Raw genomic sequence first — 57096 nt, forward strand, 5'->3', positions numbered from 1 at the left:
CGTGCGCTCCGCAACCGACCACAGCTCGACCGTCGGCCTGTTGTGCACGAGCGCGAACAGGTGCACGCGAAAGAGCTTGACAACGAGCGCGGTGCGCTGTCGCGCATCGAGGCCACGAACGACCTCGCCGCCGAGCAGCCGGCGCATGAATTCGAGATCATCGGCGATGCTGCGGGTTGCGAACGTCACCCGGTCTTCGGCGTCGTCGTGGATGAGATAGGCCGGCCCTCGCCGATCAAACGCGATGCGAGCGCCGGAGAACCACACGGCGGTGGCGTACTCGACGTCTTCGCCAGAAGGCAACCCGCCCATCATGCGCAGCGAGCCGAAGCGCTCTCGAGACACCAGCCCGAGCGGTGCCGAGCGGTACGACAACCTGTCGCGCAGACCGTCCAGTGACTGCGTGCGAAACGGCCGGGTCGGCGGTGTGGCAACCGGCGTTCCCCTGGCGTGCGCGAGACGGGGAATCACGACATCGGCCTCGGCACGTCTTTGCAAAGCCAGCCAGGAATCGATGGCTCCGGGCTGCAGCTCGTCGTCCGAGCCCATGATCGATGTGAACTTCGCCGTCGCCGCCTCCAGCCCCGCGTTGAAGGGACCTGCGGGGCTTGGAATGCCGTCCTCAATCGTGAGCAGTCGCATCCGCTCGTCGTGTACCAGCTCGCCGAGATTGCGCGTGATGGCGCCGGGGTCGGTGTTGTGGCACACCACGCTGACACGCACGGCTGAGCGGGTGTAGTTGAGCACCGAACCCACCGCACGCGCAAGGGGTCGGGCAGGATCGTGCACCGCAATGATGTGATCGACGAGCGGTTCCGGCACGATCCGACGGTATCAGCCATACCGTCGGCCACCGTTTAGACTCGACTCCCGTGAAGATGATTAGTGTCGTGGGCGCCCGACCCCAGTTCGTGAAGCTCGCTCCCATCGCGCTCGCGGCCCAGACGGCGGGTGTCGAGCACGTCATCGTGCACACCGGCCAGCATTATGACCCCATGCTTTCTGATGTCTTCTTCGAGGACCTCGGCATTCCAGCTCCCGACGTTCATCTTGGCGTCGGTTCGGGCAGTCACGGCGTGCAGACCGGCTCGATGCTCTCCTCTCTCGACGCGGTGTTCGAGGAACACCGACCAAACTGGGTGCTCGTTTACGGCGACACCAATTCCACGATCGCCGCTGCCCTCAGCGCGGTCAAGATGCACATCCCCGTCGCTCACCTCGAGGCCGGACTGCGCTCGTTCAACCGCCGCATGCCCGAGGAGCACAACCGGGTTCTCACCGACCACGCCGCCGACCTGTGCCTGGCGCCGACGCAGGTCGCGATGGAGCACCTCGCACACGAAGGACTCGCGGAGCGTTCGCTTCTTGTCGGTGATGTGATGACGGATGTGCTGCTGCGCGTGCGCGACGAGCTCAGCGATCAGCCTTCAGTGCTCCTCGATGAACTCGGACTGGCCGCGGGTGGCTTCTACCTCGCCACGATCCATCGCGCCGAGAACACGGATGACCCAGCCCGCCTCGCCCAGATCGTGCAGGGCCTCTCTGTGCTCGACAAGCCCGTCGTGCTGCTGGCGCATCCACGGATCGTCGCCAAGGCGGCCGAACACGGCATCACGATGAGCGCCGGCTCGCTCATATCGCGCCCCCCGCTGGCCTACCCCGACCTCATCGCGGCTGTGCTCGCAAGCAGCGGCGTCGTCACCGACTCCGGCGGGCTCCAAAAGGAGGCCTTTCTGCTTCGCGTGCCGTGCACGACCGTGCGCAGCGAAACCGAATGGGTTGAGACGGTCGAGCTCGGCTGGAATGTACTCGCCAATTCGAGCGCCGAGATCGCGGCTGCGGTCACGCGCGAACGGCCGAGTGACACGGATGCCGCACCGTACGGTGACGGCCACGCTGCGGCTCGCGTCGTGCAGGTGTTGATCGATCGGGCGGAATGAGTTCCATAGCGGGCTCCCCCGCGGTAACCGCAGAGGGCCGCACGGTTCGCCTCGACTCGCTCACCGGGCTGCGATGGTGGGCGGCCTTCGCCGTCTTCGCGTACCACATGCGCAATCTGGCGCCGCTTCCGCATTCGGGCATCTTCGTGTACGGCAACTATGGCGTCACCTTCTTCTTCATCCTCTCCGGCTTCGTACTCACGTGGTCGGCGCGACCAAGCGTCGCCCCCACCACCTTCTGGTGGAGGCGCTTCGCCCGCATCTATCCTTCACACTTCGTGGCGTTGCTGTTCGCGATCCCGGTCTTTTACAGCTTCGATCCGGATCCGGCCCAGACCTGGGTGAAGCCGGTGTCGTTCGGCATTCTGGCGCTCTCCTTCGTCTTCCTTCAGGGCTGGTCACGGGACCCGGCGATCCTGTTTTCGGGTAACCCGGCCGCCTGGACGCTGAGCTGTGAAGCTTTCTTCTACGCCCTGCACCCGGCCCTGCACCGAGCCTTCCAAGGGCTGACCAAGCGCGGCGCGCTGTGGGCGACGGTCGGCGTGATAGCGCTGGCTTTCGCCTATCGCATCGCCGTCATTGCGTGGCCCAGCTCGTGGCTGGGTTCCCTACCGCTGCCAATCACTCGCGTCAGCGAGTTCATCATCGGCATCGGCATTGCGCGGGCGATGATCGCCGGCTGGAAGGTGCGCATCAAGCCGTTGTGGGCCTATCTCCTCGGAGCCGGGCTCATTCTGTGGGTCTTCATCAGTGTGCGCTGGGAAGGAGACAACGCCGTTGTGCGCTTCATACTCCAGACCTCAAACGAATGGATCATCATCGCCTGCGCCGTCACCATTGCTGCCGTCGCGTGGCGCGACGTCACCGGCGGGCAATCCATTCTGCGCTGGCGCCCTCTCGTCGTGCTCGGCGAATGGTCGTATGCGTTCTACCTCGTGCACGCCACGTTCGTCTACATCGCCCTCTCCCTCTTTGGCGGCCAGCGCACGGCGTGGTCCAACCTGCTGTGGTACGCCGCGCTGCTCGCACTGTCGTTGGCGGGCGCCGCGGCCCTGCACTACCTGATCGAGAAACCATTCGAACGGTATATGCGCGCCTGGTGGGACGCCCGGCTCAAGCGCAAGCAGCTCGCGCGTTCAGCGACGAGTGCGGAATCCTCGACCTAGTTTCATCACGCGAGCGGTACGTCGGCGCCACCGGCCCCTGTGAAATCCCCCTCCCACCCCGATCAAAAGAACCGGCGCAGATATGGGATTCGCAGCGCCACCATGCTGACGGCAAACGAGACGATCGCGACGCCTGCCCACACAAGCAACGCTGTCCAGAACGACGTAGAGAGCGGAGCAACGATTCCCGGGAAAAGCACCTCAGCGAGAATGAGGAAGAAGAAGTGGATAAGGAAGGTGCCGAACGACGCAGCTGAGAGCGTTTTGAGCCTGCGAGCGGCACGATCGGAGAGGACGATTCGCGACATCCACCCTTGCGTCACCAGGAATATTCCGATGGTCGCCAGCGCGACGACAGCGCCGATGTAACTCACCGGCGCGATCGCCTGGAGAGTCGCTGCTCTCGGCGCAATTCCGTACTGCCAGACGATCTCGACAAGAAGCAGGGCCGTTACCGCCGCGACTATGACGGTCCAGAGACGGCTGAGCACGACATTGCGCAGAGCCCACCCGATGAGGAAGTATCCGACATAGGGAACCCACTGGGTAAGCGCACTCAGTACGATCGGCCGCGGCGACCCGTGCAATGCAGAGAGGCCGGCGAGACTGTAGACGAGCAGGGTCGCCACAAGAACTGCAACGGCGAAGATGACGGCGCGTCGCTGGCCGCCCTGGTTCAGGAATGCGGCAAGGATCGGCGCCACGGCGTACAGTCCTACAATCAGCCACAAGAAGTACAGATGCGTGTAGGTCTTGCCATCCACGATCAGCTGCAGCATTCCGCCAACACCTAGCTGCTGGTGGCTCATCCCGACGCGCACCACGAGGAGGTAGAACAACTGCCAACCGACGAAGGCAGGGCCGAGCCTCAGCAACCGTTTTCGATAGAAGGCCGACGGACCGAGTTCGACCGTACGGGGACCGAGCAGAAGCGCTCCACTTACCATCACGAAAGCGGGTACAACCCAGACGTTGCCGAGATCGGCTGCGGCCGCCGCCCACCACGTGACGGATCCCCGAATGTCCTGGTTCGAAACAATACCGCCGAAGACATGGATCGCTACCACGCCCAGAATCGCTACCACCCGAAGCAAATCCAACGCCGCGGACCGAGACGTGGCCGGCTGCGGCTCAACCAGCCCTCTTACCCGTGCACCATCGGTTGCCATCCAACCAACACTAGGTCACGCCGGAGAGGCATCCGTTTGGACAAGCCGGGCGATGGCTGCGCCCCAGATCGCGACCTGGGATTCGGCGGAGAGGTCATGTGCGGCGGCATCCGATGACTGCTTAAAGCCCCGCACCTGCTCAGGGGTGAGGTTATCGAGCACCGCAGCCAGAGCGTCCGAACTGAAGTCATCCGCGACTACCCCGCAGCCATATTCGTTAAGCAACCGCGCCATCTCATGCGACGGGCCGATGATCAGCCCGAGCCGGGCCTGCACATAATCGAAGAACTTGTTCGGCAAAGCCCACGCGTTGTTGAAGCTCACCGGTGGAAGGATATGCACCCCAACATCGAAGGCGTTGAGCGTTTCAATGAGTTCGCTGTACGGTACCGGATCGTGCACCACAATCCGATCGGATGCCGCAGCCCGCGTCTTCAGCTCCTCAAGGTGCTCGGGGTCGTTCGGGGTCAGGTACAGATCGAGCGTCGCACCCGATGCGGATGCTTCAACCGCCTCGACGATTCCCACGATGTTCCTATCCCGCAGGCAGGCTCCGCTATGTACGAGACGAATCGGATCTCCAACCGACGTCGGCGACACATCCGCGTACGGGGCAGCATTCGTCACCACCCCGGCATCAATACCGAACACACGCTTGTACTCATCGGCAATACCCTCGCAACGAAGGTGCGGCACATCCAACGGATGAACGGCGCGACAAAGAGACGCCACCGCGTCAGTTCTTCCTTCTGACGGGGGGCATATTCATGCAGATCGGCGTGAACCCCGCGGTCAGGCCGTAGCGACAGCGCCAAGCCAACGGCATCGACGTCGTTCGCGAGAACAACATCGAATTCGCACCCCTGCAGTTGTTGCTTCGCGTTTGCGATAGCGGCATTGGACCAATAGGCGCGACGATACTGTCGGGTCATGAGCAAGGTGCGATCGTATCTCCATACCGCGAACTCGCTCGGAATCTCGATATGACCGGCCACGCCGTCGGGCGCAGGTCCGTGACCGCATGTGTACACCTCATAGACGTCGCGCAGCAGGGTCACCTGCTTGAGAACGCGGGCATCCGTTGCAATGGGCGAGAACGACAGGATGAGAATGCTCGGCAGGCCCATCAGACCGCCTTTCGCGCGATGGTGGCGATGGCCTGGTTCCAGATGGTGACCTGGGCTTCGGCCGAGAGGTCGCGTGCAGCAGCATCCGACGCCCGCTTGAAACCGTGCACCTGCTCGAGAGTCAAGGCGTCAAGCACCCGCGCAAAGGCGCCCGCCGTGTAATTGATAGCGACCTCGCCGAGCCCGAAGTCACGCACATACGCGCTCATTTCTGCCGATGGACCAACAACAACGCCCAGACGGGCCTGCACATAGTCGAACAGTTTGTTCGGTAGCGCCCACTCGTAATTGAAGTTAACCGGAGGCAACACGAAAACGCCGACGTCAAAATCATTCAAAGTCGCGATCAACTCGTCATATGGAACGGGGTCGTTCACACGCACATTCGGCATTCCGACAACGTGTGACTGTAATTCCGCCAAATAGACCGGGTCATTGGGCGTCAGATAGAAATCCAACGAAATGTTCGCCCGCGAAAGAGCGACACCCTCAATCATCACCATCAGATTCCGGTTACGCAGGCAGGCTCCGCTATGTACGAGACGAATCGGATCCCCAACCGACGTCGGCGACACATCCGCGTACGGGGCAGCATTCGTCACCACCCCGGCATCAATACCGAACACACGCTTGTACTCATCGGCAATACCCTCGCACGAGCAACGAAGCGACGACAGAGCCAGTTGTAGAACGGCTGGATGCGCCGCACCCATGCCGGGTTCTCTTCGTGCAGCCGAGGGGAGTACTCGTGCAGGTCGGCGTGCAGTCCGAGCCGCGCACGCAACCAGAGCGCGAGCGGGGCCGTCTCGACGTCGTTAGACAGGATGATGTCCCACGATCCAGGCTTCAGGGCATCGCGACACCACCTCACGGCGCTCAGGCTCCAGTAGGCCTTGCCATACAGCCGCAGAGTGATGAGGCGGCCGTTGAGGTCGTTCTGTGGTTTGTTGTCGGGGATGTGGATGTGCCGCACGACCCCCTCTGGAGCGTCACCGTAGCCACACGTGGTCACGTCATACGACTGTGAAAAATGTCGCACCTGCTTGAGCACGCGGGCATCCGCAGCGATCGGCGAGAACGAGAGGATCAGGAGGGTAGGCCGGGTCATGCCGCATCGCTTTCGGGGTCGAGAAATGTTTTGAGCACCGCGGCCGAAGCGCGCCCATCGTGCACGGCCGCGACGAACTCCGGACCCGCTGATGCGAGCTCGCGATAGCGCTGCGGATCGGCGCAGATTGTGCGAATGGTTGCTTCGAGGGTCGATGCCGTCGCCTCAACGATGGGCAGTTCCGTCCCGGTGTGCTCACGCACGTAGTCGCGCACGAACCGCGAAACGTGGCCTATTACGACGCGTCCTGCGGCCAGGGATTCACAGGCCGCTACGCCATAAGAGCCCAGTCGAAACTGATCGAGAACGATGTCTGCGTTGCGGTAAATCTCCGGTATCTCATCGGCTGGCACGCCCTGGATGCGAACATACTCCACGATCCCCTGCTCGTGCAGAGACTGCATGATCGGGTCAACGAGGTCTGAGCCCTTGATGATCGCGCCGCTCGGTGCATGCACCACCACCGGCCTGCCGCGGTGCAACGGCTGGGTTGCACTGCGCCATTTCTCGGGTTCAACGATCACGGGCAGCCAGCTGGCATGCGGCACGTCGACAAGCAGATCGGGCGTCGAGACGAACACCGGTATTTCCAGTCGTGCAATCATCGCGAGGTTATCGCCAGACTCGAGCTCGGCACGTTCCGTGAACGGCCAGAGCCCGTCCTTGTACGGCGAATACTCTTCCATTGCCGCGTGCCTGCTGGGCAGCCGGATGTCCGTGCCATGCGAGAGGAAGGCAACCTTCACTCCTGCATCGAGCAATTGCCTGACCTGGGTCTCGACACTCTGGTCGAAGACGCGACCGAACGGATGCCGCTCCGCCTCGACCCCAACGTGGGTAAACCCCGCCGTCACGGCCTCGCGCTGCCGTGCCTGCCACTTCTTAGAAAAGACATATCCGCTGACCGGCACCGACATATCCACCGGAAAGCCGAATTCTCCGGCGCCGTGATACGCCATGGCGACGGCCTTGACCCCGTCGAGATGGCGCTGGGCCGCATGCGCCCACTGCCACCCCTGTCCCGCAAAATTGGACGGCGCGACAAAAAAACGGATCGGAGCGTCGGGTGCCTCGGCCACCACCATCTCCGCGGGGTCATATCGAAGCCGCGGGGGCAATAGCAGTCTGGATACAGAGTCGGGAAAGACCCGCAGGGCGATACCGGCGAATCGCGCTAAGCCACGCGGAAGGATGACGCACCCACTTTCGTCTCGAAACGCTCGCTCTATCTTTTCAGAGCGTAGAGCAGGTACCGAACCAGCACGCTCTCGCGATCAAAGGCGTGCAGCACGCTGTTCGGAAGAACCGTGTCGATACGCGCGCTGCGGCTGCGCGCTGAAATCGCCTCGACGAGGGCCTGCGCGTCGCTGACCGGCGCCAGGATGACGCCGAGCAGTCGTCGATCGGCACGACACAGCGGAATGAGGGCAGCCGGTGCGAAGCGAACGACCTCGGTGGCGCACCGGCGCAGGAGACTCAGCGACTCCGCGTCCCACTGCCCTGCAGTCGGTCGCGCGAGCGCGGTATTCAGCAGGTGCGTGCGCAGCAGCTTGATACCGAGCGCCCGCCGCATCGAGCGCGAGAGCTCCTGAACCCATTCTCGTGCGAGCAGATCATCTATCGCGGCGAGCGCCTCACTCACCGACATCACTGCGGTGGTGACACGGCTCTGTGCATCCATTCCGACGACATATCGAGGCGCCGACCGGGGGAGGCTGATGCGGATCGCATCCGAGTAGAGTCGGGCACTCACGGCAAGGTCCTCGCCGCTGCGCAGACCTTCCGTGAGAACAAGCTGGCGTTCCTCAACGAGCGCCCGCCGAATTAAGCCCAGCGGGGCGCTGCGATAGAAGAGTCGGTCCTTGACCGCGTTCAGCCCGCGCTGTCGCCACGGCCGCACGAGTGGCGCGCGCATCGGCTCACCGTTCTGCATGCGCACGGGAGCCATCACCATGTCGGCCCGCGACGAGCGTGCCTCAGCGAGCCAGCCGCCTATCGCCCCGGGCTCCAGAAAGTCGTCGGAGCCCATGATCGAGACGAACTGAGCACTCGCCAGCGAGAGGCCGTGGTTGAACGGACCTGCCGGTGAGCGGATGCCGTCGGCGAACTCGACGAGACGTAGTCGCTCGTCTGAGCGGGTCCGCGGGTCGAGCGTGAGCGAATGCGCTTCAATGCCATGACAGACCACGGTCACGCGAACTGACGCCACCGCATCGAATACCGAACGCACGGCGCGATCAACCGCTCGCGACGGGTCGTGAACCGCGATGACGACATCGACGGCCGGCTCGGCGATCATCGCGCTAACGGCTCAGACCCGCAAGCGCTGCCTGCTCGGCGAAGTCGGGCACGGCCGCGACGACCTCGTCAAAGGTGCCGCTGGCAACGATGCGACCATCGCGCATGAAGCAGACCTGGTCGCTGTCGCGGATCGTGGACAGCCGGTGAGCCACGGCCACGACGGTCACCTGGCCTTTGAGCGCATGAATGGCCCGGGAGACGTCGGACTCCGTCTTGGTGTCGAGAGCGCTGGTCGCCTCGTCCATCACGAGTACGAGCGGGTCGCTGTAGAGTGCACGCGCGATGCCCAGACGCTGCCGCTGGCCGCCGGAAAGCGACATGCCTCGATCGCCGACACGGGCATCCATACCGCCGCTGCGTCGTTCGATCACGTCCCAGAGCTGCGCTCGCTCGAGCGCCACCCTGACGCGATCCCGGTCGAAATCGTCCGACCAGCTGAGCGCGACGTTCTGGGCCACCGTGCCATCGAACAGCGAGACCTCCTGCGGAACGTAGCCGACGCGGGTGCGCCAGTCCGACAGCACGTCTTCGAGCTGCTGGTCGTCGAGGCTGATGGTGCCCTCGGAGGGAACCAGAAGTCCGAGCAGCAGATCGACCAGGGTGGACTTGCCCGCCCCAGTTGAGCCCGCCAGGCCCAGGGTGCTGCCCAATGGAAGCGTCAGATCGATGGCTTTCAGCGCGGGCTGCCCCGACCCCGGATACGTGAAGCTCACGTTCTTCAGCGAGAGACCCTTCGGCTCCCCCACGATTGCTGTGCGCCCAATCGATTCCGCGTGCGCCAGGTAGCCCTGGGCATCATGGATGTCATCGATTACCGTGCGCACGATCGGCACGCTGGCGTTCGTCTGGGTCATGACGGCCTGGAACCCGGTGAGGGAGGGAACGAGCCTGAAACCAGCAACCCCGAAGAGCGCTATCGCCGAGAATGCCTGGGCAACGCCTCCGACCAGATAAGCAGCGCCACCGACGAGCAGAAATCCCCCGACCAGGGCGCCATCGAAGATGAACTTCGGCAACATGCCCAGAAAACTGATGTTGGCGCGGGCTCGCGTGGTGTGGATGCGATTCTTGTGTACCACCGCTGCTACCGTGTCTGCACTGTTGCGCAGCGTGATCTCCTTGAGCGTCGCCACCATGTCGGTCATTAATGAGGCCACTTTGAAGGAGTAGTCCCGGTTGACCCGACCCGCCTCGACCGAACGACGAGAAACCCACAGGTAGAGAACCAATGCGATGAGACCGAGATAGACGAGCGTGATGGCGGCCGTTGCCGGCTGCGCGATCACGAGAACGGCGACCACTGCAACGAAGGTGGTGAGCATGGTGGGCAGCGAGAGCAGCGGAAGCATGAATCCTCCGACCACCGCGGCGATGCCCACATCGGCGAGGCGAACCAGCTGCGCGGTGTTGCGCTTGAGGCGCTCCGTCCACGGCGCCTTGATGTACGCGTCGAAGAGCCTGTCGCCGATCTCCAGTTCGTATGAGGCGAACCGCCGCGTCGCCGACCACTGCAACAGCACAGCGATGGCGGACTTCAGAATGATCAGCGCACAGACCGAGACCAGAACCCAGATATAACCATCCGACTCGATGCGCCCGATCAAAGGAATGTTGATGGGCTGATTCTGGACCATTCCGGTGAGCGAGACGGCCAGGAGCATCAACGCGACTACATCCAACCCGGCAAGCGCACACGAGGCGATTACATAGAACCAGAGGAAGGGCTGGGCCCGCGCCGGCAGCATCGGCATGAGCTGCCTCAGCGTCTGCCAACTGACCTTCACGTCGGATCCTCCGTCTTCGATGTTCTCAAGCGTTCTATGTTCCCATAGTCCGGCTGATCGTCCGCCCGACGAGCCGGGCCGGCGGTGCACGTTCTCTGGCCTGCGCTCAGGAGCGCAGAAACGCCTCGAGCACTCGTGCGGAGGCCTCCCCGTTGTGCACGGCCGCTATGAAAGCGGGTCCGGATGCCGCGACCGCCCGGTAGTCCTCGCGGTTCGCCAGTACATGCTCCAACACAGCTCGCAGCGTCGCGGGTGTGGCCTCGACGATCGGCACATCCACACCGTATTCACGCCTCACATGGTCGCGCACCTGCTCGTGAACGTGCCCGATCACGAGTCTGCCGGCGGCCATGGCCTGCAGCGCAACTGTTGAATAGTTGCCGATGCGGAACTGCTCGAGAACGATGTCTGCCTGGCGGTAGACATCCGGCATCTGGGTCGCGGGAACACCCTGAATTCTGCGGTACTCGATCGCCCCACTTGCGGCCAGTTGCGTGGCCGCCGGTTCGATGAGGTCCGTTCCCTTGATGACCGGGTTGCTGGGCGCGTGGATGACCACGGGCGTCTCTCGTTCCAGCGCGGCATCATCGCTCTGCCACAGCGCGGGTTCGACCACGTTCGGAAGCCAGCTCGCGTCCGGCCAGTCGAGAAGTTGTTCGGGAGTGGCAACGAATACCGGCGCATGTGATTCGACAAGCACCACCCGATTGGCCAACGCCTGTTTCTCAAGCACCGGAATCGCATCCCAGCTCTCGTCGCGGAACGGTGACCATTCATCGAGTTCTCGATGCCGACTCGGCAGGCGAAGGTCACTGCCATGGCTGAGCATGGCCACGCGAAGGCCCGCCGCGCGCAGCGCCTGCACCTCTCGAACAACCGACTCATCGAACAGGCCGCCGAAGATCGGACGCTCCGCCTCCACGATCACATGGGTGAAGCCGCGCGTGACCGCGCGAAACTGGGCGCGCTGCCACCGCGTGGAGCGCACGAAAACGCGTACCGGAACGGCGTTATCGCTGGGGAACCCGAAATCGTCGTCCAGGCGATACTGCATGCTCACAGAGCCAACGCCATCGAGCCTCTCGACGGCACGTGCCCATGCATATCCTTGCCCGGAGAAGTTGACAGGAGCGATGTACACGCGAGTCGGCGTGCTCGGTGCGGCCGGCGGCCGTGGAACATCCCGCGCGGTAAAGCCGTACTTGGCGGGGTTGAGACGCATCGCGATGCGCTCCGGAACGCGATTGATGACGCCGTCAACGGCTTTGTTGACCGGGGCCGGCCATGAGGCACGGGATCGTGCCACGCGTGCAGCAAACGAACGAATCATTGTCATCTCCTCGCAGCCTCCCCGACCACGGATGCCGCCCTGCGTGCAACAGCGGAGATATCAACGGTGTCTACAGCGACGGCCCGGATGCGCGCACGCTCCGCGTTTGTCGGCGCCGCCGACAGCACCGCCACCAACGCTTGGCTTACAGCGTCGTCGTCATAGTCAACGGCGTAACCGAGGCGATCCTTCTCGATGGCCTCACGCCCCGGACCGACGCCCGCATAGACGACGGGAACGCCACACGCGATAGCCGCGTGAATCTTGGTGGGATACGCGAAGTCGTAGCCCTGTCCCGGCTTCATACTCACGAGTCCCGCGTGCGCGGAACGAAGCCAGCTCGCGGCCTCAGACGGAGGAACCACCCCGTGGAATTCGACCGCGGAGAGCTTCAGTTCACCCGCGAGACGCACGAGTTTGTCGCGCGCGCTGCCCTGCCCGAGAAAGACCAGGCGCGCATCCGGCACCGCCTGGAGCGCCTTCGCAAAGGCTCGCACGAAGATGTCCGCGCCCTGCCACTCCGAGGTCGTGCCCGCGTACACGACCAAGGGCGGGGTGTCGATGCGCGGTCCGTCCGGAGTGAAGATCGTCGTATCGATGCCGTTGCGAATCACGCTCACGCGGTCGTGGCCGCCCAGCTCGCGCACTCGTACGGCGACGCCGTCGGTCACGGCGATAACGGAACGAGCACCACGAAGCGCGAACGACTCGAGACGCCTGACAATGCGCACAACGAATGCGGGAGCGCCGGTCGACTCCGAGGCGTCAGACCAAATATCTGCCGCGTAATAGACATAGGGCGTGCGCCGGATCGCCGCGGCAATGCGCACGATGAATCCCGTTGTGGGTGGCGGCTCTGTGACAATTACGTCGCTGCGTCGCCCGAAGAGCACCCGAAAGAAGAGGGGAATATCGAAACTCATGTACTGCACATAGCCGCGCACATACCCCGCAGCGTCGCGCAGCACCGGGAACCGTTTCACGCGCACCGTTGCCCTCGTGTCGGAATCCGCGTCGCCGGGCACGGTGGAGGTCAGCACCGTGACAGTATGACCGGCCTCATCCAATGCGTTCGCGAGGGCCGCGAGGCGGTATGACGCCGCCGCGGGCTCCGGCGAGAAGATGCGGCTGGCTATGGTGACGCGCATCGGCCTAGAACTCGACCGACTTGCCCGTCTTTGCGGATTCGATCACGCCTTCGACGACAGCGAGCACACGAAGGCCCTCCTCCATGGTCACGACATCGTGGCGGATGCCGAGCACCGCGTCGCGGAACGCCTCGTGCTCCACCCGCAACGGCTCGCGCTTGGGGAACGAGAACCGGGTGACGTCACCCTCGCTGACGCCGCGGAAGTTCGAGATCGACTCCCACTCGAGCGGGAAGGTGCCATTGGCATAAAAGGTGAGATCGCCGGTGGCGGTGTCGGCGACGAACGCTCCGCGCTCACCGGTGACGATGGCGACCCGTTCCTTCATCGGGCTGAGCCAGTTGACCACGTGGTTGACGACAACGCCACTCTCGAGACGGCCGGTGGCGAGCATCATGTCTTCGAACTCGCGCCCGCTCTTGTGAACCGTCTGCGCGTAGACGCTGCGATAAGGGCTCTGCACGACCCAGGCGGTGAGGTCGACATCGTGCGAGCCCAGGTCTTTGCCCACGCCGACGTCGGCGATGCGCGAAGGGAAAGGGCCCTGTCGGCGTGTGATGACCTGATAGACCTCGCCCAAGTCGCCAGCCTCGATGCGACGGCGCAGCTCCTGCAGGGCTGGGTTGAAGCGCTCGATGTGTCCGACGGCGCCCACGAGCCCTTTGACGGAGAAGGCATCGACCATGCGCTGCCCCTCCTCGACGGACTGGGAAATCGGCTTCTCCACCAGGGTGTGCACACCCGCCTCGGCGAGCTTGAGCGCGGCATCCTCGTGGAACCGGGTCGGTATCGCCACGACGGCCAGATCCAGACCAGCCGCGATGAGCGATTCGACGTCGGGAAGCACTTCGAGGTCGCCGGCCACGCCGTGTGGGTCACCGGCAGGGTCGGCAATGGCAACCAGCTCGACGCCGGGAAGCTCACGCAGCACGCGTGCGTGGTGGCGACCCATCATTCCTATGCCGATGAGCCCAGCGCGCAGATCGGCCATTATGCGCCCGCCCCTGCGAGGGCGTTCACCGCAGCGACGATGCGGTCGAGGTCGCGCTGGCTCAGCGAGGGGTGCACGGGCAGCGAGACGACCTCGGATGCCGCGCGCTCGGTCTCGGGCAGCTCGAGGCGGGGCGCGAAGCCCTTCAGCGAGTCAAGGCGGTGATTGGGTACCGGGTAGTACACGCCGCTTCCCACGTTGTACTCGCTTTTCAGCGCGGCAACGAAACCGTCGCGATCCTGGGGCACCCGAATCGTGTACTGGTGATAGACGTGCACGGCGCGCTCATCGACGGGCGGAATGACCACACCGGAAAGGTTGGCGTTCAGGAATGCGGCATTCTTCCTGCGCTGAGCGGTCCAGGCCTCGACCTTGGTCAGCTGCACGCGGCCGATGGCGGCGTGGATGTCGGTCATGCGGGCGTTGAAGCCGACGATCTCGTTCTTGTATTGCGCCTCCATGCCCTGATTGCGCAGCAGCTTGACGGTGCGCTCGATCTCGGGTGTGGCGCAGGTGACCATGCCGCCCTCGCCGCTGGTCATGTTCTTCGTCGGGTAGAGGCTGAACATGGCGAACTGCCCGAACGTGCCCACGCGCTGCCCGTCGAGTTCGGCGCCGTGTGCCTGCGCGGCATCCTCAAAGAGTGCAACGCCACGACGGGCGGCGATCTCGGTGAGCTCACGCATCTTCGCCGGGTGACCGTACAGGTGCACGGGCATGATCGCCTTGGTCTTGCCCGTGATCGCGGCCTCCACGGCGACCGGATCGAGCGAGAAGTAGTCCGGTTCGATGTCGGCGAAGACCGGCGTGGCTCCCGTGAGCGCGACAGAGTTCGCGGTGGCCGCGAAGGTGAACGACGGCACGATGACCTCATCACCGGGGCCGACTCCGGCAGCCAGCAGCCCGAGGTGCAGACCCGAGGTACCCGAATTCACCGCGACGGATGCCCGCCCACCGACCATCACATCGGCGAACTCACGCTCGAAGGCCGCAACTTCAGGCCCTTGAGCGACCATGCCGGAACGCAGAACGCGATCGACCGCGGCGCGCTCGTCGTCGCCGATGATCGGCTTTGCGGGCGGAATGAACTCGTCAGTCATGGGTGGCAACCTCTTTCAATGCGCCGTCGGTCTCTTCATATCGTGTCGCGGTCTGCGGGCAGACCCAGTGGCCGGCCTCTTCGATCAGGCGTACGCCAGCCTTGCCGACCCAGCCGATTCGCCGAGCGGGAACGCCGGCCATGAGGGCAAAGTCGGGAACGTCCTTCGTGACGACGGCACCAGCGGCCACCGTGGCCCAGGCGCCGATCGTGACCGGCGCAACACACACCGCACGAGCGCCGATGGCCGCACCATCGTGAATGGTTACGCCAACCGACTCCCAGTCGTGCGCGCTCTTGAGCGAGCCATCCGGGTTGATCGCCCGCGGGTACGTGTCATTGGTCAGTACGACAGCGGGCCCGATGAACACGCCTTTGCCGAGCACAGCGGGCTCATACACGAGCGCATAGTTCTGCACCTTGCAGTTGTCGCCCATGACAACGCCTGTGCCGATGTAGGCACCACGACCCACAATGCAGTTCACGCCGAGGCTGGCGTCTTCTCGAACCTGGGCGAGGTGCCAGATTGCGCTTCCCTCGCCAATGTCTGCGCGCTCGGAAACGTCTGCGGATGGCGCGACGCGCGCGTTGACATGAATGCTCAATTGGGCTCCTTGCACCTCAGGAGTCTCGGCAGGGTGCCCAATAAGACTAATGCCTTCTGCAACAATGGCCATATGACAGAGGCCGTTTCGCAGGAGCCCGCCGATGCCGTCGAACCCGATCACGAGACGTGGATCGTCATTCCCCTCTACAACGAAGCGAGCGTCATCGGGGGCGTCGTTTCGGAGTTGTCGGCATACTTCGACCACATCGTGTGCATCGACGACGGTAGCACCGACGGCTCGGCCGAGGTTGCTCAGGCGGCCGGCGCACGGGTGATCCGGCATCCGGTGAATCTCGGGCAGGGGGCGGCGCTGCAGACGGGCATCTCCTACGTCGTCTCCCAGCCGGGTGCGCGCTACATCGTCACCTTTGACGCCGATGGCCAGCATCGCATCGAAGACGCTCTCGGGATGCTGCGAGTGGCGCGCGAACACGACCTTGCCATCGTCTTCGGCTCGCGCTTTCTCGATGACCGAACGCAGCCCGGCATCGCCAAGAAGATCATTCTCAAGACGGCGGTGTGGGTCACGAACCGCACAACGGGGCTGCGCCTGACGGATGCGCACAACGGACTGCGCGTCATCCGGGTGGATGCGGCTCGCCTGATCGACCTGCAGCAGGATCGCATGGCGCACGCCACCGAGATTGTCCTGAAGCTGGGGCGCACCAAGCTTCCGTGGGAGGAGTACCCCGTTGAGTTGCTCTACACCGACTATTCGAAGGCCAAGGGCCAGTCCATTCTCAACTCGGTGAATATTCTCGTCGACCTGTTGGTGCGTTAGAGGAGTCGGAGACACTCATGTGGATTCAAATCATTCTCGTCATCGCCGTCGTGGTGATTGGTCTGGCGCTCGCGCGGCCCTCCGGCGGCGACAACCACCTCGCACTACGACGCCTGTTCATGGTCGGTTTCATCGTGATCGCCGTTGTCTCGATCCTGTTTCCACAATGGCTCTCCTGGGTGGCGAAGCTGGTCGGGGTGGGCCGGGGCACCGACCTGTTGCTTTACGCCCTTGTGCTCGCGTTCCTCATTTACGTCTCAACGGCGTATCGCCGCAATGTGCAGCTGAACCGTAAGCTCACGGCTCTCGCCCGCGAATTGGCACTCGCCGAGGCCCGGGTTGAAGATGCCGCAGCGAGCACGACGAACACGCCAAAGGATTCGACGGACTAGTCGGCGCAGGCCGTGATCTTGTAGAGCACGGAGTCGCCCTGCCTGTCGATCTCTTTCGCGACACCGTCTTTGGCAACATCCAGCAGGCCGACGAAGCCGGATGTGCTGTCGAGCTGCACGTTCGTCTTGCCCGCGTCCCGTGAGTACGTGCCGAAGTCGAGCAGGTATTCGACGTGCAGCGCACGAACAGCCGGGCACACCGTAGGATCGGTCAACGCCTGGTTCAGCTTGAGGTTGATGAGCGGAGCGCGGGTATCGATGAGCGAGCTGAAGTGCGGATTGAGCACTCTCCTGTTCGCCAACGCGTAGGTGAATGCCGTTCCCGTCCACGGATTGCCCACGATCATGGCGTCGGCCGGAACCTCGGTATCAAGGCGATCAATCAGCGTGCGCTCGTCGGTGGAAAGCAGGGGCGAGTACGGCCTCTGCGCATAGGTGTTGTTGGCCGACACCACTGCCGCGCGCATGGCTATCCCCTGCGTGCTGACGACGAGGAGCAGCAGCGCGGCGACCACGCCGATCCACACCGCCGCAGGTCTTGCTGGTGCGGAGACTCTGGAGGTCAGGAACGGCCAGACCCGCTTCACGACGAAGCTCCAGATTGCGACGGCGCCGAAGACGGCCACCGGCAGACCGACCATGATCAGCAGCGCTGCAAGCCGCGGCGGGTCGCGGTAGAACAGGCCGACAACGAGGGCGCGCACCCGCCAGGACGGCATTGCGACGGCCACCGCGAACATGAACGCGCCGATCGCCCACGTTCCGAGCACCCACCGCCGCCCCGGCGCACGCGCCAGATGTACGAAACCGACCAGGGTGAACACCGTCAGCGCAATGGCGACCGGCGTTCCCTTGACCGAGTAGGTGACGGACTCGAACGCGGCCCCGAAAATGTTCGTATAGGTGATCCACGGCGTGTTGTCGCCCAACCGGCCTATGACGACCCAGGCGACGGCGAAAACACCGAGACCTACCACCACGAGAGCCCAGCTGACGATGCGGCGCATCTTCGATGCAGGGGCACGTGTAAACGCGATGACCCGCGTGATGATGAGCGGAATGGTGAAGGCGAACCAAGCGAAGACAACGGATGGCTGCGCGAGTCCGATCGCGGCGAGCACGGCGGCCAGCAACACCGCCCGCTCGATCAGTCGGGGCCACATCGGGCGCGAGAATCCGACGATCGAGAAGCCCAGCGCGAGAGCGAGCGGCAGCATTGCCAGAGCCAGAAAGTAGGGGTACAGCACGCCGTAGTTGAGCATGAGCATCGGGAAGGCCGGGAATGCGGCGCTCACCGTGCCCGCGATGACTATTGCGGCACGACTCCCGGGGATCAGCGTGCGCATGAGCAGTACACACGCGGCCGGCCAGACGAGCGCGGCGATGGCGATGCTGCTCAGGTTCACGATGACCGGGATGCCCGCTCCCGTGGCGATCGACGCAAGCGAGACGAAGTCGTGCCAGGCCGCCGGATAGAAGCTGGATGTTCCCGGGGGCAGCACGAGGCCGGAGATATGCCACGAAGAAGCGTTGCCGGTGTCCTCGATGAACCGCACCACGTTGAGATGGAACATCGCGTCGAAGGTTTGGGAAATGTGCTGCGGTTGTCCGATGGCAACGACCAGTTGCGTCGCGATGAGGATGCCGCCAAGAACCATGGCCAGAACGGTCCAGCCGGCCGATCGCATCCGGGTGCCCACGACCGGTTCAGATCGCACGCCTCGAACCAAGCGCCGCACCAGCAGCCATCGCACCGCCCACAAAACCAGGGCGCTGAGCACGGTCGCCAGGATCACCGGCAGCAACGACCAACGGATGCCCATCAGCGGAAAAACGATGGCCACGACCGCCACGAAGCCCACCGTGGCCGCCGGGGCGACGGCCACCAGAAGGAATCGGCGCGCGCCCACCGCTGCGGCAAGCGCAAGGCCGGGAAGATAAAGCAGCGCCACGACGGCAAGGAAGGGCAGCAGGGCGGAGAGCCAGTTCATTCGCAGCGAGCCTTAACGGGATTCAGGGGGTGTGGATGCATCTGCCTCGGCACGATGCGCACCCCAAGCCGACTCGACCATGTGCGAAAGAGAATATCGTGCCTTCCAGCCCAGTTCGCCGTTGATTCTCGACGCATCAGCAATGACGGTTGCCGGGTCGCCCTCACGGCGGCCCGCGATGCGCGGCTCGATGGTGACGCCGGATGCCCGTGACAGCTCCGCGAGCACCTCGCGCACGCTCGCCCCCCGCCCTGTACCGACATTGAAGACGTCGTTCTGCAACGGCCCCGCCGCCAGTGCATCGAGTGCGGCCAGGTGCGCCTCGGCGAGGTCGGCAACGTGCACATAGTCCCGCACTCCCGTGCCGTCCGGGGTCGGATAATCGTCGCCGAAGACGGTCGGTGCTTTTCCACGGGAGAGCGCGTCGATGGCGAGCGTGAGCAGATTGAGCGGAACGGAGTCGCCGAGCTGCGGGGTGCCTGCCCCGGCAACATTGAAATACCGCAGACTCACCTCACGCAGGCCGAGGGCTCGCGCCGCATCGCGCACGAGCCATTCCCCAGCCAGTTTGGACTCGCCGTACGGGTTGATCGGTCGCGGCACGACCTCTTCTGAGACGAGCTCGACGTCGGGGCTGCCGTACACCGCGGCTGACGAGGAGAACACAAATCGGTTGACGGCGGTCCCCTCGATAGCCAGCAGCAGGTTGGCCAGGCCGCCGACGTTCTCGCGAAAATACCGCGCAGGTTTCGCGACCGACTCCCCCGCCTGCTTGCGGGCTGCGAGGTGGATGACGGCGGTGACGGAATGCTCCGCCACCAGGGCGGAGAGCGCATCCGCTGCGGAGTCGGCGGCAAGGTCGATTTCGACGATGGGCGCCGGCGCGATTCGATCGGCGCGGCCCGAACTCAGGTCGTCGACGACGACGACCTCGTCACCGCGATCGACCAGCAGCCTCACCACGTGCGAACCGATGTATCCGGCCCCGCCGGTGACAAGAATTGACACGCGCGACAGCCTACCGGGCGCCCCTGTGCGCATGCCTGATGACACTCGGCTGCCCGCGCCACTTCACCAGGTCGTCAGCTACAACGGGTGAGCGCCACGATGCCGCTGCCCAGCACGCCCGCACCGCCGACGAGGTAGAGCGTTCCGGCACCAGCAGAGCTGATTCCGATCCATGACCGGCGGGGAATGCACGTCTGCGGGGTCAGGTAGAGCGGCGCGGCGCGCACGCCGCTCAACACCGACCCGGTGAGGGCATCGGGGAAGTCGGCGCCTCCGGCGAGAAACGCCTGACTCGCGGTGGGCAGCAGCGCCCGGTTGACGAGCTGGTTGGTGTCATAGCGGTCGACCCCCGCATACCGGGTAACGGAACTGATCGTGCCCGCTTGGGTCATGATTCCCGGGCTCACCACGCTGGTGCCGCCGAGCACATAGGTCTTGCTCGGGTGCAATGACGCAAGGTAGCTCGCCGTGGCCGATGGCATTGACGCGGCGGTACCGTCGACGAGCAGAACCGGATTGCCCCGTGCGGCCGCCACGGCCGAGGCAGAGAGCGCATCCGGATAATCCATGCCTGTTGCCAGGAAGACGGTGGAAGCCGAGCCGAACACGTATTTGGTCACCTTGAGCGCGGTGTCGAAGCGGTCAACGCCGCCGAGCCGCACGGTGGGTGCCAGCACCTTGAGTTTGGCCACGACCGCATCCGACACCGCCCCTGTTCCACCCACAACGACGATCTTCGCGGGCTTGAGTCGGCTGATCTCGGCACTGACCGCGCTGGAAAGGACGGTTGACGGGGTGAGAAGAAGCGGACCACCCAGCTTGGCGGCCACGGGAGCGGCAGCCAAGGCATCCGGGTAGGTCTCGCCGGTTGCAACAAAGACCACGGGCGCCGTGCCGGGGAAGGCGGTTCTCGAAACCGCCACGGCGGTCGCATAGCGGTCCGCGCCCGAGACCCTGACGAGTTTGGGGTTCGGTCGCATCGTCACCGCCGCGGCCTTCGATGCAGACCAGGAAATCGTGCCGTTTTCGAACTGCACGCTGTTCGTGCCGTCTTTCGCCGTCGACTTCGCGACGATCGGATAGCCGAGCTTGCCCCCCGGGCCGCCGACGCTGTCATAGGCAGCCACAACCGCGGACGGTATTGCCACCGGGCCCGTGTCGCCAGTGCGATAGATGCGCCCGTTGTCGAAGGGCTCCATGTACCCGCCGTTGATGGCGCCCTTGGTGCTGTCAGTGGGAAAGCCGAGCCACCCGGCCGGGCCGCCCTCGGTGAGATACGGGCCGAGCAGGATGTTCGCGACACGATGAATCTTTCCGGCCGGGGTCGTGTAGAGCGAGCCCTGCTGGAATTGCTGGCTTACGGCCCCACCCGGTTGCACCTTCTGCGCCGCGATCGGATACCCCATCGCGGTCGGAGTTCCATAGAGTGCGAGGAATGAGCGGCCGATGGAGCCGGATGTCATGAAGGCCCCCGTGGCCCGACTCCAGTACGCCCACCCCCTCTGGAATTCCTGGCCGACTCCGCCGTCTGCATAGTTTGCCGGGTAGTTCGTCGGGTACCCCAGGGAGCCGGTGGCGCCACCGGTCTGGGTCCACAGCGCGCTCAACTGGGCGGCAGTCGTGTAGTGCGTGGATCCGAACCAGTCGGTGAAGTACACCCAGAAGTTGCGGTTGCCGTAGGAGGAACAGCTGTCGCCGACTCCGTAGAGGTTCTTCAGCGCGGCAGCGTTCGGCTGATAGGGCGTGTAGTTGTACAGCCCGGCGGTTGCCTGGTTGCGGATATACACCGATGGCGCGCCGCAGTTGTTGTACGGCGTGTATTGAATCGCCTTCCAGTTTCCGGCGACGTAATTGAACGACGTCGGGTAACGCTGGTACACCTTGAACTGCCAGGCCGCCATATAGACCTGATTGTAGAAGCCGTAGTATTTCGCGTCGCATCCGGCGGGAGTATCCGGGCACGCATATCCCATTGCCGTGTCGTATCGCCAACCGGAGGGATAGACGTTAGTGACGAGCCCCTGTTCCTTTTGAAGCGTAGTCACAATGACTTGGGGGTTGATGCCACACGCGGTCGACACCTTGTAAATGATCGACGCGGCCGATTCGTTGCTTGCCCCCGCGTAGGCGGCGCATTGTGAGTCGGCGGCCCGCGAGAATGTGGACTGCCGGAAATCCTTCAGACAGGTGTATCCAGTCGTGCAGTTCGGCACTTTCGAGTTGAGGAAAGCCTGGATGCTGGCCACCGACATCGTGCCGCTGTTGTAGAAGACGGCATCGCTGATGATGTCGCCCGGGTCGAAGTCCGCCGCATTCGCAGCGCTCGCCTGTGGCACCGGGGCAATGGTCGACTGGATCGCGACGAGCCCGGTCACGGCAAGAAGAGTCACTACACTCGCCGCCAGCAGCCTTCTACCCCAATGCCGCATTACCCGCAAACCGCCCCGTCGATCATGTAAACCGCGCATCCGAGCGCTCCGGCCATGGTACGCGAGTTACGGGTGTGACGAAAGGGACGCCGCCTCCCCCGTTCGGCCTAACCGTAAATGTTCCAGCCGTGGCCGATCAGAGTTGCGGTGTAGAAGCCGGCCTCGGGTCCGCCCGTGGATCCTGTGTCGGCATAGAACCACAGCGTGCCGTCATTGCGAACCCCGAGCAGATCAGCTATCGAGTCGCCGTTCCAGTCGCCGACACCCACGATGCTGCTGTATGCATTCCAGCCGCTGCCGATGCGCACCGCGGGTGCATAGCCGCCACTCGTGCTGCTGGCCTTCCCCGTTCCCGCATAGAACCACAGGGTGCCATCGGGACGTGTGGCGAGAAAGTCCGGCTTCCCGTCCTTATTAAGATCACCCGTGCTGATGAGCTTGTCGTAGGCCGACCATCCACCGTTGCCCACTTTGGCGGCTTTGGTGTACCACGCGTTCACGCCAGTGGAGGTTTGTGTGCCCGCATAGAACCAGAGGGTGCCGTTCGTGTTGGTCGCCAGCAGGTCGGGCTTGCCGTCGCCGTTGAAGTCGCCGGCGATGATGTGACTGTACGCGTTCCAGCCGCCGTTGCCGATCTTCAGCGCCGGCTTGTAGCCCTCGCTCGTCGAACTCGGCTTTCCGGTGCCTGCATAGAACCACAGTGTGCCGTCGCTGCGTACCGCGATGAGGTCGTTTGTGCCGTCGCCATTGAAATCCCGCGTGCCAATGATGCTCGTATAGGCGTTCCAGCCGCCGTTACCCACCTTGAGAGCAGGCCTATACCACGCGCTCGCTCCCGTGGTCTTGCCGGTTCCGTTGTAGTACCACAGAGAACCGTCTGCTCGTCTGGCAAGCAGATCGGCGCTCGCGTCGCCATTGAAATCTCCGGTGTCCACGACAGCCGTGTACGCGTTCCAGCCGCCATTGCCGATCTTCAGCGCCGGCTTGTACCCCTCCTGCGGTGTCCTGGTTCCAGCAATGAACTTCAGCGTGCCGTCAAGAGATCGCGCCATCAGATCGGGGAAGCCATCGGAATTCATGTCTCCGGGGGCCAACAAGAGATCGGATGCCGTCAGTCCCGACGAATTGATCGCGATCGCCGGCAAATAGTAGCCGCCGCCACCGCCACCGGTGCCCTGGTAATAGAGCAGCTTGTCATCGGGAAGAACGCCAATGAGGTCTGGCTTGCCGTCCCGGTTGAGATCGCCGATGCCGAGAACTTGATTGAAGTTATTCCAACTGCCATCGCCGATTTTCTGTGCGGCCAAATACCCGTCGTTACTCGCGTTGACGACTCCTGTGCCCTCGTAGTACCACAACGTGCCATCGAGCCTGCGCGCAAGCAGGTCTGGCTTGCCATCTCCATTGAAGTCGCCGGATGGAATGAGTTGGGTATAGGCGCCCCAGCCGCTGTTACCGATCTTCACGACGGCACCGAATGCCGCTCCCGTGCTCGCGACGCTCCCCGTGCCCGGATAGAACCACAGCGTGCCGTCAGGCTTGCGGGCGATCAGGTCGTTTCTCTTGTCGCCGTTGAAGTCGCCGACGCCGACGATGGCGTCATAGATATTCCACCCGGCGCCGATCTTCACCGCAGCGCCGTAGCCCTCGCTGGTTCCGCCGACGCTTCCCGTGCCCGGATAGAACCACAGCGTGCCATCGGGCCTGCGGGCAATAATGTCGGGCTTCTTATCGCCATTGAGATCGCCGACGCCGAAGATCGGCATGTCGAGCGGATTCGTGACCGTAGATCCTGTCGTGCCGCGCGCGAAGGACTGCAGGGTACTCAGCGAGCCGTTGAAGACATCCGAATCACCGGGATAAATACCCGCGCTTGTGTATTGCCACATCGTGTAGCGCGTCCAACTGGCGGGCAGCGTGCCCGCACCGTCGGCGATGTTGTTCGGGTAGCGGGCGATGAACAGGGGATTGTTGGCGAAGCCGGTGCTGTTGCCGGTGCACTTCGTCCACCAATCGGTCGTCGTGTAGATGGTGGGCGTTCGGCCCGTACGGGAGAGCACGGTGTTGGAGAAGTCCGCGATCCATTGGATCATCTGCTGTGTGCTCAGGCCGTAACAGGTCGCTCCATACGGGTTGTACTCGATATCGAGCATCGGGGGCAGCGTGCGCCCATCGGCCTTCCAGCCACCACCGTTGTTGACAAAGAAGTTGGCTTGAACAGCACCGGAAGAATCGCTCGGCACCGCGAAGTGGTAGGCCCCCCGAATCATGCCGACGTTGTACGAGTCGGTGTATTGCGACGAGAACGTGCTGCTGCGGTAACCGGTGCTCTCGGTAGCTTTGATGTAGGCGAAACGCGCACCCTTGTTCCACACGTCTTTCCAGTCGACGCTCTGCTGCCAGGAGCTCACGTCGAGACCGGGCACGCCGGAAGGTACGGCATTCGACGTGGCGACCAGGCTGCGTGGCGCCATCCGCGGCGACGGCGCGACCGCCGTCTCCCGAGGAATCGTGGAGCCCATGCTGTGATTGTGTGCGGCATTCATCTGTGCGAGTGACGGGCTGGAATCGGTGCCTGAGCCGTCAGATCCGGTGGCGAAGGCGGGTGCAGCAACGCCGACGAACAGCCCGGCAAACAATGCGAGAGCCGTCGCCGAGGCAAGAGCAATACGAGATACATAGCGCATAGAAATGGCGCCCCCAATGGAGTTCACGCTCGTGCAGCCGCTTGATGTCGGACAAGCAACCATTCGGTCCGACACGGCAGGTGCCCGACCACGGTGAGCCTAACCCCGCCCCGGGAGCCGGTCACGGACTGCGCCCACACACACGGCAGATTACCCCCGTTTTGGGGCCACGACGTCAGCGCTGGCGCCCGCCACGCGCAATGAAACGGCGGTACGCGATGCGACGCAGCCCCTCGGGAACAAAGCGGTACAGCCCGCGCACCGTCACATTGCGCAGGTACTGCGCGCGGCTCGTGAAGCGGATGCGACGCAACGCCTTCTGCAGTTGCAGCTCGCTGCGCCACTGCGCGCGTCCACCGCGGCGGGCGTATGCGCCCTCCCCCACGCGATACATGACGAGGGGGTCCGCGACGTTGTCGACGCGCGCGCCCGAGGCGAGCATCCGAGCGAAAAGCCAGTAGTCCTCCATGAGGCCAAGCTGCTGGTAGCCGCCGGCCTTCTCCACGGCCGACTTGCGGTACACCACCGTCGGGTGGCTGAAGGGGTCGTGAAAGCGCGCGTAGTGCTCGATTACCGGCTGCCCCGTGTGCGGAACCCGCCGGCCGACGATGGTTCCGATCTCATCCTGAAACTCGAGCATGCCGCTGCCTAGGAGATCGAGCCCGCCAACCACGAGCGGCACCTGCCGGGCGAATCGATCGGGCAGCGAGATGTCGTCGGCGTCGATGCGCGCCACGATCTCGTGCTCGCAGCGCGCCAGGCCTGCGGTGAGCGCGACGGCGAGGCCGCTGTTCGTCTCGAGCACCACGCGGTCGACAGCAACCGGACTGGAAGCAATGGCGCGCTCGATCTCCGCGTCAAGTTCGTCGTCGATCGGGCCGTCCTGTACCACGACGACTTGGCTGGGTCGCAGTGTCTGGTCGAACACGCTGCTCGCGAAGGCCTTGCCGAAGTGCGGCGCGGTGTCGCCCCGGTAAACCGGGAGCAGAAGGGAAAACGGGGTGTCAGCCACGGGCCCCCTCTATCTCCCGCACCTCGTCGCTCGTGGCGCCGAGCCCGGCCAGCGACTCGACGTTCGCGCGGGGACGAGTGCGCCAGCCTTCTCGCCAGCCCCGCCGGAATCCGTCGCGCAGCACGGCGCGGTCGTCAGAGCGCCGCACCGTGCGCAGCCAGCGCAGCACGCTCGAACCGCCATAGAGCAGCTTCTCCCCCGCACCGAGACTGCGTGAGGCGCGCAGCATCCAGAGCTTGTTGCGCACTTCGAAGTAGAAGCGCGGGCCGGGATCGGTGTCGGTGGAGCCGAGCACCCTGGTCTTGTGAACGACGACGCTCGACGGCACGAAGACGCCGCGCCGACGTCGCAACAGACGAGTGGAGTATTCGAAGTCGTCGTTCCAGATGAAGTAGTCGGCGACGGGCAGTCCGGCCGCACGCACGGCATCCGCTCGCATGAAGATGGAGACGAAAGAGGTACTGCGCACGGCGAGATTACCGCGCTCGGCGGCAGCAGCCCTCTCGCGCTTCGAAACGAACGGCTTCTCTCGCGGGGTGTTCATGGGGTGATCCTGACCGTCGGTCCAGATGACGCGGGATCCCGCGACCGCGAGGTCGGTGCCGTCGACGGCGACGAGCAACTCCTGAAGCGCCGTTGGCGTGGGCACCGTGTCGTCGTCCATCGCCCAGATCCAGTCGGGCTCATGCTGCACCAGCGCCCGGGCGAAGCCCGCAGCGAAACCGCCTGCACCGCCCGTGTTGCGCTCGAGCGTGACCAGATCGATCAGCTCGCCGGATGCGCGCGCAACATCCCCGGAACCGTCCGACGACGCATTGTCGACGACCACGACTCGCGTGACGGGAACGCTCTGCGCCGCCAATGCTTCGAGAACCTCGGCCAATAGATCCCGGCGATTGTATGCGACCACGACGGCCACGACCGAGGGCGTGGAGGTAAGAGGGGGCATCCGCAAATTATCCCCTACTGCACCGGTGATCCGCTCAGCCAGAGAGCAACCCCTCCAGGTAGCGGCCGTATCCGCTCTTCGCGAGCGGTGAGGCGAGAGCCTGCAGCTGGGCGTCGTCGATCCAGCCGGAACGCCACGCCACCTCCTCGATGCAGCCGATCTTGAAACCCTGGCGGTCTTCGATGACACGAACGTAGTCGCTGGCCTGCATCATCGATTCGAAGGTTCCGGTGTCGAGCCAGGCCGTGCCGCGCTCGAGCACCTGAACCTGCAGACGATTCGCGTCGAGATAATGCTGGTTCACCGTGGTGATCTCGAGTTCGCCGCGCTCGCTCGGCGTGATCGACTTCGCGATCTGCACAACCTCGTTGTCATAGAAGTAGAGGCCGGGCACCACGTAATTGCTCTTGGGAGCGGTTGGCTTCTCCTCGATCGAGATCGCCCGGCGATTGCCATCGAACTCGACCACGCCATACGCCTCGGGGTTGCTCACGTGGTAGGCGAAGACGAGCGCGCCATCGATGTTCTGATGATTCTGCAGCGCGGTTCCGAGACCGGAACCGTGAAAGATGTTGTCACCGAGCACGAGTGCCACGCTCTCGTCGCCGATGAACTCCTCACCGATGACGAAGGCCTGGGCCAGCCCGTCTGGCGAAGGCTGCACGGCATACTCGAGCCGGATGCCGAGTTCGGAACCGTCGCCGAGAAGCGCCCGAAACTGCTCGTTGTACTCGGGTGTCGTGATCACCAGAATCTCGGTGATGCCCGCCATCATGAGCGTCGACAGCGGGTAGTAGATCATGGGCTTGTCGTAGATCGGCATCAGCTGCTTGCTGATCCCCCGCGTGATGGGCCAGAGCCGGGATCCCGATCCGCCCGCCAGAATGATTCCGCGCATGCCTAGCTCCGCTCGTCGTTCGTGAGTGTGGCGTAAAAGGCTCGGGTGTCTTCCCAGGTGGGCAGCAGACCGGATGCCGCGGCGGCGGCCAGGCCCGGAGCATCCGTGTCCTTCGGCGACAGCAGCAGTTCGCCCGCCTCCGGTGGGAACCGCAGCGCGATATCGGGGTCGAGCGGGTTGATGCCGTGCTCGCGGCCCGGGTTGTAAACATCCGTCACGAGGTAGCTCACCGTGGCGTCGTCGGTGAGCGCGACGAAGCAGTGTCCAAGCCCCTCGGCCAGGTAGATCGCGCGGCGGTCGACGTCGTCGAGCAGCACGCTGTCCCACTGGCCGAAGGTCGGCGAGCCGACACGAATGTCGACCACGTAGTCGAGCACGGCGCCGCGCGGGGCTGTCACGTACTTGGCCTGGCCGGGCGGGATGTCAGCAAAGTGGATGCCGCGCACGGAGCCCCGCCGCGACACCGAGGTGTTCGCCTGTCGCAGATTCAACGCATGCCCGACCGTCTCCTCGAGCCGATCGAAGCGGTACCACTCGAGAAACACGCCGCGATCGTCGGAGTGCTGCTGCGGCGTGATTTCCCAGGCGTCGGGCACGGACAATTCACGGATCTGCACGCGAGGCAGTCTATCGGCCCGGCGAACGGCCTCATCAGCGGAGCCTCACCAAGTCCTCCGCCACCTGTGTCACCACCATTGGGGCGAGACGCACTAGCCAGGTAGGCAATAGTTTCGAAGTGCTCCTCATACCCGCTTCGAGAGGTACCCGTGCGCACGCTGACTTCCCTTGTGATCGCCCCTGCGCTGATACTGTCGGCCCTCGCTCTGGCTCCGGTGGAGGGCGCATCAGCCTCTCCCATCGAAACGACGGCCGCACAGTTGCTCGCCGAACTGACCACGGCAGCACCCAGCACCGTGCCATATTCCCGCACCCAGTTCGTGCACTGGGTTGATGCTGACAACAACGGATGCGACACTCGCGGCGAGGTTCTCATTCGCCAGTCGACGACGCCGGTCGTGCGCACGTCGAGTTGCACCGTCACCAGCGGACGTTGGGACTCGTGGTACGACGGTGCGACCTGGACGGCAGCATCCGACGTGGATATCGACCATTTTGTTCCGCTGAGCGAGGCCTGGAAGTCCGGTGCATACGGTTGGACCGCCGCCCAGCGACAGGCGTATGCCAACGATCTCGACTTTCCGCTGAGCCTCGTTGCCGTCACCGACAACGTCAACCAGTCCAAGAGCGATTCCGATCCCGCCACATGGCTCCCGCCATTGAGCAGCACGTGGTGCAGATACGCGACCGACTGGGTGCTCGTGAAGTACCGCTGGCACCTGAGCGTCGACACCACCGAACGCGCCAAACTCAACTCCCTTCTCGCCCACTCCTGTGGCAGTGCGACGGTCGCTACTCCGACGCGTGCATCCGTGAGCGCTGTGGTCGCAGCACCGTCGGTACAGCGGCTCTCCGGGGCGGATCGTTATGCGACGGCCGTGAGCATCTCCCGCCAGTACCCGGCAGGGGTGCCCGTCGTGTACATCGCAACAGGTGCCAACTTTCCGGATGCTCTCAGCGCAGCACCCGCTGCCGCGCTCCAGGGCGGTCCGCTCCTCCTGACCGCCCCGACGAAGCTTCCCGACACTGTGATAACCGAGATCAAGCGGCTATCCCCGCAGAAAATCATTGTTGTCGGCGGAACCGGTGCCGTATCGGCGTCCGTCTACTCCCAACTTTCGAAACTCACGGCGTCGATTCGGCGCGACTCGGGGGCAGATCGCTACGCGACATCACAGACCATCAATCGAGCGGCCTTTTCGGCCGGTAGCGCACGAATGGCGTACGTCGCGACGGGCAGCAATTTTCCGGATGCTCTCAGCGCCTCGGCTGCGGCCGCTAGCAGCGGTTCACCCGTGATGCTGGTGGCAGGCACAGGAACCGCGGCGGGAGCGGCAACCACCACGCTGATGAAGCAGCTCGGAGTCTCGAGCGTGCGCATCGCCGGTGGCACGGGTGCCGTCTCCGCACGCGTGGAGAGCTCGCTTCGCGCGGCGTCAGGGGTGACCTCTGTCTCGCGTCTAGCCGGAGCAGACAGGTACACAACGTCGAGCGCGATCAATCGCACAGCGTTCGCGACCGCGTCGACCGTCTACTTCGCGGTGGGAACGAACTTCGCCGACGCGCTCGCGGGTGCAGCGCTCGCCGGCCGCAACGGCGCCCCGCTGTATGTCGTTCCCGCAACGTGCGTTCCCGCCGATGTGATAGCCGATCTCAATGCACGCGGAACATCCAGCCGGGTCCTCCTCGGCGGCACCGGTGCTCTGGGAGCCGGCGTGGCGAGCCTCACCCCCTGCGCCGTGCCCAAACCCCCGGTCAAGCCGACGCCGCCTCCCGTCAAGCCGACCAAGCCGGGCGACAAGAACTGCAGCGACTTCCCCAACCAGGCAGCGGCGCAGTCGTGGTTCAACACGTATTTCCCGTATTACGGCGACATTGCCCGCTTGGATTCCGACGGCGATCGCATCGCGTGCGAAAGCCTGAAGTAACGGAGTAACGCGATCGCCGATGCCGACCATTTACGAGTCCCGGTAGACTCGCGGGGCATACGCTCCTGAGGAATGGTCAGCACCCGAAATGAAGATTCTCGTCACCGGCGGCGCCGGTTTCATCGGCTCCAACTTTGTGCGGCGCACGCTGCAGGATGCCTACCCCGGCCTCGACGGCGCCGAGGTCGTGGTGCTCGATGCGCTCACCTATTCGGGCAATCTCGAGAATCTCGCCCCAGTGGCGGATTCGCCCCGGTACAGCTTCGTGAAGGGTGACATCCGCGACGGCGCCCTGCTCGACCGGCTCTTCCCCGAGGTGGATGCGGTGGTGCATTTCGCGGCGGAATCGCACGTCGACCGCTCGGTGCGCGACGCATCCGTATTCGTAGAGACCAACGTGCTCGGCACGCAGCAGCTGCTGGACGCCGCGCTGCGCAGCAACCTGGCGCGCTTCGTGCACGTCTCCACCGACGAGGTGTACGGGTCCATCGCCGAGGGCTCGTGGGCCGAGGACCGCCCGCTCGAGCCGAACTCGCCGTATTCGGCGTCCAAAGCAGGCAGCGATCTGCTCGCCCGCAGTTATCACCGCACGCACGGGCTCAACGTCTCGATCACGCGCTGCTCCAACAACTACGGCCCGTACCACTTCCCCGAGAAAGTCATCCCGCTGTTCGTCACCAATCTCATCGACGACAGGCACGTGCCCCTCTACGGCGAGGGCAACAACATTCGCGACTGGCTGCACGTCGACGACCACTGCCGGGGCATCGCTCTGGTGCTGGTGGGCGGTCGCGCCGGCGAGATCTACAACATCGGCGGCGGCACCGAGCTGACGAACAAAGAACTCACCCAGCTGCTGCTGGATGCCACGGGCAAGGACTGGTCGTACGTCGACCGGGTTGCCGACCGGCTCGGTCACGACCTGCGCTATTCCGTGGACATCTCCAAGATCAGCGCCGAGCTGGGCTATGCGCCGCAGGTGCCGTTCGAGCAGGGGCTCGCCGACGTCGTGCAGTGGTATCGGGACAATCGCGCCTGGTGGGAGCCGCTGAAGGCCCGGGCCGCGCTCGGCTGAGCTACCACGGTTGATAAGGACTCTCTCATCTGCGTCTCGTCGTCGCCTCATCTGCGCTGACGAGAGTAGACGCAGCAGGGAGCAACTACCCCTGCGGGAATGAGAGTCGAAACGTAATGAAGATATCTACCAAGATCATCGTGACTTCCGCGGCGAGCATCCTCGGCGTCGCACTGGCAACCGGCGGCGCCTACGCGGCCACGGGTTCACTTTCCGTCGCGGATGCCCCGGGTCAGGTACTGCAGACCAGCGGCGTCGGCCCGGCGGCCGACCACGCGAGCGATACGGCGAAGAAGCACGCCAACGAGCACGCGAAGGGTATTTTCGGCACGCCCACGGCGATTCCGACCGCCGCACCGACCACCGTTCCGGGTGCCTCAGCGGATGCCACGGCTGACGCCACGGCGAACTCGAAGAGCGCCCAGGGCACGGCTTCGTCGAGCAACACGGCCACCCCGGTGCCCCCGAGCATCGCGTCGAAGGAGGCTTCCACCGTGAAGGGCAACCTCACGGGCAAGGAGATCTCCGCGTGGGCACACGCCAAATCCTCCGCCACATCCTCCGTCGAGACCGTGGCACCGACCGCCCCGATTTCGGTGGGTGTCGACGCACACGCGTCGGCGAAGGCCGGCCACTAGGCCGCTCAAACCTGCCCGTCCCTAGACGGGCAGACGGGCCGGGTTGCGTGCTTCGGGTGCGCGCATCCCGGCCATTCTTATCTCAGCCGGTATCCCATGCCACGCACCGTCTCGATGCGCTCGGCACCGATCTTGGCGCGCAGATAACGAATGTATACCTCGACCACATTCGAGCCGGGGTCGAAATCGAGCCCCCAAACCCGACTGAGCAGTTGCTCCCTGCTGAGCACTTGGTCGGGGTGTCGCATGAACTCCTCGGCGAGGGCGAACTCCCGGGCGGAAAGATCGATCATCATGCCGTCGACGGCGATGCGTCGGGTCTTCATATCGAGTTCGAGACCACGAGCCTGCACCGTTCCGGCGTCAAGCGGGCGGGAGTCCTTGAGACGCAGTCGTACCCGTGCCAGAAGCTCATCGAATCGGAACGGCTTCGACATGTAGTCGTTGGCACCACTCTCCAGGCCACGCACGGTGTCACCGGCAGAGTCTCGCGCGGTCAACACGATGACGGCAATCGGGTTGCCCTCCCCACGCAGCGTCTCGAGAATCTCGAAGCCATCACGGCCGGGCAGCCCCACGTCCAGGATCAGCAGCTCATACGCCCCGCTCTGCGCCTCGGCGAGCGCGGTCACACCGTCGGCGGCCGTGCTGACGGTGAATCCGGCCGCGCGCAGGCCCTTCTCCACGAACGACGCGATGCGATCCTCGTCTTCGGCAACCAGAATCCTTACCATGGGTGTTCTCCTCCCCCGGCTTCGAGCGGTTCGTCCGCGCTCCGCACGGTGTCACGCAGGGGAATCCTGATCGTGAAGGTCGATCCTTCTCCCACAGCGCTGGAGAGCAGGACAGTGCCGTCGTGCGCCTCGGCGATGGCAGAGACTATCGAGAGTCCGAGACCGGACCCCTCTGCTCCCCGGCTCGACTCGAGCCGGCCGAATCGTTCGAAGATGCGTTCCTGGGCTTCCTGGGGAATGCCGGGGCCGACATCCGTCACCGAGAGGTGCAGCCAGTCGCCAGTGCGGCTGGGTACCACGGCTCCGCCGATGGTGATCTGTGCGCTTGGGCTCGAGTATTTGGCCGCGTTGCCGGCGAGCTGCAGCCAGGCCTGAGTGATACGGCGGGCGTCGACGGATGCCCGCGTGCCGGTCGGTGCGACGGTCCGCCAGTCTCGCTCGGGGTCGAGAGCCACGGCCTTGGCCGAGACCGCCTCGGTCAGCTCGCCCATGTCGACGAGGGCGAGGTCGACGAAATGGGGGGCGCGCGACTCCGCAAGGAGCGATATCTCTGAAACCAGAGTGCTCATACGGTCCAGTTCGTCGATCGCGAGCGCGCGCGTGACGTTCAGCTCATCGACATTGCGTGTGTCCAGCAGCTCCAGATGGCCACGGATGATGGTGAGAGGCGTCTTCAATTCGTGGCCGACATCGTCGATCAGGCGACGCTGGCCGGTGAATGCACTCTCGAGTCGGTCGAACATGCCGTTGATCGTTCGGGTGAGTTCGGAGATGTCGTCATGCCCGTTGACGACGATGCGGTCGGAAAGGTCGGCGCCGGTCTTGGCCGCTGCCGCCTCACGCAGAAGCCTGATCGGTGCCAGCAGCCTACCCGCGACAAACCAGAACACCGCGCCGACGAGCACGAGGGCGGCGAGAGCCACGAGAATGTAGGTCTGGAACGATTGGGCGACCGAGCCCAGCCTCGCATCAAGGTCGTATGCCGCGACGTAGAGGCCCGCCTTCGAGTCGCCGGCGACGCGAACCGGCACTATGACGTAGCGCAGCGTGCCGAGCGCACTCCTCGCCGTGCCGCGAACCACGTGTGTCGCATCCGCCTCCGCGACGATCCGTTTCATGAATGCCGAATCCTTCTCCATGTGAAAAGGCATCGAGACGGCAGGCACAAGGGCCGGCGCGTCATCGATGAACCCGAGCACGCCCTCGTTCGCGTCAGGGATGATCTGCTGCATCGCGACACGCAGAACGCCCTCCACCGTCGTCGGGGCCTCTGCGGAGGTCTTGCCCGCCGCTATCGCGCGCAGTTCGGGCACCGTGTGCATGAGCTCGTCATCCACCGCCGACAGCACCCTCTCGCGCTGCACGAGATAGGAGGCGACACCTGCGGCAGCAAGGCCTATCGCGGTGGCGGCGAGAATCGCCGCCAGGATGCGCGAACGCACCGAAAGGGTGCGGCGCGGCCGCTCGGCGGCGTCGGACCGACGACGACTCGTGCGGTATCGGGACATCAGTCGATTATCCCGCCCAGCCCACCACAACCGGGCAGCCGACGATGAGACTCTTCTCATCGAAACCCCCTTACCCGAATCTGAGTTCCGCGGGGTTGCGCCGTTCCGCGTGGGGCGTGCCTCCCGCGGAACGGCGCAACCCCCGCGCGGCGGGCTTCGTTCCCGATGCGCCCAGTACGCTGAGGAGATGCATTCCGCCGCCGCACCATCCGTGAAATACCTCATCACCGGGGCGGGCGGAATGCTCGGGCAGGATCTGCAGAAGGCGCTTGCCGGGCGTGACGTCACCGCAGCAAGCCGGGGCGAACTCGACGTGAGCGACCTCGACGCGGTGCGCCAGGCGGCATCCGGTCACGACGTGATCGTCAACGCGGCCGCGTACACCAGGGTGGACGACGCCGAGGAACACGAAAAACTCGCCCACGCGGTCAACGCCGTCGGCGCCGAGAACCTCGCGAAAGCCGCAGCGGAAAACGGCGCGCGGCTCATACAGCTCTCGACCGACTATGTCTTCAACGGGCGCGCGAGCGCGCCCTATGCCGAAGACACCCTGCTTGATCCCATCAGTGCGTACGGGCGCACCAAGGCGGATGGCGAGCGGCTCGCTCAAGCCGCGAACCCGACGGCCACCTACATCGTGCGCACGGCCTGGCTATACGGTGCCGGCGGCCCCAACTTCGCCGAGACCATGCTGCGCCTGGCACAGACCCACGAGACGGTGAGCGTCGTCAACGACCAGTTCGGACAGCCCACCTGGACCGGCGACCTCGCCGCGCAGATCGTCACCCTGCTCGATTCGGATGCGCCCGCCGGCATCTACCACGCCACGAACGCCGGCAGCGCCAGCTGGTTCGACTTCGCCCGAGCGGTCTTCGCTGCCGCCGGATTGAACCCTGATAAAGTCACACCCACGGACAGTTCACGATTCGTTCGACCGGCACCGCGACCGTCGTATTCGGTGCTCGCGCACGAGTCGTGGCGAGCCGCCGGTCTGTCGCCTCTGCGCGATTGGCGCGAGGCGCTGGCAGCTGCCGCCCATGCCGGAGTTTTGGAGCCCGATGACAACCCTGCGCGTAGTCGTTGACCCGCTGATCACCAAGGTGCCCGGCGGCATCGGCAGATACACCGAGGAACTCACCCGCCAGCTGATAGCCACCGCGCCCGCCGGCTGCGACGTCGAGGGAATCGTCGCGTCGCATCCACAGGAGAAGATCGACGCGCTCGAGGCCCGGCTGCCCGGCCTGGCCGGCCTGCACAGGCTGCCGTTGCGGCGGCGGCAGCTCGCGCGAGCCTGGCAGTACGGCATCGCGGTTCCCCTCGGCGGCGGCATGATCCACTCGCCGAGCCTGCTGGCCCCCCTGCTCAAGCACGACACGCTCGACGCCGGCGAACAGCTCGCGGTCACCATTCATGACGTACTCGCGCTAACTCATCCGCAGAGCCTGGCAAACCACGATGCCCAGTGGCAGAAGGCCATGATCAAGCGCGCCCGCAAGCACGCGGATGCCGTTGTCGTTCCCACGCACGCCGTTGCGGAGGCCCTCGGCGAGCGATTCGACTTCGGCGATCGCATCCGGGTCATCGGCGGGGCTCCGGCGAGCACGCTGCAACGCCCGGCGGATGCCGACGAGCGCGCCGCAGCGCTGCGTCTGCCCGAGCGCTACGTGCTCACCATGGGCAGCATCGACCCCCGCAAGGGCGTGCGCTCCCTGATCGCGGCCATGGCCCTGCCCGAGGCCGCCGGCCTGCCGCTGCTGATAGCGGGCTCCGGCACCCTCGGCGAGGAGAGCGCAGAGGGCATTGCGGCCGCGGCCGGTCTGCCCGAGGATCGCGTGCGCGCTCTCGGCCACCTCGACGACGACGATCTGGCCACGGTTCTCGACCGTGCCGCCGTCTTCGTGTATCCCTCGCTGGCCGAGGGCTTCGGCCTGCCGCTCGTCGAGGCCTTCCGCTTCGGCACGCCCGTTGTGCACTCCGACGACCCGGCACTCGTCGAGGTCGGTGGAGGGGCTGCGCTGGTCGTGCCCCGTGCGGATGCCGCGGGCTACCCGCAGCGCCTCGCTGAGGCGATAGGGCGGGTGCTCACCGATGGGGCGCTCGCCGACCGCCTGAGCGTGTCAGCGTCGGACCGCGCCCGCGCGTTCAGCTGGCGCGACTCCGCCGAGCGGGTCTGGCAACTGCACGCCGACCTCTGAGCGCGCTGGAACTGACGTGCCGAAGGCAAGGGCGTACCGCTTCGATGCCCAGGCTCCAAGACGCTTGGCCCAGCCGTGACTGCGTGATTCGATGAGCCACCAGAACCCGGTCGCCACCAGAAGCGCGAGCACCGCGGCAAGCGACACCGCCGCATACCAGGAACGCCCGCCGATGAGATAGCTCGTGAAGATCAGAATCGGCACGTGCACGAGGTACAGGCTGAACGAGATCTTGCCCACGAACTGCAGGGGCCGCGTGGAAAGCAGCCCACGCATCACGCTCCAGCCGATGCACGACACCACGAGCATCGCGGCGGCGAGCGGAGTCAGCGCCCGCAACGCCATTGCCATATCGTCGTTCACCGTCGGCATCAGCCCCGTGAACCACGAGGAGATGAGCAGAATCCCGCCCCCGGCCGTGATGGCGAACCACAGCAGGTGGTGGCCCCTGCGGTCGTTGAGCCTGTCGGCGAAGGCACGCACGGCATCCAGTCGCGCCGCGATTATCGCTCCAACGAAGAAGGCCGGAAAGTAGCTGAGCGCGCCGGAACCGCTCTGAACGCCGAGCCAGGTGAGCAGCACCGCGGCCGCGATGCCAGCCATCCACCACCGCTTCAAAACCATGGCCAGCAGAACGAAGACCGGAAGGGCGAGGGAGAACAGCATCTCCCAGCGCAACGACCACAGCGGGTTGTTGATCTGGCCGTCGCCCCCGACCAGGTCCATGCCCTCGACGACGAGCTTCCAGGTCAGCGTCGGGGTGCTTGAATCGCCGAGCCAGGTACCGGATGCGGCGAGTCCCCGCTGCGGAATGGCGAAGACAAAGGCGGCCGCCACCAGAACGGATGCCACAACCGGCACCCCCAGACGCACCACGCGACGCGGAAAATAGGCGATCCAGTCGAATCCGCGACGCTTCAGCACCGGCAGGGTGACCACCAGTCCGCTTAAGACGAAGAAGACGATGACGGCCTCACTGCCAGCGGTCAGCAGCTTCAGTGGCGTGTAACTGAACCACCAGATCAGACTGCCAGCCTCGGCGTGAGCGCCTTCGACGTTGCCGGGAAAGTTCGGGTTCGTCAGTGCCGCGTGATGAGCCAGAACGACCAACGCCGCAATTCCGCGTAGTCCGTCCAGCGCGATAAGCCGATTCGTTCCGCTTCGCGGCGATGAGGTTTGTCTGCTGTCAATGGGCTGCATAGACGATTCAGGTTAATCGCTTGCCCTTGGAAAACGCTGTGTACCCCGTTCGGGGGTCAGAAATGCCCCGGTCAGCCGCCGCTTTTCGGAGTCGACGTCGCGGGGGTGAGGGCCTTCTTCACCATCGCATGAATCTGCTCGTAGTTCGGATTCGCCGGGTCGATGGTCGGCGGCACGAGTTCCAGGTTGGTGACGGGAACCTTGCGGGTCTTCATGCCGAGGTCCACAAAATAGCCGAGCATCTGCTGTGGAATGTCGGTTTTCACCACCTGCTGGCCCGCCGACGCTATCGACTGGAACTTGGTGACGACATTTAGCGGATTGATCTGCTTGAGAATGGCGTCCTGCAACTCGCGCTGGCGCGCCATGCGGTCGTAGTCGCCGCCGGGGCTGCCGTGGCGTGATCGCGCGTACCACTGGGCGGTGTAGCCGTTCATGTGCTGCTTGCCGGGGTAGATCCAGCCGGTGACCCCATTGAGGTTCTCGTCACCGCCGATGGGCAACTTGCTCTTCACGTCGATGTCGACGCCGCCCAGGGCGTCGATGAGGTCGGCGAAGCCTTGCATGTCGATGAGCACATAGAACTGGATCTTCAGCCCGGTTGCGCCCTCGAGGGCGTCGCGCATCGCCTCGATGCCGGGCTCGCTGTGCTGCTTGATCGCATCCGGATACAGCTTCTGCTTGTACACCTCGACCTCGGTGTAGATCGAGTTGAGCTGACACACGTCAACATCGCAGGTGTCGTTGTAACCGTAGCCGTTGGGATAGTCGGCAAGCATGGGTGATCCGGCCGAGAACGGCGTGGGATTCAGGTCGCGCGGCAGGCCTATCGTGACGGCCTTGCCGGTATCGGCGTCGATGCTGACCACCGACATGCTGTCGGGGCGCATGCCCTGGCGGTCGGGGCCTGCATCGCCACCGAGCAGCATGATGTTGTACCGGCCGTCGACAGGCGCAACCGAGGGGCCTGCGGCAAAGATGTTGCCCAGCGTTCCGCGTGCGGAACCGGCCACGACCGAGGCGTAGCCGGCGGTGCAGGCGACGCCGATGAGCAGCAGAACCGAGAACGCGGCGATCCACACGCGCGAGCGCGGCGCCGTCTTCACGAGGCGCACGAGCCGCACGGTGTCGAAGGTGAGGATGACCCAGACCACGACATACGCGACGAGCAGGATCTGTGCCGCGAGCAGCCCCAGCGAGGAGGTGCCGATGTCATAGAGCGTGCGCGGCGAGAGAAGGTAGACAACGAGCGTGAGCACGGCCAGCGCCCACAGCACGAAGGTCGTGAACAGCCCGAAGCGCCCGAGTTTGCGGTTGCCGGCCAGAATCTGTGCGGAGCCCGGCATCAGCAGGTTGAAGACCACGAGCCACCAGCCGCGACGCGACATGAAGCGCGGCGAGGCGGTATCCGGGTACCGAATCGGGCTCGCTATCGTCATAGCCGAGTCTGCAGGTCCGCGTTCTTCGTCTCGACCAGCGCGGCGAGGTCTGCGGCGTAATCGGCGAGCCGAACGCTCAGCGCGGCATCCGCCGTGGCGAGAATCTTCACCGCGAGCAGTCCGGCATTCTTCGCGCCACCGATCGACACGGTGGCCACGGGTACGCCGGCGGGCATCTGCACGATCGACAACAGCGAATCGAGTCCGTCGAGACGCGAGAGTGGAACCGGAACACCGACGACGGGCAACGTCGTGACGGCGGCGAGCATGCCCGGAAGATGGGCTGCGCCCCCGGCACCGGCGATGATCACCCGAATACCGCGACCGGCGGCAGCTCGACCGAAGTCGATCATCTTCTCGGGCGTGCGGTGGGCCGAGACGACCTGCACCTCATGGGCAACACCGAACTCGGTGAGCACCTCGGATGCCGCGCTCATGACCGGCCAGTCCGAGTCGCTTCCCATCACGACGGCAACGAGGGGCCGGGGTGAATTCTCGCTGGGCATGGGGTCAATGTTAGGGGCTAGTCCTGAAAGAACGCCGCTGCGCCACGCGCCTGAAAAGCCACCTCGTCGAGGTCCGCTCCCGAGGCCGTGACGTGCCCCACCTTGCGCCCGGGCCGCGGGGCCTTGCCGTAGGCATGCACCTTGACACCCGGATGCGCGGCGAGCGCGGCCGGGTACCGATCCTGCACGCTGCCTTCAGCCGGGCCACCCAGAATGTTGACCATCACCGAGAACGGCTCCCGAGCCTCGGTGGCGCCCAGCGGCAGGTCGAGCACCGCGCGCAGGTGCTGCTCGAACTGGCTGGTGGTGGAGCCGTCGATCGAGAAGTGCCCGCTGTTGTGCGGGCGCATGGCGAGTTCGTTGACCAGCAGACGGTCATCCGTCGTCTCGAAAAGCTCGACGGCCAGCACACCGGTGACGCCCAGGCCGGATGCGATGGTCTGCGCGATCTCCGCCGCCACCTCGGCCAGACGGCCGTCCGAGCGCGGTGCCGGGGAGATGACCTCGGCGCACACGCCCTCGCGCTGCACGGTCTGCACAACGGGCCACACCGCGGTCTCGCCCGAGGGCCGGCGGGCGATCAACTGGGCCAATTCGCGACGAAACTCGACGAGTTCCTCCACGATGAGGGAGCCGCCCCGGCCGTCCTCGGCGAGAGCAGTGAACCAGTCGTCGGCGCCATGCGCATCCGCAACGACGCGCACTCCCTTGCCGTCGTAGCCCCCGCGAGCGGTCTTGACCACACCCCGGCCGCCGTGACCGGCAAGGAAGGCGCCGAGATCTTCGGCGGACTCGATCGCCGCCCATTCGGGCATCGGAAGGCCGAGCTCGGCGAGCCGGCGCCGCATGAGCAGCTTGTCCTGCGCGTACTGCAGCGCATCCGGAGTGGGGTGCACGGTGATGCCCTGCGCCACCAGTTCTCGCAGAACCGCCTGCGGAACATGCTCGTGGTCGAAGGTGACAACGTCGACGGTGCGGGCAAACGCCAGCACGGTGTCGAGATCGCGATAGTCGCCGACGCCGGTGGCAGCCAGTTCGGCCGCCATGCCCTCGGCCTCCTCGAGCACCTTGATGGTGAGCCCCAGGTTGATGGCCGCGGGAATCATCATCCGCGCCAGTTGACCACCGCCGATCACGCCAACGCTGTACCCACCAGGACGGCTACCCATTTCGCAGAAATCTCATTTCGCCAATTTTTCCTTCATTAGTATCAGAATGTTCAGCTTCGGTCTGGAAAACTCCCAGTGTGCAGATCGGCCACTCGCGTAAGCTCGCGATCGCATGTCCATCTTCGCCCATGAAAACGGATTCGACGTATGCCTGTTCAGCCCAGTAAGCGATCACGCGGTGCGCGGCTGCTGCCGCAGCTGCTGAAGTTCGGCACCGTTGGCGGCGTGGGCTTCGTGGTCAACCTGCTCGTGTTCAACGGCCTGATGCTCACGGTTCTGCGCCCGTCGATCGTGCACCATGGCCCCATCTACGCGACAATCATCGCCACCCTCGTCGCGATAGTCACGAACTGGGTAGGCAATCGCTACTGGGCGTTCTCCGCGTCGCGCCAGAACAACACGGGGCGCGAGGCCGTCGAGTTCTTTCTCGTGAGTCTCGCCGGCATGGGCATTCCCCTGCTGTGCCTGTGGCTCTCGCACTACGTGATGGGCTACACCTCGCTATTGGCCGACAACATCGCCAACAATGTCGTGGGGCTCGCGCTGGGCACGCTGTTCCGCTTCGCGCTGTACCGCTGGTGGGTGTTCTCGCCCAATCGGGCCGCCTCGAGAACGCGGGCGGATGCCGACGGCACGCATCCGGATGCGCTCAACGCCGGTGCGCTGCTATCTGGCGCCCCAGACGCTGGTCTCGTCGGAGAACGCTGAGTCCTCCTGCTGCCTGCGAGTCGCAATGACGTTCTGGTTGTTCTCCATGAGGTCGTGCAACGCGCTCTGCACGAGGTTGGCCCTGGGAACATCGACGAGCACGACGGGGCTCTCGAGCCCGGAATTGATGCGCACATCGCCGGAGCGGAATGCGCTCTGCAGCCAGGTGCGGCGAAGCGAGATGTCGTAACCACGGCTGTGCAGCAGTTCCTGGCGAACCCGCACGAAGAAGCCGTGACGCAGAATGATGCGCCGCGTGGTGATCGTGTAGCGCCGCGACAGCCAGACGACGAGCGGCAACAGAAACAGCAACAGCACCACGAGCCCCGCCCCGGCGAAGAGCGCCACGTTCTGCCAGGCCTCGGTGAACGTGTCGGAGAAGTACCCGACGGCCGCGCAGACGGCGATGAGAACGATGCTCGGCCAGAACAGCGCACGCGCGTGGGGGCGCAGGTGCGCAACGACCCGCTCGGCGGGCGCGGAAGGTGCGCTCTGCTGCGGTGCACGGCTCGATGCCTGCGCCGAGAACGCGGGCACGGTCGGCGCCGTCACCGCAGTGCTCGGTGACGTCAGTGAGGTTGTCGATGGCGTGCTCGACGGCGTTGATGTGCCGCGCGCCCTCTTAGCCATGTTCCATTAATACCTCAGGTGGGTTACATCGCCGGCGGCGACAGCCGTGAGTGCGGTATTGCTCTTCACCACGATGCGCCCCTCGACGTCTATCGCCACCGCCTCACCAAGCAGTCGCTCACCCGAGGGCAGCTCCACCTTGACGGATCTGCCGATGGTCTCGCAGCGTTCGGTGACCGCAGCGAGCAGGCCACTTGACACGGGGTCGCCATCCGCGGCGATGTGGGAGCGGTAGAGCGCGGTCAGTTCGCGCAGGTAGACGGCAAGCATGGCATCCGCATCGATCTCGGTGCCGGGTGCCGCCTCGAGCCGCAGCGAGGTCGAGGTCTCGGTGGGCAGTTCTTCGGCGCCCAGCGTGAGGTTGAGGCCGGCGCCGACCACCACGCCATCGAGACCCGGAAGCAATTCGGAGAGGATGCCGCACACCTTGCGCCCGCGAATCAGCACGTCGTTCGGCCACTTCAGGGCCACCTGCGGCACCACGGATGCGACGGCGCGCGTCATCGCGAGCCCCGCGATCAGAGGCACCCACGCGAGCGTCTCGATCGGCGGCGCGGGTTCACCGGGGCGCAGCAGCACGGAGATCGCGAGGCATTTTCCGGCCGGGGCCACCCACACGCGGCCGAGGCGGCCACGCCCGCTCGTCTGGTTGTCGGTGACGACCACCGAGGCGTCGGGCCAGGATGCGGCATCCGGCCCCGTCGCGCGCCGCACGAGCTCGTCATTGGTCGAGGGTGCCTCGGCCAGGTACTCGAACCGCCCACCCCGCTGCTCGACGTCGGCCCCGCTCTGCACAAGATCCATCCCCCCAGTCTGCCGTCTCCGTCTGCACTCCCAAAACGACGGAGAAAAGCGGCTCTGGATGCGCATCTGCTGGAAATCGATGGCTCACGCTCGATATCTCCGTCGTTTTGGGAGGAAGGCGCGGCAGGGGAAGTGCCAAGGCAGGCATCCGTCTTTGTAGGGTTTCGTCACAGGGTGGGGCCGATAGTTGGCCGGTAGAGTGAACGGCGTGACCGAGAACGCACCCCTTCCCGACATGTTGACCACCGCAGGCAAGCTTGCCGACCTCAAAGAGCGGTACCACGAGGCCGTGACCGCCAGCGGCGAGGCCGCCATCGAGAAGCAGCACGCCAAGGGCAAGCTCACCGCGCGCGAGCGCATCGCGCTGCTGCTCGACGAAGGCTCCTTCGTGGAAATCGACGAGTTCGTGCGCCACCGCACCCACGCCTTCGGCATGGATGCCAAGCGCCCATACGGCGACGCCGTCGTCACCGGAACCGGCACCATCCACGGCCGCCAGGTGGCCGTCTACAGCCAGGACTTCACGATCTTCGGTGGTTCTCTCGGCGAGGTCGCCGGCGAGAAGATCATCAAGGTGATGGATCTCGCCCTGCGGCTCGGCATCCCGATCATCGGCCTGCTCGATTCGGGCGGCGCGCGCATCCAGGAGGGCGTCGTCGCACTCGGCAAGTACGGCGAGATCTTCCGTCGCAACACGCAGGCATCCGGCGTCATCCCGCAGATCTCCATCATCATGGGCCCGGCGGCCGGCGGCGCGGTCTACTCCCCCGCCCTCACCGACTTCGTGATCATGGTCGACAAGACCAGCCAGATGTTCGTGACCGGCCCCGATGTGATCAAGACCGTCACCGGCGAAGACGTGGGCATGGAGGAACTCGGCGGTGCGCTCACTCACAACAAGGTCTCCGGCGTTGCCCACTATCTGGCCAGCGACGAAGAGGATGCGCTCGACTACGCGCGCACCCTGCTCTCCTTCCTCCCCGACAACAACCTCGCCGAGCTGCCGGCATACGAGAGCCGAGCCGAGCTCGAGATCACGGATGCCGACCGCCGGCTCAACACGCTCATCCCGGATTCCCCGAACCAGCCGTATGACGTGCACGACGTGATCGAGCACGTCGTGGACGAGGGCGACTTTCTCGAGGTGCAGCCCCTGTTCGCACCGAACATTGTCATCGGCTTCGCCCGGGTGGAGGGCCGCTCCGTCGGCATCATCGCCAACCAGCCGAACGCCATGGCGGGCACGCTCAACATCGACGCCGGCGAGAAGGCCTCCCGCTTCGTGCGCTTCTGCGACGCGTTCTCCATTCCCATCCTCACCCTGGTGGATGTGCCGGGCTACCTGCCGGGCACCGACCAGGAGTGGACCGGCGTGATTCGCCGCGGCGCCAAACTGCTGTACGCCTACGCCGAGGCGACGGTGCCACTGATCACCGTGATCACACGTAAGGCCTACGGCGGCGCATACATCGTCATGGGTTCCAAGCAGCTCGGTGCCGACCTCAACTACGCGTGGCCAAGCGCCGAGATCGCCGTCATGGGCGGCCAGGGCGCGGTCAACATTCTCTACCGCAACGAGATCAAGACCGCCGAGGCGGCCGGTGAGGATGTCGCTGCCGTGCGCAGCAAGCTGGCAACCGAATACCTGTACAACGTGGCCAGCCCGTTCCTCGCCGCCGAGCGCGGCGAACTGGACGGAGTGATCGAACCGGCAGCCACCCGCGTCACGATCATCAAGGCGATGCGCACGCTGCGCACCAAGCGCGCCTCGCTGCCGCCGAAGAAGCACGGAAACATCCCGCTATAGGCGCGGTTCCGGTACGCTCGTCAGCATGCAGAGGCCCGCGCACGCCCACACGCTCGAGACGGGCGACATCGTCTTCGAGACGCGTTCGGTGACGCCCGAAGAGGTCGCCGCGGTGACCGCGGTGCTCGTCTCGGCCGCCGGTGAAGGTGCGGATGCCTCGCGCGTCGCGGCAGCATCCGGCCCCGACGGCTGGGCACGCAGCGCACGCAGCGTGCGCATGCCCCTCGAACCGGGGCCAGGCCAGTGGCAGCGCAATCACCCGTAGACCGATCCGTCACCCGAAAAGACAATGATGTACCCCACGAGGGTGACCCCCATTTGTGGGATAGGCCGCCATTTCGCGGGTCGGTGACTGGGATGCCCTCCAAGCTGTCCCCCAGTTGTCCCCCAAAGAGACGACTTTGACACACCCTCACCCTGGGGCATTATTACTAGTGCTAGGTGTCTCTCTTCTTGAGTTACACCGCCAATCATTCGCCGACTAGGGTAAGCGGGCGAATGTATTGGGGGCGAGTCAGGGTGATATTCGGGTTATCGCCCTGACTCGGGGCTTTCGAAAGAGGGTCGGCGTCACGCCGGCCCTCTTTTGCAATTAACCCCCGATCGGCTGGCCCGAGTCAGTGACGCGGGATCTCGAGCCAGAGGTCGACCTCGTCGTCATGCGAATCGGGCCCGAGGGCATTCGCATTGCCGTCGCCGTGCACGCTGAGCCCCACGACCGTGACGGCAACACGAGAGGAATGCGGCACGGTGCGCACGATGAGCTTGTCTGCCGTCGTTCCACGAATCGCCTCGGCGAGGCGCTGCAGCACGGCCTGGAGTTGCTCGGTACTCAGGTCGTCGAGGCCGCCCTCGTCGAGCAGGTTGACGTCGGTGCCGCGCCGTCTGGCCACCATCACCTGCTCGCGCACATCATCGGTAAGCAGGCTGCGGCCACGTATCTCGTCACGGATCGCCTGCTCCAGGTAGCGGCACTCCTGCTTCTGCATGGGCGTGAGGTCGCCGTTGGTGCGGATGATCTCCGCGAGCATCGGCGCGGCGACCCGATACGTCTTACGCAGCCTGAACTGACGCTCGATGACGTGCGCCTCCTGCGCCGCCTGCCACTCCGTCGCCTCGCGTTCGGCGCGACCGAACTGGCGAGCATCCCGGGCGGCCTTGACGAGGGCCCGGGTGATGACCACCGCAACCCCCACCCAGACAATGCTGCCGATGACCCCGAGCGACGCGAGCGAGCCGACTCCACCCCACAACGCCGTCTGCACCCCGAGGAAGATGACCCCTGCCCATGCCGCCAGCTGCTGCCTGCGCACCGCCAGAATCGTCATGAGGGTTCCCACTGCGGCCACGTGCCAGGTGGCGTAGCCGTTGTCTGCGGAACTGCTCAGCTGGCTCGTGACCAGCACGGGCAGAGCGATGCACACGGCAAGGTCGAACGCCGCCAGCCACAACGGCATGCGCACGGGGCTGGTCGGCCACAGGCTCAGCACGGTGGCCAGCGCGTAGAGCACCATGGCGACGATGGCCGGCGCCGCCATCCGCGGCACGCTCAACGTCGAGGCGCCGAGAAAGATATGGTACGCCGAGAACAGGCCGCCCAGTCCGAGAAAGAGCCTGCGCGGAAGGGTGATCATGAGACTCCCCGATCCCTCGTCGCCGGCCAGCTGAGGCTGATGCTCGTGCCCTCGCCTCGCCTGGAGCGCACGAGTGCCGCACCACCCACATTGGCGAGCCGCTCAGCGATGGAGACGCGCAGGCCCAGCCGTTCGCTCGGCACGGCGGCGGGGTCGAACCCGGTGCCGGCATCCGCGATGGTGACCGTGACGATGGTCGTATCCTCTCCCCCCTCGATCGTGAGTGAGCGCGCGATCTCGGGCCCGCCTGCATGCTGCATGCTGTTGACCATCGCCTGCACTGTCGCGGAATAGAGTGCCTCGGCCACGTGCACGGGAACGGTCTGGGTGTCGACTCCGCTCTCGGTGACGGTGAAGCCCGAGGAGAACGCCGCGACGGCGGCCTCGATGCGGCGGGTGAGGCGGGCCAGTTCGATGAGCGTCTGGTCGTCGGGGTCGACCGCTTCCGCCGCGTGCAGGTGCCCTATCGCGTCCCTGGCCATGCTCGCGGCCAGCGCGCGCTCATCCAGCGTCGTTGCGCTGGCGGTCGAGAGCAGCGTGGTCAGCACGCTGTCGTGCACAATCGCGTCGACCTGCACGCGTTCGACCTCCATGGCGTGCTCTCGCACCGCGTTCGAGTACTTCTCCAGGGCCGTCGATTGGGCAGCGTCCACCCCGGATGCCGCCTGCCTCAGCATCGTGACAATCACCAGGATCGCCCCGCCGAGAATGATCGCGTAGATCGCGTCGAGCGCGGCGAGTTCAGGACCCACCCCGCCCCCGCCCGGCAGGGACCGGATGACCGCATAGGCAATCGGTGCGACGACCGTATATGCGGTGGCCCACGCAAGCGGGAACGCCACCGTCGCGAACGCGGTCGCGACCGTGCAGATGTACCAGACCCACGGCTTGCTGCCCGCGGCATAGACCGGATCGACCGCCGTCAACGGCCACAGAATCACCACGACGAGATAGGCGATCGCAAAGTAAGCCATGGCGGCCTTGACACCGCGCTGTGCGATGGCGGCAACCACCACGAGAAACAGTCCGCCGAACACGGCGATGGCGGCGACCAGGCCCCAGCGCGGGGCCATGCCGGGCAGTTGCGCGAAGAGCGCCGTGAGTGTCTGGGCGCCGAAGATCAGCCCGAAGCCGGCTATGGCTCGTTCGGCGACCCGTTCGAACCCGACGCGGCTGATCGGATTGCGCGGTCCGGGCGAATCGGTGAACGCCCGGCCTTGCCAGCTAGCGGCGGGCATGTCCCGCGTCCGGATCAAGCCCGGGCAGGATTCCGTCTTCGACGGCACGCCGCAGCAGATCGACCTTGGTCGGCGCTGGGCGCCCCACCTCGACATACTTGACGCGGATGCGATCGAGGTACTCGCGGGCCGTTGAGTTGGCGATGCCCAGCTCGATCGCCACGGCCTTCAACGGCAGACCGGATGCGTACAGGTGCAGTACGTCGCGCTCGCGCCTGCCCAGCTGGGCCTTGGCGAAATCGCTGTCGGCGTCGATGGCCGTCGCCCACTCGAGATTGTTGAGCACCTCGCCACGCGCGACGGTGGCGATGGCGGCCATGACCGTCGTGGTGGGCGATGACTTGGGAATCACGCCGGCCGCGCCGGCGGCGAGCGCCTCGCGCACGCTGGCGACCCGATCCGCGATGCTGTGCACCAGCACAGCGGCACCCGTGCCCTGGACGCGCTTGACGTTCTCGGTGACGCTGGATCCATCGCCAAGCGACAGGTCGAGCACCACGACGTCGCATTCCTGGTCGGCAAGGGCATCAACCAGTTCGTTCACGGTGGCCGCCGTCGCCAGAACCTCGTACTCCGCGTTCATGCACGCGGCGCGCAGGCCCAAACGCACAGACTCGTGATCATCGACGATTGCAACCCGCACCATGGTTGCCATCGTAGTGGCAGTCTCGCGCTACCCGGTGGGGGTGAGCAGCGCAATCGCCTCGAGGTGGTGCGTGTGCGGAAACAGGTCGAACGCGCGCAGCGAGCGCAACTCGTAGCCGCGCGCCGCGAACAGGGCGATGTCGCGCGCGAGCGCCACAGGATCACAGGCCACGTACACCAGCTGCGCCGGATGCAGTTCGGCCAGCTGGGCGACGACCTGCTTGCCCGCCCCGGATCGCGGCGGGTCGAGAATGACCGTGGCCGCACGCATCCGGGAACGTTCGGCGGCGCTTGCGGTGCGCAGCTCACGCTGCAGATAGCGGTCGACGCGATCGGTGACCGCCCGGGCGCCAACCCAGTCCGAGAGATTCTGACCCGCGAAGTCCGTCGCCTGCGTGCTCGACTCCACGCTGGTGACGCGAGTGCTGCTGCCGAAGCGATCACCGAGGGCCGCGGCGAGCAGGCCGACGCCGCCGTACAGGTCGAGATTGGCGGCGCGAGGATCGAACAGTTCACCGTCCACCGTCTCCTGCACGGCCCGGTACAGCGTTTCCGCGGCGCGGTGGTGCACCTGCCAGAAGCCGGCAGCGTCGAGCCGGAACTCCCGGTCGGCCACGCGTTCACGAATGAGCGCGGCCGGTGCGACCCGGCCGCGGCGGCGTTCCTCGCGAGGGGTGACCATCACGTGCGCCGATCCGTCACCCGCGGCAACGACGTCAACGGATTCCGCCCCGGCGAAGCTCTGCCCGAGCGGGGACGCATCCTGCACCGCAGCGGTGGCGAGCGGCAGCGATGCGACGTCGATGACGTGACGCGAACGCGCCGCGTAGGGCCCGAGTGTGCCGTCGTCTGCCACGTGCAGACGCACACGGGTGCGCCACGCGAGGCCGTTGACCGCGTCGTCGCCGTCGGCCGCTTCCACGCTCACCTCGCGGTCGAGGTGAGCCATGCGGCTCAGAGCATCCGTCAGCACCTGGCGCTTGAGCTCGCGCTGGTGCGCCAACTCGATGTGTCCGAACTCGGCGCCACCGGCGCGTTCGACAGGATCGCGGTCGATGGATGCCTCCGCCCACACGTGCGCGCGCCGGTGCGTCGAGCCGTGCAGCACCTCGACCGGCTCGGCGCGCCAGAACCCGGCATGGCTGTCGTCGCTGATGCGTGCGAGCACCCGCTCACCGGGGATCGTGTCGCTCACGAAGATCACCCGCCCCTCGTGCCGGGCGACGAAGATACCGCCGTGGGCTACGTTGGTAATCTCGAGCTCGACGGTGCTGCCGACGCTGCTGCCGACATCCGCACCGGCGTCGGCGGCGTGCTTCGTGCCGGACGCGGCATGCGGTGGCTGGAACTTCGTGCGTCTCATGCGTCGAGCATTTCACAACGAACGGTAGCCATGCGCCTGTATCTCGCCTCGACCTCACCCGCCCGGCTCGCGACGCTGCGCGCCGCCGGCATCGAACCCCTGCTCATCGCCTCGAATGTGGACGAGCCTGCCGCCGTCGCAGCCGCCGAGGTCGAGCGCGGTGCACTCGGCACAAGCGAGATGGTGGAGTTGCTGGCCCGGGCCAAGGCGGAGGCCGTCGTCGGTGCGATGGTCGACGGCACCCCGATCGACGGATTCATTCTCGGCGGCGATTCGGCATTCGAACTCGACGGCGTGATCTATGGAAAGCCGCACACACCCGAGGTCGCCCGCGAACGCTGGAACCTGCAGCGCGGGCGCACGGGCCGGCTGTATTCGGGGCACTGGCTGATCGACCACCGCGGCGGGCGGGCCTCGCGCGCGGGCGGAGCCGTCGCATCCGCCGATGTGACCTTTGCCGACGACATCGGCGACGACGAGGTGGATGCCTACATCGCCACGGGCGAGCCGCTGAAGGTCGCCGGGGCGTTCACCATCGACAGCCTCGGCGGGCCGTTCATTACCCGCGTCGAGGGTGACCCGAGCACGGTGATAGGCCTCTCGCTGTCGACCCTGCGTCGACTCTTTCTCGATGCGGGCGTCTCGTGGCCCGCCCTCTGGAACCGGCGCTGATTGTAGAAACGCTACTGCGTCCTGAGCCAGCTTTGTAGGGCTCGTCCAAAAAGTGCGGCCGTTCGGGCAATAAGCTAGAGAACTGTGCCACGAATTACGAAGGTCCTGATTGCCAACCGCGGCGAGATCGCCGTTCGCGTCATTCGAGCCGCGAGAGACAGTGGAATCACCTCCGTCGCCGTTTATGCCGACCAGGATCGTGACGCCGTGCACGTGCGCCTCGCCGACGAGGCATACGCCCTCGACGGCACCACGAGCGCCGAGACGTATCTCGTCATCGACAAGATCCTCTCGGTGGCACGGCGCTCGGGCGCAGACGCCATTCACCCCGGCTACGGTTTCCTCGCCGAGAACGCCGACTTCGCGCGCGCCGTGATCGAGGCCGGGCTGATCTGGATCGGCCCGTCGCCCGAGGCCATCGAGCGGCTGGGAGACAAGGTCTCCGCACGCCACGTGGCCGAGAAGGTGGGTGCCCCGCTGGCGCCCGGAACTCTGAATCCGGTGGCGGACGCATCCGAGGTTCTGGATTTCGTGGACCAGTACGGCCTGCCGGTCGCCATCAAGGCGGCGTTCGGCGGCGGCGGCCGCGGCCTCAAGGTGGCGCGCACCCGCGAGGAAATTCCCGAGTTGTTCGACTCGGCCACCCGCGAGGCCATCACGGCATTCGGCCGCGGCGAGTGCTTCGTCGAGAAGTACCTCGATCAGCCGCGCCACGTTGAGACCCAGTGTCTGGCGGATGCTCACGGCAACGTCGTGATCGTCTCCACGCGTGACTGCTCGCTGCAGCGACGGCACCAGAAACTCGTGGAGGAGGCGCCCGCCCCGTTCCTCACAGCCGAGCAGATCGAGGCGCTCTACAGCTCGTCGAAGGCGATACTCAAAGAGGTCGGCTACCTGGGCGCCGGCACCTGCGAATTTCTCATCGGCAAAGACGGCACCGTCTCGTTTCTTGAGGTGAACACGCGGCTGCAGGTGGAGCATCCGGTGTCGGAGGAGGTCACCGGCATCGACCTGGTGCGCGAGCAGTTCCGCATCGCCGAGGGCGGCGTTCTCGACTACGACGACCCGGCCCCGCGTGGTCACTCCTTCGAATTTCGCATCAACGGTGAAGATGCAGGGCGCGGCTTCATTCCCTCCCCCGGCCCGGTGCACGTCTTCAAGCCAGCCGGCGGCCCCGGCGTTCGCGTCGACAGCGGCGTCGAGAGCGGCGACGAGATCTCCGGCGCGTTCGACTCGCTGCTGGCCAAGCTCATCGTCACCGGTTCGAGCCGAGCGGATGCCCTCGAGCGCGCCAGGCGCGCGCTCGACGAATTCGAGGTGGCCGGCCTTCCGACCGTGCTGCCGTTCCACCGGGCCGTGGTGCGCGACCCGGCGTTCGCTCCCGCCGGTGACGAGCCGTTCGGTATCTACACCCGCTGGATCGAGACTGAGTTCGTGAACGGCATCGAGCCGTGGAGTGGTGCGATGGAGGAAGGCCGGCCCGCGGCAGAACGACACAGTGTTGTCGTCGAGGTCGAGGGCAAGCGCGTGCAGGTGAGCCTTCCCGTGTCGCTGCTCGGTGGCAGCGGCAGAGTGGCCACGGCGCCCGCTCCGCGTCGCCGGGGCGGCGGCCGCACCGTCAACACGGCCACGGGTGACTCCGTCACCGCCCCCATGCAGGCCACCATCGTGAAACTCGCCGTCGGCGATGGCGACCACGTCGTCAAGGGCGATCTGGTTCTCGTGCTCGAGGCGATGAAGATGGAGCAACCGCTCACCGCCCACAAGGACGGCACGGTCTCGGGACTGAACGCATCCGTCGGCGCCACCGTCTCGTCGGGGCACCTGCTGCTCAACATCGTCTGAGCCTTCCCTTCTGCAGGTTGAGGAGAGGTCGAGGAACGAGGCCTCGTCTCGAAACCCGGGTCGCGCGGCGGGGTTTCGAGACGCTCGTTCCTCGCTCCTCAACCTGCGGAGGCGAAGCTACAGAACGATGTGCATGGCGCGGGCGGCCTCGGAGATCGAGCCCGTCAGCGAGGGGTACACGGTGAACGCGCGCGCCACCTGGTCGACCGTGAGGCGGTGCTCTACCGCGAGCGCGAGCGGAAAGATGAGCTCGCTGGCCTTCGGCGCCACGATGACGCCGCCGATCACGGTACCCGAACCGGTGCGCGCGAAGAGTTTGACGAATCCGTCGCGCAACCCCAGCATTTTGGCCCGCGGGTTCGACTTGAGCGGAAGCTTGTAGATGTCTCCCTGGGCGATGCCCTCTTCGATCTGCTTCTGCGTCCAGCCGACGGTGGCGATCTCGGGTTGGGTGAAGATATTCGAGGTGACGTTGCGAATCTCGATCGGGTTCACCGCGTCGCCCATGGCATGGAAGATCGCCGCGCGACCCTGCATCGAGGCCACGGATGCCAGCGGCAGCAGATCGGAACAGTCCCCCGCGGCGTAGATGTTCGGCATCGAGGTGCGCGCCACCCGGTTGACCCGGATGTGCCCGGAATCGGTCAGCTGAACCCCGGCTTCTTCAAGACCGATGCCCGCCGTGTTCGGGATCGACCCGACGGCCATCAAACAGTGGCTGCCCTCGACGGTGCGACCATCCGAGAGAGTCGCAATCACGCCGTCACCGTTGCGCACGACCGATTCGGCGCGCGACTTGGACAACACCGTCATGCCGTTGCGCTTGAAGACGTTCTCGATGACGCGCGCGGCATCCGCATCTTCACCGGGCAGCACCTGGTCGCGGCTGGAGATGAGGGTGACCTTCGAGCCGAGAGCGGTGTACGCCGAGGCGAACTCCGCGCCGGTGACACCCGAGCCAACCACGATGAGGTGCTCGGGCACGGAGGGCAGATCGTACAACTGCGTCCAGGTGAGAATGCGCTCACCGTCGGGTTGCGCAGAGGGCAGGATGCGCGGGCTCGCGCCCACGGAGACGACGATCGTGTCGGCCTCGATGCGATCGAAATCGGTTCCACTGTCGCCTGTCGCGGTGGAGACGATGAGGGCTGCAGAGCCGTCGAGGCGTCCCTCACCGGTGACGATGCGCACGCCGGAGCGGATGAGTTCGGACTTCATGTCTTCTGACTGCTGGCGGGCGAGGCCGAGCAGCCGCTTGTTCACGGCGGCCAGGTTGACCGCCACGTCGGGACGAACCGCCTTGCCCGACTCGGTGCGGCTGAAGAACTGCACGCCAAGATCGGTGGCCTCACGAATCGAATTCGTGGCCTCGGCGGTGGCGATGAGTGACTTCGACGGAACGACGTCGGTGATGACCGCTGAGCCGCCGACACCGGTGCGCTCGACGAGCGTGACATCCGCCCCGAGCTGGGCGCCCGCGATGGCCGCCTCATATCCGCCGGGACCGCCTCCGAGTACAGCGATACGTTGCTTGCGCTCGAACTCATAGGCCATGCCCCCATTCTCCCTTAGCCACGTGAGCCCCACAAACCACCGCACGCGCACGAACCAAAACGACGGAGAAATGACGGATGCTGGCGCGCGCGGATGCGCATCCGGCTCGAATCTCGCAAATCTCCGTCGTTTTCGACCAGTCGACTTAGAATTGCGGGATGTCTGAGATCACGAGCAATCCGCTGGATGCGCCCGGCACCGATCCGTTCGATGTCGCCCGCCAGGCGGCCGCACAGATCGCCGAGAAGACCGGCGTTGAACGGCACGACATCGCCCTCACGCTGGGCAGCGGCTGGGCCCGAGCGGCCGAACTGATCGGCGAGACCGTCGCCACCATTGCGGCGACGGAGGTCGTCGGCTTCGGCAAGCCCGCGCTCGTCGGCCACGTGGGCACGCTGCGCTCCATCGCGCTGCCGAATGGCAAGCACGCCCTCGTGATTGGTGCCCGCACTCACTACTACGAGGGCCACGGAGTGCGCCGTGTCGTGCACAGCGTGCGCACCGCCGCCGCGACGGGCGCCCAAACCATGATTCTCACCAACGGCGCCGGTGGCATCAAGGAGCACTGGAAACCCGGCACCCCGGTGCTCATCAGCGACCACATCAACCTCACCGCCGACTCGCCGCTCGAGGGCGCGACCTTCATCGATCTCACCGACCTGTACTCCTCCCGTCTGCGCGAGATCGCCCGCGGCATCGACCCGAGCCTCGATGAGGGCGTCTACTGCCAGTTCCGCGGCCCGCACTACGAGACCCCGGCCGAGGTGCAGATGGCGAAGTCCATCGGCGGCCACATCGTCGGCATGTCTACCGCGCTCGAGGCCATCGCCGCCCGCCAGGCCGGCATGGAGGTGCTGGGCATGTCGCTCATCACCAATCTGGCCGCCGGCATTCAGAAGACCCCGCTCAGTCACGCGGAGGTCATCGAAGCGGGACGCACCGCCGAGCCCGTGATCAGTGCGCTGCTGGCGAAGATCGTGGAGGCACTCTGACCATGACGAACGACACGAACAACACCGACAACAACATTGACCAACTGCTGGCGGATGCTCACGCCTGGCTCGAACAGGATCCCGACGACGAGACCCGCGCCGAGCTGGCCGTGCTGATAGATGCGGCAGAAAGCGTTGATTCTGACGACGCGAGCGCGGCCATCACCGAACTGCACGCGCGTTTCGACACCCGTCTCGCCTTCGGTACGGCCGGATTGCGTGGCGAGATCGCCGCAGGACCCAACCGCATGAACCGCGTGCTCGTCTCGCAGGCGGCGGCCGGCCTCGCCGCATATCTGCTCGAGCAGGTGGCGGGCACGGATGCCGGTGCCCCGGACACGCACCGCGACGGCGCCGACGGCGCAGCCGACACCGCCACCGACGCAGGAACCCCGGCAGACGGTGCCACCGCGGCGCCCATCGCGTCCGTCGTCATCGGTTACGACGGACGCAAGAACTCCGCCGTTTTCGCCCGCGACACCGCCGAGATCATGGCGGGAGCCGGGCTGCGCGCCATTCTGCTGCCGCGCCTGCTGCCGACCCCTGTGCTCGCCTTCGCGGTGCGGCATCTCGATGTCAGTGCCGGCGTCATGGTGACGGCCAGCCACAACCCGCCGAACGACAACGGCTACAAGGTGTACCTCGGCGGCGCCGACCACGGCTCGCAGATCGTGCCCCCTGCCGACGGCGAGATAGCGGCGCACATTCTGCGCGTAGCCGAGGGCAGCATCGCCGAGTTGCCGCGATCGGATGCCTACGAGACCGCTGACGAGGCTGTGATCGACGCGTATGTGGCCGAGACCGCCGCGATAGCCACGAGGGCCGCCGGCGACCCGGCAGCGGCCGAGGAGAACGCGCCAGGCCGGCACCGCGCCGAGGTTGCCGAGCCGGCCGCGGCATCCGAACTCACTGTCGTGTACACGGCCATGCACGGCGTCGGCTGGGAGACCGCCGCCAGCGTGTTCGAGGCTGCCGGGTTCGCGCGCCCGCACGTGGTTGCCGCACAGATCGACCCCGACCCGACCTTCCACACCGTCGCGTTTCCGAATCCCGAGGAACCGGGCGCGATGGACCTGGCGTTCGAGACGGCGCGCGAGGTTGGTGCCGACCTCATCATCGCCAATGATCCGGATGCCGACCGGCTCGCGATAGCCATTCCCGACCCCGCGGCCGAGTCCGGCTACCGTCGCCTCAGTGGCAACGAGGTGGGTGCGCTGCTCGGCTGGATGGTCGCCAAGGATGCTTTCCACCGCGGCGAGCACGGCACACTCGCGGTTTCCATCGTCTCCTCGCCCGCTCTGGCTGGCGCTGCCACGATCTACGGTCATGACTTTGCGGAGACCCTCACCGGCTTCAAATGGGTCTCCCGCGCCCCGCACCTGATCTTCGGTTTCGAGGAGGCACTCGGCTACCTGGTGAATCCGGAGACGGTGCGTGACAAAGACGGCATCTCGGCGGCAGTACTGTTCCTGGCCCTCGCGACCCGTCTGCACAACGCGGGGCTCACCATCGAGCAACGGCTGGGCCAGTTCGCCGAACACTTCGGCTATTTCGCCTCCGACCAGATCTCGGTTCGGGTCACCGATCTCAGCCAGATCGCCCAAGTGATGGGCAATCTGCGCCAGTCGCCACCGACGCACATCGGCGAGATCGGCGTACGCCACATCGACGACCTCGAGCAGGGCTTCGAGTCGCTGCCGCCCAGCGACGTGCTGCGGTTCTGGCTGCAAGACGGTTCCCGCGTCATAGTGCGGCCCAGCGGCACCGAGCCGAAGCTGAAGATCTACATCGACGTCTCGAGCACGGAGGGCACGTTTGACGAGCGACGCGACGCGGCCGAGGGGCGCCTGCGCGAGCTGGCCGAAGGCATCCGCGCGATCATCAACTGATCTTTCGTGCGGTCAGCCGACCGCGATCTCCAGCTTCGCCTCGATCTCGTCGATGTCGAAGTAGTTGATGATCACCACGACGTCGGCGTTCGTGGCACCGATCTTCTCGACAAGTTCTGGCGAGGTCAGAATGACCTGCGCACTGGCCGCCGCGATGGCAACGCCCGCGACATCCGATGCCGTCACATCCGCCTCGATGTCGAGCCGCTGCAGTGCGCGCTCCGCATTCAACTTCAGAATCGCGGATGTTCCCACGCCAGCCCCACAGATCGCCACAATCTTCATCGTGCGACCGCCTCCCCCGCCGCCATGATCTGCTGCACTTCCTGCACAGACTGGGCGGCGGCAAGCGCCGGGATCGCGGCAGGGTCGTTGAATACATTGGCCA

General features: G+C 65.4%; 53 protein-coding genes (2 of these 53 running past the window's edge). 16 read left to right on the top strand and 37 right to left on the bottom strand.

Annotation, left to right across the window (positions count from 1 at the left end):
* Positions 1 to 822 carry the 5' portion of a glycosyltransferase family A protein gene (locus ASC63_RS00505; RefSeq protein WP_055808717.1) on the bottom strand. 258 nt of this gene lie to the left of the window's left edge, so the window shows 822 of its 1080 coding nt (coding positions 1–822); the start codon lies at positions 820 to 822; its stop codon lies beyond the left edge, outside the window.
* Between the two features lie 50 nt (positions 823 to 872).
* Between ASC63_RS00505 and wecB the strand changes: the two genes are divergently transcribed.
* Both wecB and ASC63_RS00515 read left to right on the top strand, forming a co-directional pair.
* Positions 873 to 1940 (top strand): non-hydrolyzing UDP-N-acetylglucosamine 2-epimerase, encoded by a 1068-nt coding sequence (gene wecB / locus ASC63_RS00510; RefSeq protein WP_055808719.1) that lies wholly within the window; start codon positions 873 to 875, stop codon positions 1938 to 1940.
* The gene (locus ASC63_RS00515; protein WP_055808720.1) at positions 1937 to 3106 is read left to right on the top strand and encodes an acyltransferase family protein; all 1170 of its coding nucleotides are present in this window, start codon (positions 1937 to 1939) and stop codon (positions 3104 to 3106) included. Before wecB ends, ASC63_RS00515 begins: the two co-directional genes overlap by 4 nt.
* Before the next feature lie 62 nt (positions 3107 to 3168).
* Here the strand turns inward: ASC63_RS00515 and ASC63_RS00520 are convergent, their stop codons facing one another.
* The 13 genes from ASC63_RS00520 to ASC63_RS00580 form a co-directional block, all read right to left on the bottom strand.
* Positions 3169 to 4275, bottom strand: coding sequence for an acyltransferase (locus ASC63_RS00520; RefSeq protein ID WP_082486950.1), 1107 nt, complete (start codon positions 4273 to 4275; stop codon positions 3169 to 3171).
* Between the two features lie 15 nt (positions 4276 to 4290).
* On the bottom strand, positions 4291 to 4926 hold the full coding sequence (locus ASC63_RS16545; RefSeq protein ID WP_235491688.1) for a hypothetical protein: 636 nt from the start codon (positions 4924 to 4926) through the stop codon (positions 4291 to 4293).
* On the bottom strand, positions 4899 to 5402 hold the full coding sequence (locus tag ASC63_RS16550) for a hypothetical protein (RefSeq protein WP_055808725.1): 504 nt from the start codon (positions 5400 to 5402) through the stop codon (positions 4899 to 4901). The genes ASC63_RS16545 and ASC63_RS16550 overlap by 28 nt, the downstream gene beginning before the upstream one ends.
* On the bottom strand, positions 5402 to 6028 hold the full coding sequence (locus ASC63_RS16555; protein WP_235491689.1) for a hypothetical protein: 627 nt from the start codon (positions 6026 to 6028) through the stop codon (positions 5402 to 5404). The genes ASC63_RS16550 and ASC63_RS16555 overlap by 1 nt, the downstream gene beginning before the upstream one ends.
* Complete coding sequence (locus ASC63_RS16560; RefSeq protein WP_055808729.1) at positions 6001 to 6510, bottom strand: hypothetical protein; 510 nt, start codon at positions 6508 to 6510, stop codon at positions 6001 to 6003. The genes ASC63_RS16555 and ASC63_RS16560 overlap by 28 nt, the downstream gene beginning before the upstream one ends.
* Entirely contained in the window at positions 6507 to 7589 is a 1083-nt protein-coding gene (locus ASC63_RS00545) for a glycosyltransferase (RefSeq protein ID WP_162242859.1), read from the bottom strand. Before ASC63_RS00545 ends, ASC63_RS16560 begins: the two co-directional genes overlap by 4 nt.
* 146 nt (positions 7590 to 7735) lie before the next feature.
* Positions 7736 to 8809: a glycosyltransferase gene (locus ASC63_RS00550; RefSeq protein WP_055808732.1), complete on the bottom strand. Its 1074-nt coding sequence runs from the start codon at positions 8807 to 8809 to the stop codon at positions 7736 to 7738.
* A gap of 4 nt (positions 8810 to 8813) precedes the next feature.
* The gene (locus ASC63_RS00555) at positions 8814 to 10595 is read right to left on the bottom strand and encodes an ABC transporter ATP-binding protein (RefSeq protein WP_055808735.1); all 1782 of its coding nucleotides are present in this window, start codon (positions 10593 to 10595) and stop codon (positions 8814 to 8816) included.
* Between the two features lie 106 nt (positions 10596 to 10701).
* Positions 10702 to 11925 (bottom strand): glycosyltransferase, encoded by a 1224-nt coding sequence (locus ASC63_RS00560; protein WP_055808737.1) that lies wholly within the window; start codon positions 11923 to 11925, stop codon positions 10702 to 10704.
* Between the two features lie 2 nt (positions 11926 to 11927).
* Complete coding sequence (locus tag ASC63_RS00565) at positions 11928 to 13073, bottom strand: glycosyltransferase family 4 protein (RefSeq protein ID WP_055808739.1); 1146 nt, start codon at positions 13071 to 13073, stop codon at positions 11928 to 11930.
* A 4-nt stretch (positions 13074 to 13077) separates the two neighbouring features.
* On the bottom strand, positions 13078 to 14064 hold the full coding sequence (locus ASC63_RS00570; RefSeq protein WP_055808741.1) for a Gfo/Idh/MocA family protein: 987 nt from the start codon (positions 14062 to 14064) through the stop codon (positions 13078 to 13080).
* A complete protein-coding gene (locus ASC63_RS00575) occupies positions 14064 to 15164 on the bottom strand; it encodes a DegT/DnrJ/EryC1/StrS family aminotransferase (protein WP_055808743.1) in 1101 nt (366 codons plus the stop codon). Before ASC63_RS00575 ends, ASC63_RS00570 begins: the two co-directional genes overlap by 1 nt.
* Positions 15157 to 15768 carry an acyltransferase gene (locus tag ASC63_RS00580; RefSeq protein WP_055808745.1) on the bottom strand — a complete coding sequence of 204 codons (612 nt, stop codon included), beginning with the start codon at positions 15766 to 15768 and terminating at the stop codon, positions 15157 to 15159. The genes ASC63_RS00575 and ASC63_RS00580 overlap by 8 nt, the downstream gene beginning before the upstream one ends.
* Before the next feature lie 72 nt (positions 15769 to 15840).
* Here ASC63_RS00580 and ASC63_RS00585 point away from each other — a divergent pair, with 72 nt between their 5' ends.
* The gene (locus ASC63_RS00585) at positions 15841 to 16551 is read left to right on the top strand and encodes a glycosyltransferase family 2 protein (protein ID WP_055808747.1); all 711 of its coding nucleotides are present in this window, start codon (positions 15841 to 15843) and stop codon (positions 16549 to 16551) included.
* Positions 16552 to 16568: 17 nt separating this feature from the next.
* The gene (locus ASC63_RS00590; protein WP_055808749.1) at positions 16569 to 16943 is read left to right on the top strand and encodes a DUF2304 domain-containing protein; all 375 of its coding nucleotides are present in this window, start codon (positions 16569 to 16571) and stop codon (positions 16941 to 16943) included.
* Here ASC63_RS00590 and ASC63_RS00595 read toward each other — a convergent pair.
* The 8 genes from ASC63_RS00595 to ASC63_RS00630 form a co-directional block, all read right to left on the bottom strand.
* Positions 16940 to 18934: a DUF6541 family protein gene (locus tag ASC63_RS00595; RefSeq protein ID WP_055808751.1), complete on the bottom strand. Its 1995-nt coding sequence runs from the start codon at positions 18932 to 18934 to the stop codon at positions 16940 to 16942. The two genes, ASC63_RS00590 and ASC63_RS00595, sit on opposite strands and share 4 nt — an antisense overlap.
* A 12-nt stretch (positions 18935 to 18946) precedes the next feature.
* Positions 18947 to 19942: a UDP-glucose 4-epimerase GalE gene (gene galE, locus ASC63_RS00600; RefSeq protein WP_055814537.1), complete on the bottom strand. Its 996-nt coding sequence runs from the start codon at positions 19940 to 19942 to the stop codon at positions 18947 to 18949.
* 74 nt (positions 19943 to 20016) lie between these two features.
* Positions 20017 to 22332: a cell wall-binding repeat-containing protein gene (locus tag ASC63_RS00605; RefSeq protein ID WP_055808753.1), complete on the bottom strand. Its 2316-nt coding sequence runs from the start codon at positions 22330 to 22332 to the stop codon at positions 20017 to 20019.
* A 146-nt stretch (positions 22333 to 22478) separates the two neighbouring features.
* Complete coding sequence (locus ASC63_RS15935) at positions 22479 to 25058, bottom strand: GH25 family lysozyme (protein ID WP_082486954.1); 2580 nt, start codon at positions 25056 to 25058, stop codon at positions 22479 to 22481.
* A 175-nt stretch (positions 25059 to 25233) separates the two neighbouring features.
* Positions 25234 to 26070, bottom strand: coding sequence for a glycosyltransferase (locus ASC63_RS00615; RefSeq protein WP_055808755.1), 837 nt, complete (start codon positions 26068 to 26070; stop codon positions 25234 to 25236).
* The gene (locus ASC63_RS00620; RefSeq protein ID WP_055808757.1) at positions 26063 to 27019 is read right to left on the bottom strand and encodes a glycosyltransferase; all 957 of its coding nucleotides are present in this window, start codon (positions 27017 to 27019) and stop codon (positions 26063 to 26065) included. Before ASC63_RS00620 ends, ASC63_RS00615 begins: the two co-directional genes overlap by 8 nt.
* 34 nt (positions 27020 to 27053) lie before the next feature.
* Positions 27054 to 27917, bottom strand: a complete 864-nt coding sequence (rfbA, locus tag ASC63_RS00625; protein WP_055808759.1) for a glucose-1-phosphate thymidylyltransferase RfbA — start codon at positions 27915 to 27917, stop codon at positions 27054 to 27056.
* A 2-nt stretch (positions 27918 to 27919) separates the two neighbouring features.
* The gene (locus ASC63_RS00630; RefSeq protein ID WP_055808761.1) at positions 27920 to 28534 is read right to left on the bottom strand and encodes a dTDP-4-dehydrorhamnose 3,5-epimerase family protein; all 615 of its coding nucleotides are present in this window, start codon (positions 28532 to 28534) and stop codon (positions 27920 to 27922) included.
* A gap of 150 nt (positions 28535 to 28684) precedes the next feature.
* Between ASC63_RS00630 and ASC63_RS16565 the strand changes: the two genes are divergently transcribed.
* From ASC63_RS16565 to ASC63_RS00645, 3 genes are all read left to right on the top strand, one after another.
* Complete coding sequence (locus tag ASC63_RS16565) at positions 28685 to 30463, top strand: cell wall-binding repeat-containing protein (protein WP_082486956.1); 1779 nt, start codon at positions 28685 to 28687, stop codon at positions 30461 to 30463.
* Positions 30464 to 30551: 88 nt separating this feature from the next.
* Positions 30552 to 31538 carry a dTDP-glucose 4,6-dehydratase gene (gene rfbB, locus ASC63_RS00640; RefSeq protein WP_055808763.1) on the top strand — a complete coding sequence of 329 codons (987 nt, stop codon included), beginning with the start codon at positions 30552 to 30554 and terminating at the stop codon, positions 31536 to 31538.
* A gap of 116 nt (positions 31539 to 31654) precedes the next feature.
* A complete protein-coding gene (locus ASC63_RS00645; protein ID WP_055808765.1) occupies positions 31655 to 32176 on the top strand; it encodes a hypothetical protein in 522 nt (173 codons plus the stop codon).
* 77 nt (positions 32177 to 32253) lie between these two features.
* Here ASC63_RS00645 and ASC63_RS00650 read toward each other — a convergent pair whose 3' ends face one another.
* Both ASC63_RS00650 and ASC63_RS00655 read right to left on the bottom strand, forming a co-directional pair.
* Positions 32254 to 32910 carry a response regulator transcription factor gene (locus ASC63_RS00650; protein ID WP_055808767.1) on the bottom strand — a complete coding sequence of 219 codons (657 nt, stop codon included), beginning with the start codon at positions 32908 to 32910 and terminating at the stop codon, positions 32254 to 32256.
* Positions 32904 to 34418: a sensor histidine kinase gene (locus tag ASC63_RS00655; protein WP_055808768.1), complete on the bottom strand. Its 1515-nt coding sequence runs from the start codon at positions 34416 to 34418 to the stop codon at positions 32904 to 32906. Before ASC63_RS00655 ends, ASC63_RS00650 begins: the two co-directional genes overlap by 7 nt.
* 187 nt (positions 34419 to 34605) lie before the next feature.
* On the opposite strand from ASC63_RS00655, the gene rfbD reads away from it, so the two are divergent.
* Positions 34606 to 35502 (top strand): dTDP-4-dehydrorhamnose reductase, encoded by an 897-nt coding sequence (gene rfbD / locus ASC63_RS00660; RefSeq protein ID WP_055808770.1) that lies wholly within the window; start codon positions 34606 to 34608, stop codon positions 35500 to 35502.
* Complete coding sequence (locus ASC63_RS00665) at positions 35477 to 36613, top strand: glycosyltransferase family 4 protein (protein ID WP_055808772.1); 1137 nt, start codon at positions 35477 to 35479, stop codon at positions 36611 to 36613. Before rfbD ends, ASC63_RS00665 begins: the two co-directional genes overlap by 26 nt.
* Here ASC63_RS00665 and ASC63_RS00670 read toward each other — a convergent pair.
* The 4 genes from ASC63_RS00670 to ASC63_RS00685 form a co-directional block, all read right to left on the bottom strand.
* Positions 36536 to 37813, bottom strand: a complete 1278-nt coding sequence (locus ASC63_RS00670) for an acyltransferase family protein (protein WP_055808774.1) — start codon at positions 37811 to 37813, stop codon at positions 36536 to 36538. The two genes, ASC63_RS00665 and ASC63_RS00670, sit on opposite strands and share 78 nt — an antisense overlap.
* Before the next feature lie 71 nt (positions 37814 to 37884).
* Complete coding sequence (locus ASC63_RS00675; protein WP_055808776.1) at positions 37885 to 39252, bottom strand: LCP family protein; 1368 nt, start codon at positions 39250 to 39252, stop codon at positions 37885 to 37887.
* Complete coding sequence (gene purE / locus ASC63_RS00680; protein ID WP_055808778.1) at positions 39249 to 39758, bottom strand: 5-(carboxyamino)imidazole ribonucleotide mutase; 510 nt, start codon at positions 39756 to 39758, stop codon at positions 39249 to 39251. Before purE ends, ASC63_RS00675 begins: the two co-directional genes overlap by 4 nt.
* 17 nt (positions 39759 to 39775) lie before the next feature.
* Positions 39776 to 40927, bottom strand: a complete 1152-nt coding sequence (locus ASC63_RS00685; protein ID WP_200936701.1) for a 5-(carboxyamino)imidazole ribonucleotide synthase — start codon at positions 40925 to 40927, stop codon at positions 39776 to 39778.
* Positions 40928 to 41074: 147 nt separating this feature from the next.
* Here ASC63_RS00685 and ASC63_RS00690 point away from each other — a divergent pair, with 147 nt between their 5' ends.
* Positions 41075 to 41635, top strand: coding sequence for a GtrA family protein (locus ASC63_RS00690; protein ID WP_055808781.1), 561 nt, complete (start codon positions 41075 to 41077; stop codon positions 41633 to 41635).
* On the opposite strand, the gene ASC63_RS00695 is transcribed toward ASC63_RS00690, so the two are convergent.
* Together ASC63_RS00695 and ASC63_RS00700 are read right to left on the bottom strand one after the other, a co-directional pair.
* Positions 41594 to 42265 carry a PH domain-containing protein gene (locus ASC63_RS00695; RefSeq protein ID WP_082486965.1) on the bottom strand — a complete coding sequence of 224 codons (672 nt, stop codon included), beginning with the start codon at positions 42263 to 42265 and terminating at the stop codon, positions 41594 to 41596. The genes ASC63_RS00690 and ASC63_RS00695 overlap by 42 nt on opposite strands.
* A gap of 6 nt (positions 42266 to 42271) precedes the next feature.
* Entirely contained in the window at positions 42272 to 43069 is a 798-nt protein-coding gene (locus ASC63_RS00700) for a biotin--[acetyl-CoA-carboxylase] ligase (RefSeq protein ID WP_055808783.1), read from the bottom strand.
* A 235-nt stretch (positions 43070 to 43304) separates the two neighbouring features.
* On the opposite strand from ASC63_RS00700, the gene ASC63_RS00705 reads away from it, so the two are divergent.
* Both ASC63_RS00705 and ASC63_RS00710 read left to right on the top strand, forming a co-directional pair.
* Positions 43305 to 44876, top strand: coding sequence for an acyl-CoA carboxylase subunit beta (locus ASC63_RS00705; protein ID WP_055814544.1), 1572 nt, complete (start codon positions 43305 to 43307; stop codon positions 44874 to 44876).
* 25 nt (positions 44877 to 44901) lie between these two features.
* On the top strand, positions 44902 to 45141 hold the full coding sequence (locus ASC63_RS00710) for an acyl-CoA carboxylase subunit epsilon (RefSeq protein WP_055808785.1): 240 nt from the start codon (positions 44902 to 44904) through the stop codon (positions 45139 to 45141).
* Positions 45142 to 45493: 352 nt separating this feature from the next.
* Here ASC63_RS00710 and ASC63_RS00715 read toward each other — a convergent pair whose 3' ends face one another.
* Genes ASC63_RS00715 through ASC63_RS00730 form a run of 4 tightly spaced genes read right to left on the bottom strand, consistent with a single transcriptional unit; the run spans position 45494 to position 49756 of the window.
* On the bottom strand, positions 45494 to 46510 hold the full coding sequence (locus ASC63_RS00715; protein WP_055808787.1) for a hypothetical protein: 1017 nt from the start codon (positions 46508 to 46510) through the stop codon (positions 45494 to 45496).
* A complete protein-coding gene (locus ASC63_RS00720; RefSeq protein WP_055808788.1) occupies positions 46507 to 47748 on the bottom strand; it encodes a sensor histidine kinase in 1242 nt (413 codons plus the stop codon). Before ASC63_RS00720 ends, ASC63_RS00715 begins: the two co-directional genes overlap by 4 nt.
* Positions 47735 to 48394: a response regulator transcription factor gene (locus ASC63_RS00725; RefSeq protein ID WP_055814547.1), complete on the bottom strand. Its 660-nt coding sequence runs from the start codon at positions 48392 to 48394 to the stop codon at positions 47735 to 47737. Before ASC63_RS00725 ends, ASC63_RS00720 begins: the two co-directional genes overlap by 14 nt.
* 27 nt (positions 48395 to 48421) lie before the next feature.
* Entirely contained in the window at positions 48422 to 49756 is a 1335-nt protein-coding gene (locus ASC63_RS00730) for a class I SAM-dependent RNA methyltransferase (protein WP_082486967.1), read from the bottom strand.
* A gap of 30 nt (positions 49757 to 49786) precedes the next feature.
* Between ASC63_RS00730 and ASC63_RS00735 the strand changes: the two genes are divergently transcribed.
* Positions 49787 to 50428, top strand: coding sequence for a Maf family protein (locus ASC63_RS00735; RefSeq protein WP_055808790.1), 642 nt, complete (start codon positions 49787 to 49789; stop codon positions 50426 to 50428).
* Between the two features lie 84 nt (positions 50429 to 50512).
* Entirely contained in the window at positions 50513 to 52273 is a 1761-nt protein-coding gene (locus ASC63_RS00740) for an acetyl/propionyl/methylcrotonyl-CoA carboxylase subunit alpha (RefSeq protein ID WP_055808792.1), read from the top strand.
* Positions 52274 to 52390: 117 nt separating this feature from the next.
* Here ASC63_RS00740 and ASC63_RS00745 read toward each other — a convergent pair whose 3' ends face one another.
* Positions 52391 to 53827: an NAD(P)H-quinone dehydrogenase gene (locus ASC63_RS00745; protein ID WP_055808794.1), complete on the bottom strand. Its 1437-nt coding sequence runs from the start codon at positions 53825 to 53827 to the stop codon at positions 52391 to 52393.
* Positions 53828 to 53985: 158 nt separating this feature from the next.
* Between ASC63_RS00745 and ASC63_RS00750 the strand changes: the two genes are divergently transcribed.
* Positions 53986 to 54819 carry a purine-nucleoside phosphorylase gene (locus tag ASC63_RS00750; protein ID WP_055808796.1) on the top strand — a complete coding sequence of 278 codons (834 nt, stop codon included), beginning with the start codon at positions 53986 to 53988 and terminating at the stop codon, positions 54817 to 54819.
* 2 nt (positions 54820 to 54821) lie between these two features.
* The gene (locus ASC63_RS00755) at positions 54822 to 56708 is read left to right on the top strand and encodes a phospho-sugar mutase (protein WP_055808801.1); all 1887 of its coding nucleotides are present in this window, start codon (positions 54822 to 54824) and stop codon (positions 56706 to 56708) included.
* Positions 56709 to 56720: 12 nt separating this feature from the next.
* Here ASC63_RS00755 and ASC63_RS00760 read toward each other — a convergent pair whose 3' ends face one another.
* Together ASC63_RS00760 and ASC63_RS00765 are read right to left on the bottom strand one after the other, a co-directional pair.
* On the bottom strand, positions 56721 to 56993 hold the full coding sequence (locus tag ASC63_RS00760) for a PTS sugar transporter subunit IIB (protein ID WP_055808803.1): 273 nt from the start codon (positions 56991 to 56993) through the stop codon (positions 56721 to 56723).
* On the bottom strand, positions 56990 to 57096 hold the end of the coding sequence (locus ASC63_RS00765; protein ID WP_055808805.1) for a PTS sugar transporter subunit IIA. 352 nt of this gene lie beyond the right edge of the window; 107 of the gene's 459 nt are visible here — the last part of the coding sequence; its start codon lies beyond the right edge, outside the window — the gene reads right to left on this strand; its stop codon occupies positions 56990 to 56992. The genes ASC63_RS00760 and ASC63_RS00765 overlap by 4 nt, the downstream gene beginning before the upstream one ends.

Origin of the sequence: Leifsonia sp. Root112D2 (assembly GCF_001424905.1) — a bacterium.
Lineage (GTDB): Bacteria > Actinomycetota > Actinomycetes > Actinomycetales > Microbacteriaceae > Root112D2.

Coding starts and splice junctions, on each gene's coding strand:
- ASC63_RS00655 (WP_055808768.1), bottom strand. CDS start 34,418: ATGTCCCGATACCGCACGAGTCGTCGTCGGTCCGACGCCGCCGAGCGG.
- ASC63_RS00705 (WP_055814544.1), top strand. CDS start 43,305: ATGTTGACCACCGCAGGCAAGCTTGCCGACCTCAAAGAGCGGTACCAC.
- ASC63_RS00670 (WP_055808774.1), bottom strand. CDS start 37,813: ATGCAGCCCATTGACAGCAGACAAACCTCATCGCCGCGAAGCGGAACG.
- ASC63_RS00570 (WP_055808741.1), bottom strand. CDS start 14,064: ATGGCCGATCTGCGCGCTGGGCTCATCGGCATAGGAATGATGGGTCGC.
- ASC63_RS00620 (WP_055808757.1), bottom strand. CDS start 27,019: ATGCCCCCTCTTACCTCCACGCCCTCGGTCGTGGCCGTCGTGGTCGCA.
- ASC63_RS00520 (WP_082486950.1), bottom strand. CDS start 4,275: ATGGCAACCGATGGTGCACGGGTAAGAGGGCTGGTTGAGCCGCAGCCG.
- ASC63_RS00750 (WP_055808796.1), top strand. CDS start 53,986: ATGTCTGAGATCACGAGCAATCCGCTGGATGCGCCCGGCACCGATCCG.
- ASC63_RS00515 (WP_055808720.1), top strand. CDS start 1,937: ATGAGTTCCATAGCGGGCTCCCCCGCGGTAACCGCAGAGGGCCGCACG.
- ASC63_RS00700 (WP_055808783.1), bottom strand. CDS start 43,069: ATGGATCTTGTGCAGAGCGGGGCCGACGTCGAGCAGCGGGGTGGGCGG.
- rfbA (WP_055808759.1), bottom strand. CDS start 27,917: ATGCGCGGAATCATTCTGGCGGGCGGATCGGGATCCCGGCTCTGGCCC.
- ASC63_RS00755 (WP_055808801.1), top strand. CDS start 54,822: ATGACGAACGACACGAACAACACCGACAACAACATTGACCAACTGCTG.
- purE (WP_055808778.1), bottom strand. CDS start 39,758: ATGCCCAGCGAGAATTCACCCCGGCCCCTCGTTGCCGTCGTGATGGGA.
- ASC63_RS00560 (WP_055808737.1), bottom strand. CDS start 11,925: ATGATTCGTTCGTTTGCTGCACGCGTGGCACGATCCCGTGCCTCATGG.
- ASC63_RS00645 (WP_055808765.1), top strand. CDS start 31,655: ATGAAGATATCTACCAAGATCATCGTGACTTCCGCGGCGAGCATCCTC.
- ASC63_RS00665 (WP_055808772.1), top strand. CDS start 35,477: ATGACAACCCTGCGCGTAGTCGTTGACCCGCTGATCACCAAGGTGCCC.
- ASC63_RS00730 (WP_082486967.1), bottom strand. CDS start 49,756: ATGAGACGCACGAAGTTCCAGCCACCGCATGCCGCGTCCGGCACGAAG.
- ASC63_RS16560 (WP_055808729.1), bottom strand. CDS start 6,510: ATGACCCGGCCTACCCTCCTGATCCTCTCGTTCTCGCCGATCGCTGCG.
- ASC63_RS00685 (WP_200936701.1), bottom strand. CDS start 40,927: ATGGGTAGCCGTCCTGGTGGGTACAGCGTTGGCGTGATCGGCGGTGGT.
- ASC63_RS00575 (WP_055808743.1), bottom strand. CDS start 15,164: ATGACTGACGAGTTCATTCCGCCCGCAAAGCCGATCATCGGCGACGAC.
- ASC63_RS00715 (WP_055808787.1), bottom strand. CDS start 46,510: ATGATCACCCTTCCGCGCAGGCTCTTTCTCGGACTGGGCGGCCTGTTC.
- ASC63_RS15935 (WP_082486954.1), bottom strand. CDS start 25,058: ATGCGCTATGTATCTCGTATTGCTCTTGCCTCGGCGACGGCTCTCGCA.
- ASC63_RS00695 (WP_082486965.1), bottom strand. CDS start 42,265: ATGGCTAAGAGGGCGCGCGGCACATCAACGCCGTCGAGCACGCCATCG.
- ASC63_RS00590 (WP_055808749.1), top strand. CDS start 16,569: ATGTGGATTCAAATCATTCTCGTCATCGCCGTCGTGGTGATTGGTCTG.
- ASC63_RS00760 (WP_055808803.1), bottom strand. CDS start 56,993: ATGAAGATTGTGGCGATCTGTGGGGCTGGCGTGGGAACATCCGCGATT.
- ASC63_RS00550 (WP_055808732.1), bottom strand. CDS start 8,809: ATGATCGCCGAGCCGGCCGTCGATGTCGTCATCGCGGTTCACGACCCG.
- ASC63_RS00735 (WP_055808790.1), top strand. CDS start 49,787: ATGCGCCTGTATCTCGCCTCGACCTCACCCGCCCGGCTCGCGACGCTG.
- ASC63_RS00650 (WP_055808767.1), bottom strand. CDS start 32,910: ATGGTAAGGATTCTGGTTGCCGAAGACGAGGATCGCATCGCGTCGTTC.
- ASC63_RS00565 (WP_055808739.1), bottom strand. CDS start 13,073: ATGCGCGTCACCATAGCCAGCCGCATCTTCTCGCCGGAGCCCGCGGCG.
- rfbB (WP_055808763.1), top strand. CDS start 30,552: ATGAAGATTCTCGTCACCGGCGGCGCCGGTTTCATCGGCTCCAACTTT.
- ASC63_RS00675 (WP_055808776.1), bottom strand. CDS start 39,252: ATGACGATAGCGAGCCCGATTCGGTACCCGGATACCGCCTCGCCGCGC.
- ASC63_RS00595 (WP_055808751.1), bottom strand. CDS start 18,934: ATGAACTGGCTCTCCGCCCTGCTGCCCTTCCTTGCCGTCGTGGCGCTG.
- ASC63_RS00690 (WP_055808781.1), top strand. CDS start 41,075: ATGCCTGTTCAGCCCAGTAAGCGATCACGCGGTGCGCGGCTGCTGCCG.
- ASC63_RS00745 (WP_055808794.1), bottom strand. CDS start 53,827: ATGGCCTATGAGTTCGAGCGCAAGCAACGTATCGCTGTACTCGGAGGC.
- ASC63_RS00710 (WP_055808785.1), top strand. CDS start 44,902: ATGCAGAGGCCCGCGCACGCCCACACGCTCGAGACGGGCGACATCGTC.
- ASC63_RS16550 (WP_055808725.1), bottom strand. CDS start 5,402: ATGGGCCTGCCGAGCATTCTCATCCTGTCGTTCTCGCCCATTGCAACG.
- ASC63_RS00585 (WP_055808747.1), top strand. CDS start 15,841: ATGACAGAGGCCGTTTCGCAGGAGCCCGCCGATGCCGTCGAACCCGAT.
- ASC63_RS00720 (WP_055808788.1), bottom strand. CDS start 47,748: ATGCCCGCCGCTAGCTGGCAAGGCCGGGCGTTCACCGATTCGCCCGGA.
- rfbD (WP_055808770.1), top strand. CDS start 34,606: ATGCATTCCGCCGCCGCACCATCCGTGAAATACCTCATCACCGGGGCG.
- ASC63_RS00725 (WP_055814547.1), bottom strand. CDS start 48,394: ATGGTGCGGGTTGCAATCGTCGATGATCACGAGTCTGTGCGTTTGGGC.